Origin of the sequence: Micromonospora sp. S-DT3-3-22, assembly GCF_015354745.1 — a bacterium.
In the GTDB taxonomy this organism is placed as follows: domain Bacteria; phylum Actinomycetota; class Actinomycetes; order Mycobacteriales; family Micromonosporaceae; genus Micromonospora; species Micromonospora wenchangensis.
Genome location: NZ_JACGMO010000005.1, coordinates 57,672 through 110,002 on the forward strand (window position 1 = coordinate 57,672; position 52,331 = coordinate 110,002).

Below are 52,331 nucleotides of genomic sequence, written 5' to 3' on the forward strand. Positions count from 1 at the left end.
ATGCCTGCTGGACGTCGAGGCCGACGCCGAACTCCAGGCCTGGGGCCAACCGCCCCTGCTGCTGCTCGCCCAGGACCGGCCCGCCCCCTCATCAGCCAGCGGCACACGACGCCAGATGCGCGTCGCCCACCTTCCGCTCGACGACCACCGCCTGGGCCGCTACCGCGCCGGACTCGTGGACTTCCTGCCCGACCTCGCCGACGCGCTGCGCGCTGACCGTCCGGTCGGCCGGCCCACCCTGGCCGCCTGCGTCGATATCCGCCTCATCGTCGACCTGCTCGCCGATGCCACTCCCGGGGTCCGGCTGCTGGCCTGGGGCATCCGCTACGAGGACGTGCGCGTCGCCTCCGACGACATCCACGAGGTACGCCGGATCGACGCCGTCGACGTCGACCTCCGCAGCTACCAGATCACCCGGCAGCGCCACGAACCACGCCCCCTGGTCCGCGTCGACGACCACGTCGGCCACGACGACGCCCCCGCCATCCGCGCCGGGCTGACCCGCCTCGTTGAGAGCACCAGCCGGCCCGCCCCGAAGCGAACGACTTGACCTTCACGCAGAGGTAAGCGTCGATCAGTGTCGCCGTCGTCCGCGCCGTTCATCAGGCACGACACCGCCGACATCGGTCGGTCGATGGCCCCTGCCCGAAATCTAAAGGAAGGCCGTCCGCCATGTCTGACCGAAGCCGCAACCGCCCCTCCCACCGGGCCCTGGTGCCCAGCGACGTCACCGACCGGCTGCTGTGGCGGCTGGCCGTCGACGTCCTCACCGCCCACCAACCCGGACCCGACAACCGATGCGTCAACCTGCGGTGCGCCGACCAGGGGACCGGCCCATGCCTCGCCGCCCGGCAGGCACAACACGCGATGCGCGCCGCCCGAGGCGCGGCATCCCCGCCACCTCCTGTGCCGCAGCCGGCCGTCACCAGCCGCCCGCAAGCACCCCAGCGGCGCGGAGCCAGCGGTTTCGTCGGCTGGTTCACCGCCGGACTCGCCGCCACCGCCACACACCTGCGGTCACGGGTTCCGCATCGGCTGCCACGCCGTATCCCTGGCGCGGCACTCACCGCCTCCTACGCCGCGTGATCCCCAACCCGAGCGCCTCATCTCGATTAGGAGGACGTCATGAACCTGCGCACCGAATCCACTCTTCCCGGCTACGCGCGCGCCGCTGTCGCGATGAAGACCCGCATGCACGAGTACTGCGCCAGCATCGCCGGCCACGAATACCACAAGGCGTTCGTCGAGACCCGCTGGGCAGCCCTGCCTCCGCCTGACAACGCCAGCGGAACGGACCCGAACCACAAGCTCGTCCACATGCTGAACCGGGCGAACAGCGCCGTGTGGGCCCATGGCGAGGCCTACGTGATCGCCCCCGCCATGACCGCCGTCGTCGCCGCCGGAGCCGACGCCCTCGACCTCACCGGCGACCTGCTCACCGCCGACGCCGCCCCCACCGACGCCGGCGTGCTGTTCCTTCCCGAGCCCATCTACCACCGCACCCTGGCAGGCAGGGTCAGTGGCATCGCCGCGATCACCTGGACCACCATCACCTCCCCCCGTGGGCGATCCTGGCTGATCTGCGGCTGGGCCCACCGTGACGACCCCGACGACCCCCACGCCGCCCGCATCCGTGCCTACGCCCAGCAGGACCCCACCCTGCTGTCACGGCTCGGCCCGTACGTTCTCACCGACGTCAACGTGCTGCCCATCGCACAACCCGTGCCCGCCGTCGACCCACGGGATGTCGAGGAACCCGACCGGGACTGGGAGACCGCACCCGACGGCCGGTACGTCATCACCGACGCCACCGCCCGCACGCACGTGTGCGCCGCGATCGCCTACGCCTTCTGGCGCATCCAAGCCCAACCCATCGCCATCGCCACGCCGGCGCCGCTGGACCGGGCCGCCCGCCGCCGCGCCGCACGCGCATCGATCGTCCACGACACCCGCGTGGTGATGCTGCGGCGCACCTCCGGCCTGGCCGAACCCGCCGACGGGCCCGCAAGGTGGCACTACCGGGTGAGGTTCGTCGTCCGCGGCCACTGGCGCCGCCTGACCGACCGACACGGCCAGGTGTACCGGATCTGGATCCACGCCCACATCAAGGGACCCGACGGCGCACCGCTGCTGCACGGCGAGAAAGTCGCCGTCCTCGCCCGCTGAACCAGCACCCCACCCATTAGCGCGCCGGTGACCGCGCGGCCCGATACGGGGTCGCGCGGTCACCGGCGTGCCCGCATTGCGCTGCCCCAACGCAAGGAGACAACCGTGGGAGCCACCTGCTACGCCAACACCGCCGACGTCGCGCCGCCGACGACCGCCCGCCACCTCCACCGCGCACCCCGATGGCCGGGTGTCCAGGCCGGTATCCCGCACCGCGACGCGGGCCTACAGAAACCTGTGACGCCCCGTCCCGCTCCATTTACTGGCCTGCGGAATCCTGGGCCTGCCCGGGTCGTTCGCTCGCGTCCGCGCCGGACCCGTTGCCTCACGGCCGGCTGCCGGGGGCGCGGATGAGCCTTCGGTTCCTGGTGTCGCTGGCCGTGGCGCTCACCGCCGTGTTCATCCTCTGCGCCGGTGGCCTCGGTGGATTCCTCCTCGGCGGCGACGCCGCTGCCGGATGCGTCCCCGTGGTCGCGTCTCCCACCGCTGCCCCGTCCACGTCGATGTCGCCATTCGCGCCACTGGGCGGGTGGCCGGCGATCGGTGACTGGGACAGCGACCAGGTCGGTAACGCCGCCGCGATCGTCACCACCGGCGCCCGCCTCGCCGTGCCCGTCCGAGGGTGGGTGATCGCGGTCGCCACCGCGATGCAAGAAAGCACCCTGCGCGCCCTGCCCGGCGGTGACCGGGATTCGGTCGGGTTGTTCCAGCAGCGTCCCAGCCAAGGCTGGGGGACCCCGGCCCAGCTACGGGATCCCGTCTACGCGGCGGAGAGGTTCTTCGGCACGTTGGTCACCATCAGCGGTTGGCAGGCGATGCCGCTCACCGACGCCGCGCAGGCCGTGCAGATCAGCGCCTACCCCGACGCCTACGCCACGTGGGAGGCCCCGGCCACCGACCTCGTCACCACGATCACCAACACCACCGGCATGCCCACTGCCAGCCTGGCGGGGTGCGGGGCTGCCGCCGGCCCGTGGACCCAGCCCGTGCTCGCCCCGGTCGGATCCGGATTCCGCATTGCGGGCCGCCCCGGCCATCACGGCGTCGACCTGAACGCCCCACGAGGCACGGTCATCCGCGCGGCGTCGGCCGGCACGGTCCGCACCGTGCGTTGCAACGCCGTCCACGCCAGCACGGGCGCGCCGTGGGGCTGTGACCGCGACGGTGATCCCGATCTGACAAGGGGTTGCGGCTGGTACGTCGACATCGACCACGCCGCCGGACTGCTCACCCGCTACTGCCACATGGACCAGCCGCCAACGGTGACGGTCGGGCAGCGGGTCACCGTCGGCCAACCGATCGGCGTTGTCGGCTCCACCGGCCACAGTTCCGGCCCGCACCTGCACTACGAGGTGCACCACCACGGCGACGCCAGCGCCAACGGCGCGATCGACCCGGTGCCGTTCATGGCCACGCAGAGCGCCGCACTCGCCGCTGTCCGGTAAGAGAGCACCGTTCAGGGGCGGTCGTGTAGGAACCAGGCGTCACTGCGGGTGAGAGCGATCGCGAGTTGCCACTGTTGGCACTGCAGACTGCCGCCGACAGCCATCAACTGCCCGGCGAGTTCCCATGCCTGCGGACCGGGTGGCGGCTGGCGTTGCGCGGTGAACTGCAGCATGGTGCCCCAGGCGGCGATGAGGGCGGCGCCCCACCGCTGCTCCCACTGCCGCATCGCCGCCGCCCACGCCGCGACGCCGTTCTCGCAGGGTGTGCCGAAGTACTGCCCCCAGGCGGGAGCCAGCCACTGCGACGTCGTCGGCAGAAGCACCAACTCCACCTCGGAAAACGTGTGCCACTGCCGGGTGCCGATGAGGTGCTCGTAGCCGCGGACCACCCGGGCGGCGAGGTGCGGATTGGCGAGCAGGGTGTCGTAGGTCCACCGGGTCAGCGCTTTCGTGGTGGTCGGCGGCCTCAGCTGCTCCATCGCCGGGGTGACCATCTCGTCGCCCAGGAACGCCCGCACGTAGCGCTCCACGTCCGCATGGTGTCGTGGCTCGTCGACGCGGTGACGCGTGAACACCGGCCACGGATCCAGGGTCTGCGCCTCTCGGCGCAGCTCGGCGATTTCCGCGGCGGACGGGCCGTGGTGGAGCTCGCCCGGCAGCGTGAAGACGGGCCATCGGCCGGTCACCGGCATGGCCGTGTGAGAGGCCTGCCACGCCTCGAGCAGGTGCGCGGGATCGATCCCGCTCACCACGAACGTCTCGCCGATGTCCGGCCGAATCACGTGGCCCTGCAGGTAGGTCCCCCGCAGGGCGGACGCGATGTGTTTCGCGCGCCTCATGGGTGCCGCCATGCCCCGCACGGTAATGCCGACCACCGACAGACCCGCCCGCACCGGGCCGCTCTGCGTCCCCGGCGGAAGCGGTCGGCACGGAGGAATCCCGCGCGGTGACGAACACCGCATCTCCCCGTAAGACCCCGATCGCGGATACCGGCGCGGTGCCGCGGTCCACCACAGCTCGGTGATCGTCCCGCCCCGAGGCGACCACCGCGACCCCATCCACATTCCTGAGGAGGAAAAGGCACATGAGTACACCCACGTTGATCGGTGTCGCCGCGTTACGCGGCAGGTACACCGCCCGTCGTCTCCAGTTCGGTGAGGCTCCGGAGACCCTGGTGCCGGTGCTGCGTCGGATCTGGACCGACACGTTCGGCCGTGACACCGACGCCATGGGCGTCGCGCTGTTGGCCCACGACTGGTGGACCCTCGCCGTCAACCCCAAGCGTCGGCGGTGGGACCGGCTGCCACCCGTACCGGGACTGGGCTACCCGACCGAGTACGGCGCGGTCCGGCAGGGCTCGCTCCGCGAGGACCTCGACGGGGTCGTCGAGTGGATGTACCTGCTGCACCTCGACCAGCGGCGGCTGGTGGTGTACGAGGCGACGGTCCACGGCCGCTGGCTGCGGCACAGCGCCCACCACCTCGACCCTGTCGAGGAACTGTTCGTCACCGAACCCACCGGCGACGGCGGTGGCCCGGGGATGACGGTGTGCACCGTCTGCGGCGCGGTCGACGAGATCGACCACGTCGAGGCGCCGTCCATGGCCGGCTACGGCTACGACACCGTCACCAGCTGCACCCGCTGCGGCTCCTCGATCGCCACCGACCCGATGTTCGGCGAGCACCTCGTCCGCAAACCCTGGCCGCCCCAGCCCCCGACGGGTGGCACGGCAGACGGCACTCCATGAGCACGCCCACCCCAAGGCCGTCGCCTTCCGGCGAAGGCCTGTCCTGTCCACTCACTGATCGGAGCACACCATGAACTACCAGCCCGGCCAGCGCGTCACCCTGATCCACACCAACGACCCCCACACCCGGCTGCGGCCCGGTGACACCGGCACCGTCCGCCGCCACGACCAGCGGCACCACACCATCGAGGTCACCTGGGACAACGGCTCAACCCTGACGATGTGCCTCGACGACGGCGATCGCATCGCACCGGTCACCACGGGGCCGCCGGCCGATGGGCTGGTCGGCGAGGCCACCGGATGGGCCACCGCGCTACGGCGAATGCGCGACGCCGGCACCGAGGCCGGACGCACCGCCGCCCAATGGTGGGCGCAGGACACCATCGGCGCCCGGGCCAGCGGTGACACCCGCCTGGCCGCGCGTCGGATCCTGGCCGGTGTCGAGGACGGCGACCCGGAGGTCCTCGACACCCTGCCCCACTTCACCCTGGCCGGAGAGCCGGTCGACACCGTGGGGTGGGAGTTGTTCGCCGACGCCACCGGCGACGTCTCCGCCTGGTTCGGACTGCGCATCCCGCAGCGCGACGAGGCGATGACCGTCTACCGCGACGCCTACGACACCGCCGTCACCGACCACGTGACCGAACGGTGTCGCCTCGCGGCCAGCCCCACCGGGGCCGACGTGTCCCACCTGCACCCCGACCGGGTCCGGGTCGGCGACGTCGGCGTGTTCGCCGGCGACTGGGCGCGCACCACCGGCCCGGACGGCGACGACCGGATCGCGGTCGGGTTCGTCGGCACCCTGATCGACTTCTGGAACGGATGGGCGGTGTTCTCCTGCACCCGCCCGGTGGCCGAGGCGATCGTCGCCGACCAGCAGCGCCACCGCGACCAGCACCGCCACCACCTCCGCGAGCAGGGCGTTCCGGCCGACGACCTGGACCGGCGGGTCGACGAAGCGTTGGCCGACCTGTCCTTCGACGGCGACGTCATCATCGCCGACCAGCGCGCCCTGTCCGGCGACCCGGACGCCATCGACCGCATCACCCCCGACGGCGACGGCCGGTACGTGGTGATGGGCCGCACCTGGTGCTGGGAGGCCGTCGACCCGTACGCCTGCGACCGGATCATCGGCGACCCACCCGGCCCCGACCAGGCGTAGGCCGCGTCCCGGCCGAGCCCCGCCGCTTCGCCGAAAGCCTCGCCGACGGCGGCACCCGACACCACCACGACAGGTGAGACCAACAGGAAGGAAACCCCGTGACCATCCGTACCCAAGAGGAAATCGTCACCCGCGTCTGGGCTCTGCGGGCCAACCGCGAGGACATCTTCGGCTTCCGGGAGGAGGTGCTCGTTGAGGCACTCGACCTCGACCACGCCCGCCAGGTCGTCACCCCCCGCCACCCCGAGGCGTGGACCCGGCGGATCGACCACGAGATCTACGCCCGGGACTACCTGCGATTCGCCGTCGGGAAGATCATCGACCACCGCGGTAACTCGGCGAGCCGGTCGGTGGACAAGCTAGGTGAACTCGCCTGGCTTCTCGGCCGCGACGACATCGTGGCCGGGATGGACCGCATCGGTTACCCGGTGTACGGGGCGCCCAAGGTGAAGGCGTTCGCCGACGGGTTCGGCTGGCCGTTCCTCGACGACCTCGACGGCGACACCCGGGTGGCTCTGGCCCGGATGGCCGAGGGACAGCAGTGCGACCCGCAGGGCTGCGAACGGGGCTGCGCCGACTGACCACGGTCAGGCCGACAGCGTCGCTCCCGCCCCCCACGGTGCGTGGGTAGTCAGCCGGCGTACCCGTACTCCCGCACCCTCGAACCCCCGCACCCATTCGACTTGATCGATCTGGGTGGTGGGGGTTCCATCGTCGGCGTCGACACCGCCCGCGCGGCCACGACACCGACCAGTACGCACCAGCGGCGACCCGACGTGTCGCCGTGACCCTTCAGCACCACCGGGGTGTGGTCGCCCACCTGCCCGGCCCGATTCAGGGCCGGCAGTGGTTGGCCCCGCCCGTCTCCGCTGTGCGGTACCCACCGCCCGCGCACCCGGAGACGGGTGCGCGGGCCCAACCCCTTGAATCGAGGCGACCCCATGACCACACCACACCCGCAGGCCGGTGCACCGCAGAACGACCCGGCCCCGCCCGGCGGCACCGGCACTCCCACCGCCGATGCGGGCTCCGGCCGCTCCGGCTACCTCTACCGCAAGGTCGCCCTGTACCTGGCCGACCACCCCGACCAGATTCTCAAGGTCGGCGAGATCACCCAGGCGATCGGCGCACCGTCGTCCGGGGCGGTCTTCGGGGCGCTGAAGAAGATGGCCGCCGCCGGGCACGCCACCCACCACCGCGACCCGCACCACCGCTTCCAGATCACCCCAGACGGCATCGACGCCGCCGGCACCCTCCCACCCGCCGCACCCCGCACCCGCTCCAACGGTGGTGGGCGGCAGTCCCGGCCCGCGCCGGTACCGCGCCCGAACGGGACGCTGTACCACCCGCGGCGGCTCGGCAAGGGCTGGGACGTCGAGGAACTGCGACGGCTACGCACCCAGCAGGTGCCCGTGCTGCTGTACGGGCCGCCCGGCACCGGCAAGACCGCCATGGTCGAGGCGGCGTTTCCGGACCTGCTGACCGTCGCCGGCACCGGCGACACCGTCGTCGACGACTTCCTCGGCTCCTACACCCCGATCCCCGGCGGCGGCTACGAGTTCGTCCACGGACCCCTCGTCACCGCGATGCGCCAGGGGCGGGTGCTGCTGGTCGACGACGCCACCCTCATCCCGCCCCGCGTCCTGGCCGTGCTGTACCCGGCCATGGACGGCCGCGGCGTCATCACCATCCCCGCCAACAGCAACGAGACCGTGGAAGCCGTCGACGGGTTCTACATCGTCGCCGGCCACAACCCGGGCGTGCACGGCGCGGTCCTCACCGAGGCCCTGGCCTCCCGGTTCACCGTGCACCTGCACGTCACCACCGACTGGGACCTCGCCCGCCAACTCGGCGTGCCCAAACAGGTCGTGGCCGCCGCGATCGACCTCAACGCCGACCTCGCCGCCGGCAAGACGGTGTGGGCGCCGCAGCTACGCGAGCTGCTCGGCTTCGTGAAGGTCCGCGACCACCTGGGCATGACCGCCGCCCTGGCCAACCTGGCCGGCATCGCCCCCGAAGACGCCCGCGACGACGTCACCGCCGCCCTGTCCCGACACACCGGCACCCCGATCACCGCGCTCACCCTCGGCAAGCGCTGACCCCGTTCTGGAAGGAGCCAACCCCGTGTCACATCCCAGCACCCACCTCCAGCAGGGCGCGCCGCCGACGCCGGCCTGCGCCAGCGACTGGCACGCCTGGTCCGCGGCGTGGACCCAGCACGTCCCGCTGCTGACCGGCCGTACCGACCTGACCGTCCTGGTCGCCCCCGGCGCCGCCGGCGACGCGCCCGAGTGTTTCTACCCCGACCTGAACCGCATCGAGGTCGACGCCACCTACATCGCCGACCGGCCCGACATCACCGACCCGGCCAAGACCCGGCACAAGCGCCTCGTGCCCACCGGGTACGGGCTGCTCGTGCACGGTGCCGCGCACGCCGCGCACAGCCGCTGGAACACCCCACCCGGCACCCCGCCGATCCTCGCCGCCGTCGCCGACATGCTGGAGGAATCCCGGGCCGAAGGACGCCAACGCGCCCGCCGCCGCGGCGACCGCCGATGGCTGCGCCACGTCGTGAAGACCCTCCTCGACCCCGACGACGCGGCCGTCGACGACGCGTGGCACGCCGGGCAGCTCGCCGCCCTGCTCCTGGCCCGCGTCGACGCCCGCATCGTCACGAGTAAGGACGTCCGCCCCGTCCGGGCCGCCGTCACCGGCGTCCTCGGCCGCACACGCCTACGGCAGCTACGCGACATCTGGCGGGAGGCCCACACCTGCGACGACACCGACGCCGACACCATGATCACCCTGGCCCGGCGGTGGTGTCAGGTCCTCGGCATCGACCCCGACCAGCAGCACGACACCCCCGCACCGGACCCGGGCTTGTTCCCCGGCCGCCTCGCCGCGGCCCTCGTCGACTACCTCGCCGTCGCCGCCGGTGTCACCCCGGCCGCGTACGCCGCGGCGCTGCTGGTCCACCGGCACAGTCCACCAGCAGAGTGGGACCGCCGTGACCCGACCGAGCAGGAGCACCGCGCGGCCCGCGACCTCGCCAACCGGCTACGGCAGGCACGCACCCGCCACCCCGAACCCGGCCGGCGGCCCTCGGCGATCCCACCCGGGCGGCTGCGCACCCGACACGCCATCACCGCCGACGCGCAAACCGCCGCCGGGCAACTACCCACGGCCGCCCCGTGGCAGCAACGCGCACCACTTCCACCGGAGAAACCCCGCCTGCACCTGGCGATCCTGGTCGACCTGTCCGGATCGATGGGCCGCTACACGCAGGCGATGTCCTCCGCCGCGTGGATCTTCGCCCAGGCCGCACACCGCGCCGACGCGACGACCACCACCATCGGCTTCGGCGACCGCACCACCGTCCTGATACCCCCACGCACCTACCCCCAGCAGGTGCTGCACATGCGCACCGGCTTCGCGACCGCCACCTTCCCCGAAGCGGTCAAGGTCGCCGACCAACTCCTCGACCTGCGCCACGGCCGCACCCTGCGGATGCTCGCCGTCGTCTCCGACGGCTACCTCGACGACATCCCCGCCGGCCAACAACTCGTCACCACCCTGCACCGCGCCGGCTGCGCCGTGCTGTGGCTCCACCCCGCCGACCCACCCACCGACGGCGAACCGGTCAACCCCGACGAGGTCTGGGGAAACACCTTCACCCACGCCACCACGCTGACCGTCACCGACCCGGTCGAGGCCATCACCGCGATCGCCGACGCCGCCGTCACCGCCCTCACCCAGGCCTGAACACCGCCGGTCCCTACCCGGCCGGGCGGTGGACCAGTCCGCGTCCCGCGCCGCAGCGCTGCGACATCTGCGGCTGTCGCAGCGCCATGGGCCCCACCCCGCGGCGTACCCGTCCACGGGATCGCAAGGCCGACCATCCGACGACAAGGAATCAACGATGGACAACCCCATCCACCTGCCGGAAGAACCAGATGCCGACCCGTCAGCCCGCCTCACCGTTGGCGACCCGGACCTCGGCAAAACCCGGCTGCTCGCCCGCGAGTGCGCCACCTGCATCTTCAGACCCGGCAACCCGATGCACCTCGACTCGGGCCGCCTGAAACAGATGGTGACCGAGGCCTGCGGCAACGCCGGCTACATCATCTGCCACTCCACCCTGCCGTACGCCGGCAGCCCGATCCCACCCGCGGTCTGCCGCGGCTTCGCCGACCGCTACCGCACCTGGCAACTGCAGGTCATGCAACGGCTCTGGGGCTTCGTCGAAATCGAACCACCCGACCCCGACTCCACCCGCACCCCCGAATGATCAGGAGACAACACATGTCGAGCATCGACGACGTCCTCCGACGCCAGGAACACCTCATCGACACCACCGGCTGGGCCGTCACGCACGTCCTGCCCACCGACGACGACCCTGGCACCGCCCCGTTCACCTACACCGTCGGGCTCACCGCCCACGACCATCCGGAGCTGGTCACCGCCGGGCTGTCCCCCGAGATCGCCCACAGCCTGCTCAACGAACTCGCCCTCCGGGTCTACGACAGAGCCGAACGGTTCACCCACGGCCAGCGCGTCCGCGACCTCATCGCCGGCTACGACGCCATCATCATCGACGGCCCACCCACCAACGACCTGCTACCAGGGATGGCGATCGCCCGCTACGGGCGCGATCGCATGCGCCTGCAGCAGATGGTGTGGCCCGACCAGCAAGGCCTGTTCCCCTGGGAAACCGGATACGGCCTTGGTTCCAAGGCACAGCCGCTGATCGGCAGCCTGTAGCAGGCCAACCAGGCCGGCGCCGCCCGAGCCGGACGTCCGTGGCCATCCCGGTTGGCCACGGCACTGCTGTCGCCTCACCTCCACCGATGCCCGGAAGGTGACCGCACCGACGGGCGCGGGACATGTTCACCACGCCCATCCAGGCGTAGCGGAAGGGCGTCGCAGATAGGCGGCGTCCGGGGGCGGGCTGAGCGGTTATCCGCCCAGCCCGCCCCCGAGGCTTCGAGTAAGAAACCGGTCCCTTTGGCGTTGTAACGGCGGAGGGATGTCGCGTCAGCGGATGTCACTCGCGCGAGCCGGCACGCCATCCTGGACCGGGCTGTTGTCGCGTCCGCTCTCGTGTATGTCTTGGACCACAGACTCGACGAGGACCCGTTCTTCGTGCACATCATCAACACGCCGTGACCAGCCTGTCCGGGAATGACGCGGTGGGGCCGGCCTGCGGAGGTCGGTGCCACCGCCGTGAATGGGGTGCCTACATGTCACTGACCACTGACCTGGCCCGACTGGAACAGTGGCTTCGACTGCGATCGCCGACGACCTGGGCGTCGCTGCGCCCGCCTGCCACCCTCGACGCCATTGACTCGGCAGCCCACCAACTCGGCGTACGACTCCTGCCTGATCTGAAACGCCTGTGGCGGTGGCACGACGGCAACGAAGGTGCTCTCGTGGCCGGGCTGTCCCTGTACCCCGGCCACTACCTCCTCGGGGTAAACGAGGCGCTGGACGAGTGGCGTAGTCGCACCGACGTTGCTGGCCCTTCCACCCATTCTCGATCATGGCATCCGCACTGGATACCGATCGCTGGCGACGGAGCGGGAAACCACCTTGTCGTCGATCATCGACCAGGCCCAGAGCTTGGTGGCGTGTTCGTGGCCGATCTGCAGAATGGTCCGATGCGGCATCGTGGGCGACCCTCGCTGCCCGAGCTAATCGGCGACCTGTGCGACGCGCTAACCCAGGGTAGCCCGGTCGAGGGCCATCTCCCACACCTCACTGAGGAGGGCCGCTTGGCCTGGACGCCCCTACCGGCGTCAGCCAGGGTTCGTCCTATGTGACCTGGTCGAGCGACCGACTGGGCTGCCTGGTGCTCCGGTTGGCCAGCGCACCTGCACACCCCGTTCAACGGGATGGACGTCGCTTGCCAGGCGTCACTCACGCTGACCGGCACGTCGCACGGGGCGGGGGTGTTGTCGCGTCCGGTCTCTGGCGATTCCCGGTCGTCGGGGGTAGTCCGCTGGCAGGTGCCGGTAGACCGAACGCAGTGACTTGCCGATCTTCTCGGCAAGCAGCTCGGGGTCCATGTCCGGTTCTTTGCGCAGCCAGTAGGCCACTGCCTCGGCGGTTCCCTGAGGAATTGTCGACGCCTCGTCATCGCCAGCAGCATCTCTACCGCTCTCGCTGCGATCTGCCGAGTGCACGACGATCGGTTCGTCCGGTGGTGGCGGCGCGGGTGACCGTGCTGGAACACCGTCGTGCCTTGCAGCAGGCAGGTGTTGCGCGTTGTCGGTGATGGGCTCGGGTTCCCGCTGTGCCTGCGGCTCCTGTCCGCCGTCTGCCGGTGTGTCCGCCGCGGGCGGGGCGGAGGCGGCTGGCGGAGATTCGCTGGGTTGAGCGACCCTCGCTGTCCTGGTGTGGTCCTGTCGTCTGCGCCAGCGACGGCGGCGGCCAGCAGCGTTGGCCGCGATGATGCGTTCTGGGGTGAGGTCCGTGGCGAGGAGTGTGGTCAGCCCGGGATAGTCGGCGGTGGCGGTGAGGCGGGCGGCGATCTCGTCGAGGTCATACACGCGCACGGCGATGTCCGCGGTGGTGGGGTCCAGGGCCGCGCGGATCTTGCGGTGCAGCAGCCGGGCGATCGCGGCGTTGCGGTGTTCACGGTCGATCGCGGTGCGGGCTTCCGTCAGGGATTCGTAGAGGTCGAGGCCGTCGGCTTTGGCGATCGTCCGGGCTCGCAGGGTGAGGGCGGGATGCCGGATCCAATGTCCGACGATCTCGTAGGCCGGTGGTGTGAGTGGGAGGTTCCCGGTGGCGCGGAGCCGGTCGCGGCGTTGGTTGCCGGCGTGGATGAGCCAGACGAGGTATCCGAGGGCGGACATGCCGGCGTAAAAGCCGCCGAGGAGGTGGGCGGGGTGGGCGGTCCAGTTGAACGTCACCGCCGCGGCGGCGATCGCCGCCGAGAGCAGCCGGGAGGCCAGTGCCCGCTCACCGAGCCGGCGGCGTACGTCCGCGTCGGCCATCACCACCACGCCACCGAGTTCCAGGGTAGCGACGGCGGGGACGGCGACGGCCAGCGGAATGCCGAGAGCCTGGGCGGCGCCGGTCACCTGACCGATGAGGGCCACGGCCAGGACCAAGACGTAGAACGCCTGCCGGGTCCGGGTCGCGCGCCTAAGGGCGTAGAGCACCTCGGCGTCGAGGTCGTCGCGGGTCACCGGGACGGCGTGGGATCGCCGGACGTCCGCCCGCCCCTGACCGGTCACGGGCGACGTTGTTTCGCCGGACGGGGGTGTGGCGCGGAGGCCGGGACAGCCACCGGCGGCGGGTGTCGCAGGTCCGGTCAGGGTGGTGGCGGACGAACCGGCGAGGCCCTGCGGGGTGGGAGGTGACGTCATCGCTGGGGTCCGTTGCCTCGGGTCTGCGGGGGGCCTGCGGGCCGGTGGGTTGGTGGGCCGGCGGTGAGTTGGTCGGCGAGGGCGAGGGTGTCCTTACTCGGTTCGGCGTCGATCTCGGCCAGGTAGCGGGTGAGGCTCTGGCGTAGGGCGTGGACCTCGCCGAGGTGCCCCAGAGCGGCGTGGGCCCGCATCGCCTGCTGGTACAACGGTTCGGCGTAGGGGTCGTGTCTGATGGCGGCCTGCAGGACCGCGATGGCCTCGTCCGGGTCTGGTGTCGTGGTGGCCAGGGCCAGGTGGGCGTCGAGCGCCTGCCGGCGGATGCCTTCGCGGTGGGCTTCGATCCACTCGTAGTCGAAGCCGTCGGCGAGGGGGCCGCCGTAGGCGTCGACGGCGCGGCGCAGCGCGGCGAGCCGAGCCGCGTCACTGGCGGCTTGGGCGGCGTCGCGCAGCGCGGCCCGCATGCGCCACAGGTCCGTGTCGATGTGCTGGCGGTCGAGGGCGTACCGGTGGGTGGGGTGGGTGAGGTAGGTGCCGGGCCCGCCGGTGCGGGTGAGGGTCTTGCGTAGGGCGGACACGTAGGTGTGCAGCCGGTGCGGCGCTTTCGCCGCGGGCGCGTCGGGGAGCAGGTCGTCGAGGATCGCGTCCTGGGTCGCTTCGCCGTCGTGCACGGTGAGGTAGACCAGCAGTTCGAGAGCCTTCGCCCGCAGCGGCATCCCGGTGTCTCTGCCCAGGATCTGAGCCCCGCCGAGGACCTGTACTCCCACCTGCCCCCCACGGAGCTCCGGTTGCCCGTCGGCGGCGGGCGATGGGGCCTGCGGGAGGTTGGCGTTCGTCGGGGCCACAGGTGTCGCGACGGGCACCGGTGGGGCGTCGTCGCCGGCGGGCGGATCGGCGTCCGCTTCCGACCGGCTCACTGGAGGAGTGGTTCGTGGTTCCCGGGTACCGGCATGTTGGCTCCGCGCCTGCGGCTGGTGCGGGCAGGGGTGGGTGTCGGCGAGCGTCGTGAGTAGGTCGATGGTGTCCGCGGCGGTCAGGACTGTCAGCCGGTCAAACTTCGCCAGGTCTGCCGTCGGAATCCTGTCGCTGTCGGCGGCTGTGGTGGTTCCGTCGACGGCGACGGCGAGTGTGTCGCCGTGGGGCCAGGCGCCGAGCAGGACGCCCTGGATGTCGAGGTGTTGTCCCTGGGTGAGCAGCGCGGCGGTGCGGGCGCGCTCGTGCGCCTCGGTGGTGTCGGCGATGAGCAGCAGCGGTGGCAGCACTTCGGCCGACGGGTGGGTGTCCCGCAGGACGGCGACGGTGTCGACCTCGTAGTCAAGGCACATCCGGGTGCGGTGCAGGATTTGCTCCTCCACCACAGTCAGTGCGTCAGAGAGATCGCTGGTGACGCTCAGGTGAGGCATGTCCCCGACGGAGTGGGTGTGGTTCTCCAGCAGGGTGGCCAGGGTCGCGGCCGGGATGACCACGTGGCCCGGCTGAGCTGGTGTGCCGGTGGCGACCGCGGACACCAGGAAACCGCGTGCCGCCGCGTACGCAGCCGGTCCGGTCAGACCACGTCCCGCCGCCGGCCGCACTCCGGACGCCACCTGACCGGTAGGAGCGGGTACGTCCGCGACCAGACCAGGGGATCCGTGTCGATCGCTGCGAGACGCCCTGGTCGGGACAGGGCCGGTGTCGACGAAGGGTAGGTCGGCGGGGGCCGCCGGGGAAGCGGTTGTTGGTGTGGTCGGGCGGGCGGCGTGGTCGGGGGTTCCACTGCTGGGGGTAGGCGTGGGTGTGAGGCGGGGCAGGGCGTGGCGGATGTGGGCCAGGAGGGGAGGCAGCGGTGGCCGCTGCGGATCGCGTTCAAGGGCTCCGGGTGACGGGGCGCGCGGCGGGGTGTGGCGGTGTCGTCGGTGGGCGTAGGCGAGAGTGCCGGCGGCCAGCAGGGTGGCGGCCAACGCCGCGTCGATCCATCCGCGGTCGCCGAGGGAGACTCCGGGCCGGTCACAGTCGGCGGGAGCTTCGTCGGGGCCGGTGGCGACCGGTGTTGCCTGGGTGGTGGTCGGCGCGGTCGAAGGGCTGTTCGTGTCCGGTTGGTTGGGTGCCTTGTCGGGCGTGGTGTCAGGTGCGGGTCGCGGGGGCATGGAGGGCGGGCGTGGGGCGGGAGCGTTCGCTGGGGTGGGCAGGCGTAGTTTCCAGCCGGGTTGGATGAGGTCGGGGTTGGTCAGGCTGCCGGTGGTGAACCGTGCGCCACGGTTGAGGGAGTAGATGTCGCGCCACCGGTCGGCGTCATCGAGACGGCGTGCGGCGATCGCGGACAGGGTGTCCCCCCGGCGCACCGTGACGGTTCGCCGGGACGAGGCGTCACCGTCCTGCGGCTTCGCTGAGGCATGAGCGGTCCGGGCGTCGCGGTCGCTGCTGGCAGGTGGTGGGGTGCTGTCCGGGACGTCTGTGGCCGTGGCGGCGAGGACGGCGGGAGCCGTGCCGCTGACACCGGCGGTCACTGCGGTGGCTCCGAGCAGGGCCGCGGTCAGCCCTTGCAGTGGTCCGGGAAGACGCAAGGGGGCAACTCGGCGCAGGCGGCGGCCTACACGGTCAGACAGGTGGGTGAGGATGGTGGTGGCGAGCAGCGCCCAGATCGCCCATCCGACGGCGATCGCGAGGATGGCGAGGAATTTCGGTGTCAGCGGCTGGGCGATCCACGCCCGCGCCTCGTCGCCGGTTGGCCATCGCATCTGGGAGCGGCCGAGGCCGTACAGCAGGAGCGCGGGGGCGCTGATGACGGCTCCGCCGGTCAGTGTCCTGCCGACGCGCGCGGTGGTCCGGAGGCCCATGATGTCCCTTCCTGCCGCCCGGTGAGGTGTGCCGGGAACGCTAGGCGCGGCCGGGCCTGTGGGACGGTTTTCAGCGGTTCACAGAAGGTCACAGCACCTCACACGACCTTACAAACGCAGGTCAGTGGGCTGTTGGTCGTCGTTGGTCGACCGCCCGTATGGGCGGCGAGTGGGTGCCGAAGACTGACAGGGACAGCCTGTCGGGGATGTCGCGGCTTCACCCCGCCCGGCTCAGGTCGCCTGCTCTCGCGTCCTGGTGGTGCCGCGCTCGGCCGGCGGGATTGACGCGGGCGCGGTTCATCGACACGCCACGGTCGAGTCAGCGCATGGACCGCTCGATCTCCTGGGATGGCCGGGCCCGGAACCCGGGCAGGCGAATCAGGGTTGCTTATCGCCCGGCATTGACGAAGGCAACGAGCTCGTCGAGGCCGGGGCGGTAGCCGTCGCTGGTGTCGACCTTGATTTCGGGCACGTCGAGGTGAACAGGTCGGAAGCCGTGGTGGCCGACAGCGTGGGTATCCCGGTCACCGAGATGCCCGTCGGCGTGCGCGCGCCGAGTGGCGCTCTCGTCGCGCCGTCGTTCAACCCGCTCGAAGGCCGTCTGCGCGGTGACCTGGCAGTGCACCACCCGAATATCGGCGATCTCGGTCAATGGCCTCAGTCCCGGGCCCCACAGGCGATCCTGGAAGGCCGCCTCGGCGACTGTAGTGACACCTGCGGCCAACAGCAGCCGAAGCACCTCGAAGAACGTCGGTAGGGTCCGCAGACTCAACGCGTCGCTCGGCGCGGCGACGACATCACCGGCCGCGTGGACCATGCCCTCCTTGATCTCGTCCCGGCAGATCGCCGGACAGCCGATTCGTCGGGCGAGCAGATGAGCGAGGGTCGTCTTGCCCGCCCCTGGCGGTCCACTGATGACGACAAGGGCCGGAACTGTTCCCATCACGCCTTTATAAGCCCAGTGTCGACTGCGCAGGTCCGAGAACAAAGGTCAAGTCCGGCTGCATGTGCACACCCGCGCCGAGTTCGGTCTGCGTCCGGCGACCGGCACTCTGACCTGACGGGGGTGGGAAGGGGTGTCACAGTGCGCCGGACATCGGCCAGTTGGTCCAGTGGGTGTTTCCCGGGAGGGCTGGCCGGTAGTGGGAGGGGTCGGCGGTGGCCAGCACCTCGCTGATCTGCTGGTAGGTCTCGATGTCGCTGGGGCGAACCTCGAACGCCACCTGCCTCTGCGGAGGTAGGTGGCGGGTGAGCGTCTCGTGGAGCTGTCGTTGCCGATCTCGCTCGGGGCTCGGTGGCCGGACCCGCAGGGTGGTGTGATGCCAGTCGTCCAGGCACAGCACTCGAGGCAGGTCCGGCGGGACGAGTTGACGTATCTCCGCGTTCTCGGCCAGCAGAAGATCACGGTGCTGGGGAGCGAGGAGCCTAAAGAGGTCCTCCGGGCGGATAGTCGCAGCAGCGGCCACCGGCACGGCCTGCCCCCTGATGACCAGCGGCACCTGCCGGTACCGCACCGCCCCCGGATCGCCCTCGAACAGGTCCGCGAAGTTGTCGATGCGGTTGGCGAACCGCGTATGCCAGGCCTCGTCCGTGCCGGTGAGGCAGTTGCCGAGAGCGTGCAGGACGTCGACGACGTTGCCGGCCCGCGGGTTGTAGCCGACGATGTCCACGACCAATGCCCAGCGCTCGGCGTCACTGAACGCATGCAGCCGAGCCGATATCAGATAGCTGTAGGGGTGTTCCGGCTCGGGAAACCGACGCCGCTCGGCAGCTCGATCGAACACATCGACGACAGCCTCCACCCGCACCATGCTCCGGATCGTAGGCAACCGCTATCGTGCTCGATTCCACAGCGGTGACCCAGCCGTCGCATCCAGGACCGCTCGCTCGAGCGTCACTGCAGCTTGCCGATCCTGCGTCACAGCCCATCTGACATGCAGGTCGGCCCAGTGCAAGGCGTCCTGCGCCCAAGCCGCCGCACGCTTGGGTAGGCCGCCGACAAGTTGCTCAAGGTGCTCCTGCACGAATGTGACATCGGCAAGGGCCCGATCCAGGACGGCTTCCCCCAGCCCACTGACCGCGGCCTTCCCCCGGCGGTACACCGCGAGCCGTCCTCGAAGTCCTTGGCCACGACGCTCGCCGGCCATACCCACGTAGACGAGACCACCTGCCGCCCCCTGCCGAGCGAGGTACACACCTGGCAGACACGGCGCCGAGACAGCAGCATCGTGGAAAGGCAGCCACGGCGACCACTCGGCAAGATCTGCGACTACATCGTCGGCAATCATCGGAGCAGCATGCCGCAGGGCGGACGGGGCGAATCTTTGGAGGTACCGCACTCTCACGCCGCGATCCGCGCGAGCGCGACCACCCCAGCAGTGACGGGTTGTAGCCGGCAGGGCGGTCCGTCGGGCACGGGAGGTGCTCGACAATCCTCGTCGTTCCTTCTGGCACGTTGACTTCCGCACCTTCACCCGTACCTGCTTGTGCAGCTGGAACCGTACGCCGACAACCTTCTCAGGAGACCACACCGCACACGGCAGGGACCAACGAACGGCAGCCGTCCGCGACCGGGCGTCTCCTTCATGTGAGAGGCGGCCACCGGAAGGACAATCTCCTGGCCACGGCGACCCGTTACGTCAGGCTGGGGATATTCATGGGTGACGTGAGGATCTTATTCATGTTTGACTGACGTGCATGTCAGGGCAGGTGCGGCTGGCGATCGACTACGGGGCTACCAGCGCCGTGGCGGTGCTGGCGTGGCCCGACGGTCGATGGGTTCCGGTGGCCGTTGACGGCAACCCGGTGATGCCCAGCGCCGTGTGGGTGGCCGAGGACGCGGGTGTGTGGACCGGGCAGCAGGCGTGGCAGGCCGCCGCGCGTCAGCCGCACCGGTTCGTCGCGGCGCCCCAGCGGTTCGCCGAGCAGACCCTCACCGTCGACGGGCAGCAGGTCGAGGCGACGACGCTGGTGGCGGCGACCCTGCACCGGGTCGCCGAGCACGCTGGGCAGGTGGCCGGCGGGCCGGTGGAGGATGTGCGGCTGGTGGTGCCGCCCGGGTGGGGGCCGCGACGGCGTACGTGGATGCGGCACGCGGCGCATCGCGCCGGCCTGGGGCAGCCCCACCTGGTGGAGGCCCCGGTCGCGGTGGCGGATCACCTGGTCGCCTCTGGTGCGCAGATGCCGGTGGGCGCGTATCTGGCGGTGGTGGACATCGGCGGTGGGGCGGAGGTGACGGTCCTGCGTCGTGGACCCTCCGGGTTCGAGGTCCTCGCGACCCTCGCCGACCCCGACGCCGGCGGGGACGCCATCGACCGTGCCCTCGCCACCGCCCTGGCCGGAAAGGCAGAGGGCGGGTGGGCGTGGGTGGCGAGCGTGCGGGCCGCGAAGGAAGCCCTCACCCAGCACACGGCGATCACCGTGCCGCAGCCCGACGGCACAGCGGTCGTGGCCACGACCATGGCCCTGGAACAGGCGGCACGGCCGATCCTGGACCGGGTAGGGCAGCTGACCTGCGAAGCGGTCGCCGCCGCAGAAATCACCCCGGCGAACCTGACCGGCGTGTACCTGGTCGGCGGCACGGCCCGGCTGCCGCAGGCCGCCACGATGATCACCGAACGGACCGGCCTCATCCCGCAGGTCGCCCTGGATCCGACGATGGCCGCGGCCCACGGTGCCGTCGGCGCGAGTCCCGCCGCCGCTGGTGGTGGTGAGGTTGCGGGGCAGGAGCCGGTGCCGCAGGTCCGGCGGGTGCTGGGCATCGCGGTGCCCGGCTTCGCGTCGCTGATTCTGATCACGCAGATGCTGCTCACCGTCACCCGCGGCGGGGTGTATCCCCTCGAGTGGGCGGAACCGGCGTGGGGACTGTTGGCGATGGCCGCCGTGTTCGCGGTCATCGCCTGTCTGTCCGCCGGCACGATCCTCGGATCCCTGGCCGCCGCCCACAACCCCGGACCCACGACCCAGCCTCCGGCAGGCACCGTCAGCATCGGCATCCTGTCCGCCGTCTCCCTGGGCGCGGCCACCGCGAGCCTCTACGCCGTGGTGGCCGCCCAGTACCTGAAGATGCCGGTCGGACCATTCCTGCGCTGGGCCCTGCTTCCCGTCGCCCCGATCGTCGTGCTCGCTCTCATCGCCGCCGTCGTCGCCGCCCGCCAGCGGCGCACCCCACCCGGTGGATGGTCGGCCCTGTTGGCGTTCCCCACCAGCTCCGTCCTCACCGCCGCCATCGGCATCGGCCTGGTCCAGTACTCGAACACCGCAGCACGGTGGCCCGACATGCTGGTCTGGATCGACCTCGCCGGCCGGGTCGGAGGACTGCTGCTCGGCGTCGGCACGGTCCTGGCCCTGGTCCGCCCCTGGGCGCTCCGGCTCGTCCTGGGCGCGCCGCTGGCGGTCATCACCGCCGCGATCACCGCACCCCGTATCACCGGCACCCTCGCCGGCATCTACGCCACCGCTGTGGCCGGATGGTGGGTGTACCGGCTGTGGACCCGTCTCGTCCGCGCCCCGGCCACCCCATGAGCGGCCACCACCCCGCCACGCGCGGCCCCCACCGGTGCCGGCGCGTGGGCCGGCACGACCATGGTGGACGGACGCGGTGAGGTGGCCCCGTCAGATCGCCTCCGCGGCTGCGGTCACCGCCGTCCTGGCCGGCCCACCGATCGTGCTCACCTACACCGTAGGCTGGCCCTTGCCCACCCACCCCACCCAGGAGCACCTCCGCCAGTGGCTCAGTGACCCCCTCACCGAGGACACCCTCATCGCCGGGCTGGTACTTCTGGCCTGGATGCTGTGGCTCCTCATCGCTGCCCTCACCCTCCGTACCGCCGTCACCCGCGCGGCGGCGACGATCCGGCGGCTGCGGCGCCTGCCGCTGCCCACCCCGATGCAGGCCACCGCGACCGGCATGGCCGGCGCCGCCGCCCTGTGGGCACCCACCACCACCACCGCCACCACGACCGATGCACCACCGGCCCCCACACCCACCAGCACCGGCGAACACCCCCACCCCCAGCAGGCCGCCGACGCAGGGGTGGACGTGCCCGGGGCATGGATCCCCGCCGACACCGCACACCAGATCGCCGCCGCCGGCACCCTGGTCTGGCTCCGCCGCCGCCGCCTCTACCGACCCCCACCCCCCGGACAACGCCGCGACGACAGCGACCTGACCGCCCTGCCACCCACCGTCACCGCCGTCCAAGCCGCCCTCGCCGACACGCCACCCACCCCTGCTACCCCGCTGAGAATCCCTACCGGGGGCATCGGGCTGACCGGCCCCGCGGCCACCGACGCCGCCCGCGGCATCCTCCTCACCACCCTGCTCCGAACCCTCCGCGACACCACACAATCCACCACGATCGTGACCAGCCGCACCGACCTACACACCCTCCTCGGACCCCAAACCCTGCCCCTGCACGACCTGCCAGGCCTGACCGTCACCGACACCCCCGCCGACGCCATCACCACCATCACCCACCCGCCCCACCCAGGCCTGGCACACCCGACGCTGCTCACCCACGCACCCACCGACCCCGACACCGCCGCCCGCCTCGCCACCGCCCTGACCCACACCCCCGGCGTCCTCATCGGCACCTGGACCCACGGCCCCAACTGGCACATCACGCCCGACGGACACACCGAGCGCGGCACAGGCGGCGGACGGACCCGGCTGTGCGTACTCACCGCCACCGCCGCCCGCGACCTCCTCGCCGTCCTCACCCCCACCCCGCCCACACCACCGGCGGTAGCCGCACCCCGGCAACGACCACCAGCGCCCACCCCACCGCCCGAGGCGTCCCCACCGAAGCTGTTCACCCTGCGCGTCCTCGGCAACCCCACCCTGTGGGTAGCCGACAAACCCGTCACCATCCGCCGCACCGCCGGCCTACAGGTCCTCGTCGCCCTCGCCGTCCACCCCGACGGCACCACCACCCACGACCTCGCCACCACGATCTGGCCCGGCCTCGCCGGACACACCGTCGCGCGACGGCTTTACACCACCCTCAGCGACCTCCGCAAAGACATCACCACCGCCGGATACCCCCACCCCATTGCCCACACCGACGACCGGTACCACCTTGACCACCACCACACCGACGTCGATCTCTGGCGCCTCAACGCCGCCATCGACCACGCCAGCACCACCGTCGCTAACCATGCCCCCGCCCACCAAGCGGTCATCGACCTCTACACCGGCGACATCGCCGTCAACCACACCTGGCCCTGGCTGGACCTCATCCGCGAGAAGACCCGCCGCCACGTCATCGACGCCCACACCACCCTCGCCACCAGCGCACCCGACCCCCACACCCGGCTCCACCACCTCCAGAACGCCCTCCGCCTCGACCCCTACAACGAACACCTCCACCACCAAGCCGCCAACACCCTGGCCACACTCGGCAGACACCACGACGCCGACGCGCTCCTCACCCGCTACCAGCAGAGACTCACCGACGCCGGTATCACCCCACCCCACCCTGCCGTGCGGCGATAGATCCGCCGGCCCGCCGGTCAGGCGCCTCTTCGTCCCGCGAAACGACGGACCGTCGACGGGCTGCGCCAGCAGGGCTGAACTGGCCTGCCGTGCCACGGGAGCTCGCGGTCGCCCCGGACCGGTTACGCTCCTCGTCACCCGGATCAGCCTGCGAACGCCGCCGTCGACGCAGTCGCAAGGCCGACGTCGAGTAGCCCGAGCCACCCAGCGCCGTGAGATCGACGGCTAGTCGATCAATCACCGATCGCGTCTGCCGGTGAGAGCCGATCGGCCAGCCCGTCCCACTACCGCTGGCTCGTATCGTCACGGGCATGATCAGTGAGCTGTGCGCTGCCACGGTGCGCCATCGGCACGTCGTTCTACTGCTTGGCCTGCTGGTAGCAGTCGTGAACGCTGCCACCATCGGGCTCACGCCCGCCCTGGGGCAGACCCTGTTCTTCCCGCTCGTCCTGATCACCTTGGCGGTCCTGGTCCTGTCGGTCGTCGCCATGGGAATTCGGCCGGCCTCGTTCGTGGTGCTTCCGCACGTGCCGGCCTTCGCGACGCCACCGCCGGCATGGAAGGTGTTCCTCGCCCTGGGCGTCCTCTGGCCCAACTCGGCGAGCCTCGGCGCATTGGTCCGCTCCACGAGGGCGGACATCGTGTCGACGCTCGACGTGGTCCTTGCCCTTGCCTGGGTCGTGGCGGTCACGTTGCTACTGATCGATGTGTGGCGGGACAACGAGGTGCAACTACGGCCCTACGGCATACGGCAGAGCTGGCCGCTCGGCTCGCTCACCGTACCGTGGGAGGCCCTCCCCGCAGCTCAGCTCCGACCAGGGACCGATCGTCCCTCGCGGCTTCGCATGGCCTTCGCGCAACCGCTGCTCGTGAAGCGCTGCGGCATCCCGTGGAGCCGGAATGCACTGCGCACGGACAACGTCGACGCCCGGTTTCTTGCCGCCGCGATCCGACACTACGTCTGTCGTCCTGAATACCGGACGGCTATCGGCAGCCAGACCGAATACAAGCGACTTCTCATCGAACTGGCCAACCGGCAGGACGGAGCGGACCGTGCCGACTGATCGAGCCCTTGCATCCCGATCAGCGGTCGACGTCGACCGGCACCGTCAGCAGCAGGTCTGCGGCACCGGGGTCTGTGGACCTGACCGCCACACTCCCGACAGCCGTCTTTGATGTGCTTGATGCCGACCAGGGCGCGGTAGGCCCTGCTGGCTGGCCAGTTGTCATCGATGGGCTGCTGCACGTCGACCGGGCCGGTTGGTCTGCCGATCGGGTTCAGGAGGAGCAGGTGTTGAGCATGCTCTGTAGTGCGGATTTCTCCGATGACTGCAGTCGTAGGCCCCAGGTGTGCTTCACGGTGATCCACATCTTGCTGTAGGTGCACCGGTACGACGACAGGGGCGGCTGCCATGTCGAGGGGTCCTGGTCGCTCTTGGACTGGTTGACGTTGTCGGTCACCGCGATCAGTTGCGGGCCGGACAGGTCGTTGGCGAAGCTCTGCCGGCGGCTGGTCGTCCAGGAACTCGCGCCGGAGCGCCAGGCCTCGGCGAGGGGGACGACGTGGTCGATGTCGACGTCCGACGCGGCAGTCCAGGTCGCCCCGTCGTAGGGGCTGTACCAGCGCCCTGACGTTGCCTGGCAGGAGGAGTTGACGACGACCGAGGTGCCGTCGCGCTTGAGGACCTGCTCGCGGGTGTCGCAGCTACCGCTGATGGTGATCCAGTGGGGGAACAGGTCCCGGGAGTAGCCGCTGGTGGAGCCCTCGCTGGCGACGGTGAGGGCGTTGAGCTGCGACTGCGCGGTCGCCTTCGAGGGGATCCCCGGCGGCGTCGCCGACGCGGTTCCCGCACCGGTGGCCGAGAAGGCTGCGCCGACAAGTGTGGCGAGGGCCAGCGTCACGGCACGCACACGGGGTCGCGCAAGTGTGGGCGTCTTCGTGGTCAGTCGTGCCATGCCGTGCCTCCAGGTCACCATCAGCAGCAGATGCACTTACCATCTTCGATGAAGATGGCGGCGGGATGGCATTGCTGTGAAGGGTTGGGAAGATCGGGAGCGCCGGCGTGGCATCTATTGGCACCATGTCACATCGATGCGGTTCTTCTTCCCTGGTCACGCACGCCCTGAGTGCGTGAGGTGGGCACGGGTGGTCTGAGCTGCGGAGTTCTGGTTCAGGGCGGTGTCACCGAGCATCCGTCGCGATAGTCGTCTGGTCGGCTTTGCCGGCGCAGTGGGGGCATCGTCGTGGGCAGGGTGTCTGCGGTACGGCGGTGGTGAGGCCGCTGGTGTCCAGGATCGTGGTGACCGTCTGTGCGAAGGTGTTGGTCTCGCCGATGACGGTTTCCCCGGGGGTGTCGAGCAGGTCGTGGTGGGTGTACCAGGTGCGCATCTCGTTTGGGGTGACGGGGATCGGCTCGTCGCGGCTGAGGTGGCGGCGGACGGTTTCGTCGAAGGACACGTCCAGGTAGAACACGGCGACCGGGCCGGGGTGGTCGTCGATGAGCTGGTGCAGCACGGCCGCGTAGCGTTCGGTGTGCAGGATGCCTTCGAGGATGACGTGGTAGCCCAGGTCGAGGGCCGTGCGCGCAGTCGCGGTGATGAACGCCGGGGCGACCGGGTCGATGCGGGCACTGTCGTGTTCCCTGAGCACGATTCTGCGCAGGTAGTCCTGTTCCAGCAGCGCCGCACCGCGCCCGAAACGGCGGCGTACCTCGCGGGCGGTCGTGGTCTTCCCGCTGCCGGAGTTCCCGCGAATGATCACCAACGTGGGCGGGGGCTTCATGGGGTTCGGCGTCGTCATGGCGTGCTCCGTCAGGCGGTGGTGGTACGACGGCGCACCGTCGCGGTGTGCCCAGTGGTGTCGTAGCCGGCGGCTTGGAAGGTGAACAACTCCGCGCACCGGTGTGATCGCTTTTCAGGCGGAGCCGACAGTGGCCACGGGGGAGATACGGCAAGTCCGAACAGGTTGAGCCTGTTACCGGTGCGGGGTGGGCGGAATGTGGAGTTCCTTCGTAATGACGTGCCAGCAGAAGGTCTCGCCGTCCTCGCAGGGGTTCAGGGCTTGGAGAGGTGTGAGCCGTACGCCGTGGTCGGCGAGTAGTCGTAGGTGGGCGTTGAACGCGGGATGGCGGGCCAGGCTGGACTTGACGAAGGGGGCGGCCACTATCGGAAGCCCCGTGCCGAGGGCTTCGTTGAGGATGCCGAGGGCCATGCTGTCGTTGATGCCGGTGGCCCATTTGTTGATGGTGTTGAAGGTTGCCGGGACGACGGCGATGGCATCGGCAGGTGGCAGGCTGCGGGGTTCGTCGGGGTGCCGCTGCCGGTAGCTGACGGGATGCCCCGTCAGCGCGGCCAACTGTTCTGTGGGAAGCCAGGTGTAGGCGGTCTCGGTCGCGATGATGTACACGTCCCAGCCGTCGCCTTGTGCCGCTTCTACCAACTCGGCGATGTGCCGGGCTGGTGGAGCGGCACAGACCACCAGGTGGAGCAGCCGGGTGTTCACAGGTTCGGGCATCAGGCGACGATCTCGGCTCGTTCGGCGAGTGCTCGCAGGCCGGGAGTCGCGGAGCGTCGCTCACGGGCGAGCAGGCCGCCGATCAAGCGGCGTGTCCTGGCGTGCACGTGCACGGTCTGGGGTGCGATGCGTTCGGCTTCGAGGAGGTGCAGCACTGCTGCGGGATCGTTGTCGGACGAGCTGGCGTGTGCCGCGGCGAGGTCGAGGTGGACCTGGGCGCGGCGGCTCATCAGCGCCCTCGGCAGCGATGAGGTGTCGAGGTGTTCGCCGAGATGGATGGCTAGCTGTGGTCGGTCGGTTCGGGTGGCGATGTTGATGCGGTGGATCATGACGTTCGTTGGTCCGAAGCCGGTCCAGAGGTCGTTGCGGTCGCCGCCGACCTGTTCGGCTAGGGCGTGCGCGTCGTTGAGGTGCCGCTCGGCTGCGGCGGGCTGGGCTTGGCGGGCGGCGACCAGTGCCGCGAGCAGGGTCAGTGCTCCCTGGGCCGATAGGGCCTGCGGCCCGCGTCCCTGCGGGGTCCGTTTGAGATGGTCAAGGGCTGCCGTTACCACTGCCTCGGCGCTGTCGGTGCGGTGAGGCATGGCCAGCAGTGCGGTTCCCACCGAGAATGCCGCTGCGGCGACGAGGGCGACGTCCTCGGTGTGCTCGGTGGCGATACGGGCGGCTCGGTCGGCAGCTATCCAGGCGAGGCTGGGATCGCCGAGTTTGACGGCGACTTTGGAAGCGGCGAGATTCGCCCCGGCCAGGACCGCAGCAGCCCGGTTGCGGCCGGTGCCGGTGCCGGCGCGGGTCATGATGTCCGCCTGCTCGATCGTGTCGGGTAGCTCCCGGATCGTCTCGGCGTAGTTGCCCCGCTGATACAGGTTGTGGACGTGCGCGACCCGTTGACGGACCTCCGGCAACCTGATGGGGTCGATCGCCTGTTCCGGCCGGGTGGGCGCGAGCAGACGGTGGCGAAGGTGAGCCAGCAGACGGGCGGCGACGGAGTTGTCGTCTTCGCGATGGCCGGCCTCCGCGTCAGCGACTGGTGGCTGCCGATGCTGTGCCACCTCGGCGATTACCCGATGATCCAGGACCGCTCCCCAACGGGCATGACGGGCCGCCTCGGCCCTCTCCTGTTGATGCCGAACCTCAAGTGACCGGTACTCGTCATAGCCGGTGAGCAACTCGCCCCCGGCCTGCAGGAGCGAATCGCACTGCGCCCAGAAGACGCGGTCCACCACCTGCCGGCCGTTCTCGACGTTGGCGACCGTGCTTCGAGTGCTGTGCACCCGACGCGCCACGTCATCTTGAGTCAGCCCATGCGTCTTGCGCCAGCCGGCGAGCCTCCGCCCCAGCGCCCGCTTCGCGTCACTGATCTGCTGCGGATCCACGAAGATGCCCTCCACCCATCATCGGGGGCCTCGATCACCGCTCGTCACGTACCCCTCACGGCAACCTGACAGTAGCCGGTGACGACCGGAGCGGCTGTCGAGACTTCGTGTCGAGGGTGTTCGACACCCAGGCGTGCACGTAGCGCCACCCGCCAAGCCATCCGCTGCTCACCCGAACTCATCACCATCCTGACCTGCAGATACCAAGAATGTAATGCCCATGACAGGAGGTGCCCTCCATTCGCGCGGCCGGCACCTTACGCCCGGTAGGCCGCCCATTCGTAGGTCCAGAGCGCTAGGTCGTGCACCCAACTCTCTGTGCTCTGCCGTGACTTGTTGGCCCACTTCGCGGCGTTCCTCGCTGCGAAGTCGTCCAGAACCTCGGGGTCAGTCCCGGACCAGGTGGGGAACTGGCTGAGCCAGTCTTCCGCCTGGGCCGGGGTGTGGCCGTTGCCGATCAGCCACTGAGTGAGCAACGCCAGCTCGACCCACGGTGCCGCCTTGGTCGCGTACGCCCAATCGACGATCCGCAGTCCCTGCGGTGTCAGGATCAGGTTGGCCGGGTTGAGGTCGGAGTGCACGAGCGCATCGCCGTCCATCGCCGGATGGGCGAAGCTGAGCCGCCCGGCCGGGCCGAACAGCCGCATGTCCGGCGCGGCGGTCTCTTGAAGCCCTTCGAGGGTCTCGGCGAGCGTGTCGAGATCAGGACTTCCGGGCGACAGGTCGGGGTGGGAGCCGTCCAGGTGCTCGGCCCCCACCACCAACCAGCCGTCGGACTCGAAGTCCCAGAAAACAGCGGGCGGGTACCTGTCGATGGCCTTGGTTACCGCCAGTTCGTAGCGCAGTGACCGGACGCCCGGGCCCGACGAGGCGGCCTTGACGAAGACGGTGCCGGTGGAACCGATGACGGTCGACGCGATCTCCGCGTGATCACCACACGGAGCCGGGTACACACCGACGATGCCGCCGACTCGATCGGCAACCGCCATCCCGACTCGCTCGGGTAGGGCGGCCCAGTCGCTGCGCATGGTCACCTCTCGTTGTTACTTGCCGGTGAAGTCCGGTTCCCCGGGCGGGCAGCACGACTCGGCTTCACCGTGCCAGAACTCCATGTCGACCCGGTACCCGGTGGCGTGCAGCGCCGCGAGGGTGAACGTGACGGCGGTGCCGTCCATCATCCCCTCGGTCAGGATGGGGATGTGGTGGACGAAGCTCCCGGCGATCTGCTCGCAGGCCGCGGCGTAGGGCACGGTGTGCTGCAACACGGAATGCCACACGGCGTCGACCGGGAGGGTCGGCACGACACGGCCGACCGACCCGTCGGGCAGCAACATCCCGAAATCCTCGTTGCCCACGGTGTCGGCGTGCGCCTTGAGGAAGACCAGGAACTGCTCCACGGCCCGCTCCGCGTACACACGGGTGACGTGCCGGTCGGCAGCGAAGTAGTCGACCAACTTCCCGAACACCTCGGCCGTGACGAGGGTCCGAGGGTCCAGGGCGGCCGTGCTCGCGGTCGTGGTCGGTTCGTGTGCGGTGACAGTCACGACTTCTCTCCTTACACCTGGTGCACTCAGCGGCGCTGATCAACGCCGCGTACGGAGCTGGGGGTTCCGCATGCCTGTTCTCTGGTGAAGCGGTCATGAAGCGCAGGTGACTCGCGGCACGGCTGAGGCAGGGGGTCCTCTCACCCCTGGCATGGCCCCCATCAGCGGCCCCTGGCCCAGGACATGAACCGCTCCGTCAGATCGAGCCTGCGGTCCGGATGGAGCTGGTGAAGCTGACCGCTCGCCTCGGTCATCAACGCCCCGAGAAACAGCAGCAACGCGGTCCGGTCATGCCGGTACTCCGCCAGCAGCGCCAGCCGAGCCGGCTGGCAAGGCCACTCGGCACCACAGTTGCGACACCGCCAGAGCGGACGCATAGCGACATGAGGAATCGGCGGCCGGGCCATCAGCGCAGCCCTAGGGCGGTACGGCCGCCCAGTTCCTCGACGACCTGACCGACAGCGGTTGTCTTGCCAGCCCCGTTAATCCCCTCCAGGCAGGTGAGCAGCCCACGGTGCCGGATGGTCTCTTCCCTGGCAGATGCGTGATCCGAGCCCATGACCACCGCTTTCCTTCTTCAACGGCACCTGTCCCCAGATCTCGATGCGGCCTGGACGCGCCCGCTGCGGTCTCACCTCGATGGCTGCCGCCGCACCCGGAATGCCTCCCGACGCCACTGACGCCTACCGTCGGTGGTGGCCGGCCAGCCGCCGAATCTCGATGCCAGGGACAAGTAGAGGCTGGTCGACGCGTGTCGAACACCCTCGACACGAACCTTCGACACGGCCCGGCTCGTCAGGTGCGACGAGTACGGCAGGTGTTGCCCTTCCATGCCGGCACCGCGACCCACGTGCCGGCCGCCGGGCATCACGTGGACGGCGTGCTCCAGGCAGCGGTCAACGACGTGCAGCCACGTCCGACGGTGATGCAGGTCCTCAACGACGCGGGTGTGGCCCGCTACCCCCGCGGGACATCGAGGCAGGACTGCGCCGGGACGGGATCCTGAGACGTGGGTATCTGACCCCAGCTACGGGCACCCCGATCTGACGGGCTCACTGGCCGACCGCGACGCAGGGCGGCCAGCCCATCGGCTGCGGCTCCACAAGTGCAGCCCGAGCGCCTACCTCTAACCTGCAAGGGCACTGCTCTGGGCCGCAGCGTTGTTGGCTGCGAGCCAGCCGGCGGGGTTGCCGCAGTCGTGGTACTCGCCTGTGACGGGGTGGATCAGCACGTCGTGGTCGCGTGCGAAGGCGATCACGGCGTCGGTGGCCTGGTATTCGCCGTTGGGCGCTGGGGTCAGCTTCTGGAAGTAGGCCAGCGCGTGGGCTGGTAGCAGGGTGCGGCTGATGTTGATGTAGGCGGTCGGCTCGCCGTAGTTGTCCGGCTTTTCGAGCAGTTCGTCGAGCAGTTGGTGGCTGGCGACTGCGCGTGGGTGCAGGATGCCGTAGCGGTGGGCCTCGGTGCCGGGCACCGTGGCGGCGGCGAGCGCGGCCGGCACTGCGGCGGCGGTCCGGGCGGCGCTGAGGTCGGCCAGGTCCGATCCGCCGTCGCTGCGGAGGAGTAGGTCGTCGCCGGCGACCAGGAGGAAGTCGTCGCCGGCGATGAAGTCTGCGGCGACGATGGCGGGCAGTGCGGTGCCGTAGCGGTCGTCGCGGGGTTGTTCGAGGAACGTGAAGGTGGCCTGGGTGTGCAGGTCGGCGACCGCGGCGTATTTGTCCTGCCAGCCGCGTGCGGTGAAGTAGTCCTTGAGGTCGCGGTCTTCGCTGAAGTAATGGCGTACTTGGCGGCCGGGCTCGCCTGGGGCGGTGACGATGGCGATGTCGCGTGCTCCGGCGGCGACGCAGTCGGCGACGGCGTAGGCCACTACCGGCTGGTTGAGGATCGGCAGCATGCACTTGTTGATCGTCTTGCCGATGGGGAAGAACCTGCTGCCCATTCCGGCGACAGCGATGACGGCCCTCACGCGCGCACCTTTCGGTTGGTTGCCCGGCTGTCAAAGTGCGGCGACCACGCCTTCGAGGGCGACCACTCGCTTGTGGAGCGCTTCGAGTGAGCCGGGCGGACCCGTGCAGTTTACGCATCGCGCCGACCGGATTTGGGGCAGTTGGTGAAAGCGTACGACGGCAGCGGATCGCCGGCTTTTCAGTGCCGGCGATCCGCTGCCTGTGTCAACGCGAGGTGGGTGAGGTGGGCTTGACAGCGGGCTCGGCGGCGGCTGCGGCCAGGGAGCCGGCGTGTCGGATGCGGTCCCAGGTCGGTGTCCGGCGTGTGCCGGAGTCGAAACCGTGGCGCAGGGCCTGCCGATGGACCGCGGCGAGCATGGCGTCGTAGTCGCGCGGGGTACTGCGGTGGTCCTCGACGTAGTGGTGGAGGGCGGCGACGCCGACTTCGGCCAGTGTGTGTCCGCTGCGCGCGATGGCGGTGAGGAGGTCGGTGTCGAAGGCGAGGCTGTGGTCGGTGACGAGGGGTAGTGCGGTGCGCAGAGCGGCGGCCGGGAAGGCTTTGAAGCCGGCCTGGGGATCGCCGACGTCGAGCTGGAGAAGTTCGCGCACGGTTCGCTGGTAGAGCAGGGCGGTGGGAACAGGGCCGGTGGGCGGATAGTAGCCGTGGGAGTCGGGGCGGCGGCGGGAGCCGATGACGGCGCCGACGCCGGGTTCGTCGAGGGCGGCGACGTGCAGACCGAGCTGTTCCAGGGGATAGGTGAGGTCGAGGTCGGTGTAGGCGAGGACGCTGGAGCCGGTGCCGAGGAGTTGGGCAAGTCCCCACAGCACCGCGCCGCCTTTGGCGCTGGCGTCATCGGGTCGGGCCGTGATGGTCACGCGGATCTGCGGGTGCTCGACCCCGGTGGGGCGGGCGGCGAGGTCGGTGCTTTCGTCGACCAGGAGGAGATCGGCGCGGGCGTCGGGGCACGCCTGCAGCAGCCAGGTCAGTTGGGCGATCTTGACGGTGAGCGCGTCGTCGCCGTGCTCTGGGTTGAGGCGGTGGGTTTCGTCGCGCATCGGTACAACGATGCCGAGGTCGATGCGGTCGTGCCGGGAAAGGACGGCGGCTTTGGAGCGGGCCGCCTTGATGGCGGCGATCAGGCCGCGCAGGTGAAGGTCTGCCGGGAGGTGGTCGCGGCGGTTCTTGGCGAGGCCGTGCACGAAGGCGATGAGGAGCCGGTCGTCGTAGTGGGGAAGAGGGCTGTGTGTCTGGTGGCCGGTGAGGTGGTCGGCGACCAGGTGCAGCAGGGCGCGCCCGGCCGGGTCGGCGGCCCAGCACTGGTCGGGGGTGGGCGGGGCGTCGGCGTTTGCCCAGGCGGTGCGGACGTGCTCGCGGAGCAGGTCGTAGCCGGCCACGAGGGAGCGCTGGGTGTCGTCCCAGCGTGCGCCGTCGTCGGTGGCCTCGGCGGCCCGCCACGCTTGCTCCCAGACGGGAGGGTGAGCGCGGGCGGCGTGGGCGGTGGCAGTGACCTGCTGCCAGTGGCGGCGGGCGGAGAGCGATGCGCAGTCCGGGTCGTCGTCTGAGGAGAGATGAGCGGCGGCGGTCTCGGCCAGGGTGAGGGCTTGGCCGGCCTGGGCTGGGGTGTCGGCGGCGGCGGTGAGCGCGTCGAACCATCGCTCGGCGGCCAGGGTCAGCCCGCAGGTGTGGTGGGCGAGGTCGTTAATCGTCTGCTCTCGCCGGGTGAGCAGTCCGGCGCGTACCCGACGGCGGTGGGCGCGTTGGAGGGCGGCGGCGCCGGCCAGGTCGACCGGGGCGTGGTCGGCGCGGGCGGTGAGCAGGGCGTGCAGCGCGGTCTCTGCGGGGTCGGCCAAGATGTCGGCGTGTAGCAGCAGGGCCAGCAGTTCACCGAGTACCGCGGGATTCGCTGTCCTGGCTGACTGTCGGAATCGTTCGCTGGCCAGGTAGGCGTCGTCGATGGTTTCGGGACGGTGGGCGAGCGCTGCGATGGTGCGGGCGAAGGTGTGACACATCCCGGGTGTGGCATCGTCGGGGAAGAAGAGCCTGTCTCGCAGGGCCCTGGTCGCCCGCTTGGCCTCGGGGCGGTGGGCGACCAGCAGCGCGAGCGCGGCCAGTGGTAGGTCCGTGCGGTCGTCGAGCGTCCGGGTGATCCGGCCGGCAGCCGACGCCGCGGTGATCGACAGTAGCGCCCGTATGGTGGCCGGGTCCGGGTCGGCGGTTGCGGCCAGTCGTATCGCGAGTTCGGCGTCGGCGTCGTGGTCGTTGTTCAGCAGCGGCGAGTCGGCCAGGGGGAGGAAGACGCGGGCGGCGGCGGTCATCGGGTAATCCTCGCGGCGACGAGTTCGGCGGTCTGCTGGGCGGTGTGCACGGGGAAGAGCAGGTTCTGGCGCAGGAACGTGCGTTCGAACGGGCTCAGCGGTGCGTGCACGACGGTCGTGGTGGCAGTGATGTCCACGCGTGCGTCGTGCTTGCCGATGCGTTCCAGCAGGTGCCGCACGGTTTCCTCGTCCGGTGGCTGCGCTGCCGCGCACATCTGGTGCTGGGCGGTGGGGCAACGCAGGCGACAGTTGGTGGTGGGCTGGTCGTAGTGGCCGTTGTAGTCGGGGAGGTGGCTGCCGCGCTCCACGGTGCGCCCGCACGAGGAGCGTTTCAGGACCGCGGGCCGCTGGTGGGTGGGGACGTCGGCGTACACCTCGTCGAACGCGGCCATGATTCGCGACTCGGTGTCGGCGGTGAGCAGCTTCTTGCCCGGCGTGAACGAGCCCGTGGGCAGGGGCAGGCCGTAGGACATGAAGGATTGGATGTGGTCGTCGGCGAACTTCAGCCCGCCGAGGACGACGGTCCGGGCGCCGGCGTCTCGGAAGGCCTGCCAGACGTGCCGCAGGTGGGCGTCGGTGGTGTTGAGCCCTTCGGCGATCGGCCGGTAGTACGCCAGTACGTTGATCTTTTCCGATTGCAGGATGCGGCGCAGGAAGCGTAGTCGGCGCTCTCGGTGGGGCGGTTCGATCGACTCGGGCATGGCGGCGTAGCAGACGTTGACGTCAAGGTCGACGTGGACGAGGGATTCCAGGCAGTCGATCTGCTCGTCGGACAGGGTGTACTTGGTGATGCACGAGACGCGGTTGGTCAGGCCGAGGTCGTCGAGCAGCTGAAGCGCATGCCAGGTCCGAGGCCACAGCTTCGGCAGGAACGCCTCGGAGGTGGACATGTGCAGGCCGATGGGTGTGTGGTGCGGGGTGAACCAGGGGTGCGACAGCAGCCGCGCGACGACGTCCTCGGGTTCGAGGAAGCCGGTGGGTTCCCAGGCGCCGAGGTAGCCGTCGACGGTGTCACCTTCGCGCCGGTAGCAGTAGGCGCACATCAGAGGACAGCCGATGCCGAAGTCGGCGGACATGCCGCCCTTCATCTGCGAAATCATGTAACTGGTGTTCAACCCGTCGGGGCCGGCGGTGGCCTGGCTCGCGGCAATCTGCTCGACGGTGGCGATCGGCGTGAATCCGGCTGGCAGTTGCGCCTTGAGCGCGTACGGGGCGTCCGGGGTGCCGACGACGCCCGGCCACGCGAAGGTGCAGCGCAGCGCGAATCCCAGGGCGTCGCTCTGGGCCGCGTCGAGGTGATGGGTGCGGGTCAGCGCGGCGATGGTGCGGGCGGGAAGTTCCTGCAGCGGGACACGGCGGCCAGTCGGTTCGTGCAGCAGTCGATCCACGTGGACGTCGGTCAAGGCACGCTTCAGGGGTCCGTCGGCGAGTTGGCGTGCCGCGTCCACGACCCGGTAGGGGTCGGTGAGGTCGAGAACGGCCTGCAGGTCGCGGGCGACGGCAGATCGCGTCGCGCCGCGGTAGAGGGCTTTCGGGCTGCCGAGGATCGGTGGGCTGGTCGGGATCACATCTACTCCTTCGGGTGCTCTGGTGCCGGTCGTGCCCATCCGTGGGGTGCGGGGACATTTAGGCGGCGACCGGCGTCGATGAGGGCGGAGAGGTCGCCGGCGTTGAGGCGGACGCCGTCGTGGAGGGTCCGGTCGCGGTGGGACCAGACACGGTCACCGGGCATTCGGGCACCCTGCTGACGCACCGCGTCGGCGAGCGCGGCAACGCCGGTTGTTAGTGCATAGGCGGTGCCGAGACGGCGAGGGTCAATGGCCACGACCAGCAGGCCCCGTCCGTCATCTCCTGCCGGCACAGGGACGCTGCCGGTCAGCGCGCCCACCAGCAGCTCCAGGACGATCGCAAGGGCCTGGCCGCGCTCGCCGGCAGGCAACAGAACGGTGGCGCGGATCGGATCATGGGTTGCCCGGCCGTTCGCGTCGAGGGCCGCACCGTCGGGAAGGGCCTGGCCGGTGCGGGCGAGCTGGTGCAGACGGCCCCAGGACATCGCGGCGGCGGCCAGGTCCACCAGCACGGGGCGCTGCCGGTCCGGCCCAGGCACGGCGACCGCCAGCGCGCTACTGCCCAATACCGGCGTGCTGGTGCCACCGTGCAGGGCGACGCTGCGCGCCGATGCCTGGGCGGCGACCACACCCACCAGCCCACGTCGGGCGATCTTCGCGGCGGGAATGCCGAGCGCGCCGACATGACCGGCCCGACGAACGGTCACGGCGGCGATCCCCCAGCGGCGGGCGCGCAACATCGCCGCGGCGGCCGCCATCTGGGCAGCCAACGGCCCCGGAGCCAGGTCGGCGTCCACGACCCGGATCGCGTCCTCGTCACGGACGGCCCGGATGAGCGGACGCGGGTTCAAGCGGCCGGTGCGCAGCTTGTTCAGGTAGGTGGGGGCCAAGCGGCTGCCGTGGCCGCAGATGCCGCGCAGGTCAGCCTCAACCTGGGCATCGGCCATCACCCTCGCCCCGACGCGGGTCATTCCCGCCGCCTCGTACAGGCATCGCAGGTAGCTGGCGAGCTGCCGGGCGGGAATTGGGGTCACCACGACGCCCCGCCCACCGGTACGGCCCCATGGGCGCGTCCGTCGCCGAGCAGGATCCGGTCCACCGCCGCGATGCTGGCCCGGTGCGGACTGAAGGCGGCGATCAGCACCGGCGCGGACGAGCCGGCCAGGTCGTCGACGTCGCCGAACGCGACCTGAACCACGGTCCGTCCGTTTGCGGCGAGTCGCGTGGCCTCCTCGGCGGCCCGGCTGGAGTCCGCCGTGGTGGTGCGGGTGTCGTAGCCGTAGACGATGACCGGGCCTGCTGTCGGCACCGGAGCGCCGGCCGGCACCTGCAACACACGGTGGTGCGCGGCGAGCTGGATGGGTAGATAGTCCGGTGTGTGGCGAGCGCTGTCGGCCCGTCGCTGTCCGACGTCGGGCACTCGTACCAGGGTCAGGACCGTGCCGGGTGGCATGTTTAGCGGAAGGAGATGGCCGCCGCGTACGACCGCCACCGATTGGTCCGCGATTCGGTTCGCCACCTGTAGGGCTGAGGCGTTCGCCTGCGGCCACTGCGGTCGGTGCGCGCCGGGCGTCAGGCCGTACCACTGGTGCAGCGCTCGTACGCGGGCGACGGCCTCGCCGATGCGTTGACGGTCGATCACGCCGTGCTCGACTGCGGCCGTCAGCGCCCGCACCACCTCCGCGCGGCGCTGCTGTGCCGTCGCCTGGTGCGCCACGGGGCTTCGTCCCCGAGAGACTTCCGAGTCCAGCATCACGACGTCCACGCCGGCCACTACGGCGGCGATCGCCGCCTGGGCCACGCCGCCCAGCGGCTCGTGTACCGCGGGGATAGACAGGTTCTCGCTGACCACCACACCGCCGAAACCCAACTCGTCGCGCAGCAGGTCGAGCACGCGCGGAGATGCCAACGCCGGCCGGTCGTCGAGCGCGAGCACGGTCTGACTGCCGACCATCACGCACGCGACCTGCGCGTCGATCGCGGCCTGGAATGGAAGCAACGCACCGGGGCCAAGCCGGTCGAGCACCGGCGCGGCGTGGTGCGGGTCCACGCGGATCCCACCCAGCCCAGGGAAGTGCTTGGCGGTCGCCGCGACGCCCGCGGCCTGCGAGCCGCGCACGAACGCCGCCGCCAGCAGCGCAACCCGCTCGGGGTCCGAGCCGAAGGAACGGGTACCCACCGCGGCAGGTGCCGGCCAGGCCGTTGTGTCGCACACCGGCGCCAGGTTCCAGGCCATCCCCACCGCCCGCAGCTGCCCGCCGATCGCCGCACCGGCCATCTCGGCCAGGTCCTCGCTCCCCGCTGCCCCGAGCGCCAGATTCCCGGGCAACTGGGCCACGCCCGGCCAGTCCAGCGCGTTCAACCGGCCGCCCTCCTGATTGACGCTCAGCAGCAGCGGAAGCCGGCCAGCGGCGCTCTCGCTCGCCCAGCGGGTGACCTCATCCAGCACCACCGGACTGCCGACGATGGCTTTGCTGATCCGACCCGGCTCCCCCATCAGTGGCTCGCGTCGTGACGGGCCGCACCCGCCACCGGCATGAAGCGACATCCGGCCAGGACGCACCAGCAGGTCGATGTCAGCGGCGAGGCCAGGATCGACCTCGACCGGCTTACCGAGAAGCGGACGCGGCATGGAAGCTCTCCCTCACGGCCGTGAACCCGGCGAGCGGGCATCACCTGCAGGGCAGCGGGCACAGCCGCCGAGGTCCGGCCGGTGCCCACACATCGACCTTCGCCGGAACCGGACAGCGGGGGCAGACCCCGGCGAGGTGCCATCGGTGCGGTCCGCTCAAAACCTGGTGCGGTTGGTGCGCTTGCTTCTCCGCCACCAGTAAGGGCCGCTACTGTCAGTCGCGGCTGCATCTACGCCACCGCGGAAGGGGGCTCCAACCGTGCAAGGCGACCCCACTGCTGCCCGCGGTAACCAGCGGCTGGCTGGCCTGCTCAGCGATGCGCAATGGCGGCCCGAGGCCCTGGCCCGACGGATCAACGCCGCCCTGATGGCACGCGGCAGCAGCCGCAGAGTCCACCCCAAGACCCCCTACAAGTGGGTCTCCGACGGCGCACTACCGCACGGCGACATCCCCGAACTCGTCGTCGAGGTCCTGTCCTCCCAGCTCAAGACAGAGCTGGCGTTCGAAGACGTCTGGGGCGTGACCGCCCCGCGTCCGCGTCCAGCGCTGCCGGCGAACCACGCGATGGACCTACCCTGGGACAGCAACGGACTGCTCAGCCTCGTAGGAGGACCCGTGCCGACCCGTCGCACCATCATCGCCGTCACCGGCGCCGCGCTGACCGCCCCCGCCTGGGCCGCGCTCCATCAACCCGCCCCGGACCTCGTCTCCACCACAACCGAGGGCGGGCCAGTCAGCCCACCCCTGCTGGACATGATCGACAACCTCGTCGCCCACGCGCAGCAACTCGACGACCATCAGGGCGGCGCCGCCCGCGACTTCGTCCACGACCAGTTCACCGCCGTGGCACGGCTCCTACGCCGCGCCTCCTACAACGCCGCCGCCGGCCGCCGGCTCGCCGCGGCCCTCGCGCAGCTCGCCCAAACCGCCGGGTTCATGGCCTTCGACGCCCACGAAGACGGCCTCGCGCAACGCTGGTACCTCACCGCCCTCCGCGCCGCCCACACCGCCGCCGACCCCGGCCTAGCCGCCAGCGTCCTGGCCCTCATGTCCAACCAAGCCGCCGACCGCGGCCACGCCCTCGACGCCCTGCAACTCTCCGCAGCCGCCCAAGAATCCGCAGCGACCGCCCCACCGGCCGTACGCTCCTTGGTCGCCGCCCGCAGCAGCCTCGCCCACGCCGTCGCTGGCGACCTGACCAGCTTCCACCGCACCCGCGAGGACACCCTTACCCTCCTCGACACCCCACCCGACACACCACTTCCCCGCTGGGCCTCCTACATCGACCGGGTCGAACTCGACGCGATCACCGGCCGCGGACTGGTCGTCCTCGCCGAGCAACTGCCCCAACAGCGACGCACGCTTCTGCGCCACGCCGAGCGGCTGCTACACGCCCGCGCCCACACCAGTCCCGAAGCCCCGCCGCAACGCTCCGCCCTACGCCACGGGGCCTGGCTCAGCCTCGCCCACCACGCCGCCGGCGACCTCGACCTCGCCGTCGACACCGCCCGAATCGCCCTGCGCCGCCTGCCCGCCGTCAGCTCCACACGCAGCGTCGCACTGCTGCGTCGCCTCCACGACGACCTCACCCCCGCCGGCCCCCGCTCCCCAGCCGTGCGGGACCTCCTCAACGACCTGCGGCACCTGCCCGCGCCGCTTCAACCGACCGCCGCAGCGCGATGACAGGGCTTGGAAGCTCAGTGGTATGCCGGCGGTGGGGCTTCCCACGCGTGACCGATCGTCTGCGGAAGGAGTCCGGTGACCGCTGCCGACCTGCTGCTCACCGGCGTCCCCCAGCAGTTCTACGTGCCCGCAACGAGGACTGCGGCGAACCCTGCACCGCTCTGCAGCCCTCTTGTCTCCATGTCGATCTATAGCCTCGAAGCAGTGGGGCACGAGGGCCGGCGGGTAAGGACGGGTGATGTCGCTGATCGACGGCATCATCGGTGACCTGAAGGCGATGGCCGCCGGTGTCGCCAGTACTGAGCAGCACGTGCGGGCGGTGAACGACGCAGTGGAGCAGATCGCCGTCCGGGCCGCGGCCGCCGGCTTCACGGCGGTCGCGGCAGGGCTCACTCCAGCGCGGGGCGTTCTCGGGCAGGTGCAGGCGCAGCTGACCTCGATAGGTGGTGTCCTCGGCGAGACGGCGCGTGTGGTCGCGGCGGTTCCGCAGCAGTCCTCCCCGCAAGAGGTCACCGCCGTGCTGGCGTCGGTGGCTGCGGCCCTCACGGTTGTCGACAACGGCATCGCCGCGTCGACGGCGCAGATCGGGCAAGCGCGGCAGTACGTTGTGGGCGCCTTGCGGGGAGGCCAGCCCGGCCCGACGCTGGCGGGCCTGCAGAGAGTGAACGACCTACTCCACGTCCTTCGAACCCGTGGGGAGGCCGCGCGTCACGCCGTCAACGCCGCACTGACGCAAGCCCGCCACGTCGGTGCGCTCGACGCACCGGCCGCAGGCGGCGGTAACGCGTCCGCCACCCAGCCCGTGCCCGTGTCGCCCGTCCACTCCACGGGCCCGCCCCCTGGTCAGGGATCGGCATCTGATGGTGGGCAGAACACCTTTCCGGCACCAGTCGACCCCGCCTGGCGGCAGGTCGATCCTGGCGCACTACCCGATACCGTCCGTGCCACCGCTGGCTCTCTGCCTCCTCGGCCGTCGGGCAGCACCCGTCCCACCCAAGGATTCCTCGACAGCATGCCGGTCACGTCCGGAGGAGGCGACCGATCCCTGGCCGCCGACCTCGTTCACGATCCGCTACGTGGACCCCCGGTCACCTTCTACGACCACGTCGAGTCGAAGGCCGCCGCGCACCTGCGCCGCGCTGGCGGCGGCGCGGCGGACCTCGCCATCGACAACACCGTCTGCGGCACCAACGACCGAGACCAGGCCTACCCCTGGACGTGTGACAAGATCCTGCCGGCCATCCTGCCCGCGGGAAGCCGCCTACGCGTGTGGGTCACCCGCGACGGCGGCACCACCTGGTGGCACCGTGTCTACACCGGCACCGGAGAGAGGATCAGCCGATGACCCCGCTGCTACGCGACTACCACGGGCACCCCTACGACCTGGCAAGCCCGGACGAGGCGGGACGCCGCTTCGACGAACAGGTCACGGCGATCATGCCCCACGGTGAGTGCGGACAGACACTCACCGTCGGCACCGCCGACGGACCGGTGTTGCGCATCGACATCGACGCGGACGCCAACCGGGCCGCACTGCGGTGGCTCCCCGACGGCAGCCACGCCACCGACCTCGATGCCGACAGGCCGATCACCGTGTACGAGTCGCCCGACGCCGGCCTACGCGACATCCCCGCCGGCCTTGCCCGGGTAAGCACCGCAACCGCCCGCAACGCCGTCATCGAGTACGTCACCTCAGGCCAACGACCCACCAGCGTGACCTGGGTCCACGACGAGTTGCCCGCCACGTAGCGCGTGGTCCCGGCGTTGAGCTTTGCTGACGTCCGTATCGATGCTGTGCCTGCGCGTACCGACGAGCACGGCGTGGGCCAAGGGCGGATCGCCGAAGAGTGCTTCGTTGATCTGACGGATCTGCACGTCACGGGGCTCGACCTCGGTCTCGCCGTAGAAGGTGTGCAACTCTTCGAGAAGTGCGGCGATCGCGTCGACATGGACGGGTTCGGCGGCTACGACGGTGGTCACGACTGTGTCCTTCCTGTCGGAGTGGTGCTATTGCGGCATGCTGCTGCTCACGAGGGTCGTCGCGGCGGCCACCCCGTCGGTGACCGCGTCGGAGAGTGGGATCTGGTGGGCGAGGCGTGTGGCGAGGGTGCCGAGGAATGGGTCGCCTGCTCCGCTGGTGTTGATCGCGTTGACGTGTGGTGCGGGCACGAGCGCCGTGTCGTGGGCGTCGCTGTAGGCGGCGCCGCGCGGGCCGGCGGTCACCACGACCGCTCTGGGGCCCAGTTCGCGGAGCTCCCACGCGGCGACAGTGGGGTCGTCGTGGTGGCGGCCGAGTATCGCCGCTGCCTCGGCCTCGTTGGCAACGAACAGGTCCAGCGGAGCCAATGCAGCCGGCCCAAGCGTGGGATGCGGCACCAGGTTGCCGATGAGCGTCCGCGCGCGGTGGTGTCGGAAGACGGCGGCGACGGCGTCGGGTCGCAGATCGAGTTGGGTCACCACGACCGAGGTGTGCAACCCTGCGAGTCGGCTGCGTACCTGCTCGCCGGTGAGTTCGGTTTCCGGGGCCAGCGCGAGGATGATGCGGTTCTCACCGTCAGGGTCGACCTCGATGAGCGCGACTCCGGTCGACGCCGACGGCACGAGGTGGAAGCAGGACACGTCAACGGCCGCGTCAGTCAGGGCCCGGTACAGGAAGGCACCCCAGTGGTCGTCGCCGACGTTGCCGATCAGACTGGTGTGCGCGCCCGCCCGGCTGGCGGCCACAGCCTGGTTGAGGCTCTTACCGCCAGCGGTGGTCGTCGCCCGGCGACGACGCGAACGTCGTGCGGGCAGGAACCGGCGGCCCGGGAACCCGCACAGTGATGTCGATGTTGGCGCGGCCCACGACGACGACACGCGGCCAACCCGACATCTGCGCCGGCCCAAGCTTGGGGTCTGTTGCGTTGGGCGAAAGCATGATCGACTGCAGCTTGCCCGGTGTGGTCTGCCGGGCAGGTGAGGTCCCTGTCTCGTGTCCGGCCCTGGTCCCCGCCGAAGGTCTCCCCGCCGCCCAGCCCGTCAGCGGACTGGTGGGCGCCGTAAGGATTCGGTGGAGGCAAGCCATCGTCGACGGTGTCCGTCGGCGGTCCACTGGGCTCTCTCGCCATCGGGCCATCGGGCCAACCCGCCACCAGGCCGGAAACCGGTGGCGGGTCGTCTGGAACTGTCACGTCGGCGGTGACGGAACCGACGGCGTGGCGGCCCTCAGGTCAGATCTTCAGCTCCTTACGGCACCAGCGTCGCACCAGGGCACGTTTACCCGCGGACAACTCCCGGGTGATCGGCATCTCCAGGGCGGTGCCCCGACGGCTCTCGTCGATCACGTCCAGCATCAGTCCCGCGAAGTGGGTTACCCGGTTCGGATCGTGGGGAGTGCTGGCCGGCCCCCACGGAATGATCGTCCCCATGATCGGGTAGAGCAGCGCGTAGTAGCTGAACACCTCCCGGTACACCAGGTCGAAGGTGAGCTGGTCGTCCGGTATGTCGCTGTAGTCGTCGTACGGCAGTGCCCGGACCGTGGAGAAGTACTCCACCGCCCAGGCCGGGTTGTCCGGGTCGGCGTGGGTGTCCGGCGGCAGGTACCGCAGCTTGTAGCAGGCTGGTGCGTCGACCTCGATCGGCACGTCCACCAGGCCGCCGGCCGGCACCCGCACGGTGAACTCGCCGACCTTCTCCTCACCGAGTGAGGTCGCGGTCAGCACCAGCGGGTTCACCGAGTTCACCCGGCCGGGTGTCTGCACGTCCCGCCAGACCTGCACGGTCAGGGTCAGGGGCTCGGTGATCGGCTCGCCCTTGCGGAACAGCCGCAGCGCGGCTGTCCCCTTCGCCCGCTGGCCGCGGCCGTCCGGCACCATGTCCAGGTACACCGCCTGGTCGTCGGTGGCGACCTGGACCGTCCCGATCTCCCGCAGCAGCAGCACGGGACGGTGGTCGACCCAGGCCCGCAGTTGCAGCACGCCGTCGTGGATGTGCTGCCCGATCTCGCTGCGCGGACTGAAGTCGAACTCGACCACTCCGCCGTACGTCTCGTAGGGGCCCTGCTCGTAGTCCACCACGCCGATCATCGTGCGCCGCTGCTGGCCCCCGACCTCGTAGAGCAGCTCCAGGAACACGCCCCCGTCGAAGTCGATCTTGCTGAAGTCGCCGCCGCCGACCTCAGGGAACGTGGTGCCCAGGTCGAGCACCACCCGGTTCTCGTCGATGTACGCCATGGCCGGGCCGACCAGCTCCGCGTCCGCGCTCGACGCGCTCAGCGCGTTCAGGGTGGTGCCGGGGATTTCGACGCGTTCCACGTCCTCGTGGGTCTTGACCCGCATCCGGGTCACCGCCCGGGGGGCGCCCCCGTCGGCCGGGAAGTAGGGCGGGCCGGGCTGGTGCAGGGCCCGGCCGACCGGGGCGGAGATCATGTCGGTGCCGTTCCACACGCCGACGGTGCCGACCACCCGACCGATCTTCGGGTTCATCGCCCGCTCGCCCCGCTGGAACTTGTCGTACATGGTCATCTGGTCGAAGCTGGTCCGCATCCCGTAGAAGCACCAGCGCAGCAGCAGACCACCGCCGTCGGCAGCGCCCTCGCGCAGAGCACGCAGGCCGTCCGAGTCCGGCGCCCGCTCCGGGTCGACGAAGACCAGCGTGGAGTTCGGGATGACGGCCTGGAAGGAGCCGGCGCCGCCGGGACGGAAGAAGTTCAGCCACCTGGTGAACGAGGTGGTCGGCACCCCCCGCACCAGTTCGGTCAGCTCGCCGTCGCGGTCCGGGCCGATGATCCGGAAGCCGGCCGCCACGAACTGGGTGCCGTAGCTGTCGGCCGGGTTCACGTCGACGATCCGGGCGTTGAACGCGAGATACGCGTTGAGCAGCGGATCCCGGGCGGCTCTGGTCACCGGCTGGTCGTCCACCCACACGCTTGTCGCCTGCGCGTTGCCGAACGTGGCGAGGTGGTCACCCCAGTAGTTCCAGTAGCCCGGCATGCCGGACTGCCAGTTGGGGCTGGGCGTGGCCGCCGTGTCCGGGTCCGCGTACACCACCAGGCTGGTCATCCATTCCCGGTACGCGGCGTCGTCCATCGCCGGCAGGCTCGCGCCCTCCGCCACCGGCGGATTCAACACCTGGACCCGGTCGTAGTCCAGCAGATGGACGATGTTCTCGTTGTTGGCGGTGGACGGGTTGACCATCGCGTCGGTGCCGAAGAACCCGATTCTGGGCCGGGCCAGATAACTCATGCGGACAACTCCACGGACGACGGGGCGAAGAGCGGGACCAGCGTTTCCAGCCGGGCGGCGATGGTGGCCAGCGCGTCCTGCGCCTCAGCGCCGATCCCGGAGTCGGTGAGGCCGAGCACCCGGCACCGTCCGGCGACCGCGAGCAGTCGTCCGGCCAGCGCGTCGATCGTGGCCGGCGGGCCGGTCGGCTGGGGTTGCGGTAGCTCGAAGCTGGGTCCGGCGTACCGGCCCGGGTGGTCCGCGCCGGCCGGCAGCCGGGTCAGCAGCGCCGCGAGCGGCTTGATGCCCAGCGGCATCAGAGCGGTGATCACGCGCGCCAGGCCCCGCCGCTGTGCGGCGCTCTCGCCGTCCGGCGTGAACAGCCGGGTCAGCATGTCCACGAAGAGCAGGTACAGCTCGTTGAAGGCGACGCCGACCGACCGTGCCGCCGGGTCGGTGATCAGGGTTCCGCCGGTGTTCGTCGCGTCGTAGGCCGGGTTCTCCACGGTCGGCCAGCCTGGGACGAAGTCCGGCTGCGCACGGTTGAGCCCGTCCAACTGGTCGGCGATCTGGTGGAAGTACGCGAAGTGCGAGTTCGACTGCCAGTCCGGCACGCCCTCGCCCTCCAGCACGATGAGGTCGATGTACCGGGCGGCCTGCTCGGCGGTGGTTATCGCTTCCAGCGTCGGGGTCAGCGGAATGAGGGCGCTGGTGACCTGCCGGGTCGCGGACGCCCGGTCGATCCACTCCGGATGACCGAGGATCGCCTTCTTGATCTGGTCGTAGAGTTCGGCGATCGAGCCGTACGGCCGCTCCTGGCTTGCGGGGATCGCCATGTTCAGCCGGGCGTGTGCCTGCCGCCCGCACTCGGCGCAGAAGGCGTCCCACCAGCCGTCCGGTTCCGGCTTCTCCCAGCACAGGAACCGGTTGACGGTGTCGCGGTCGAACGGCGTCAACGTGGACGGCAGGGTTATGTCGGAGTACCGGCTGGCCGGCTGCGGGAAGTTGGGTCGCCACAGCAACGGCGCGGCGCCCAGGGCGATCAGGATGTTGTTGGCCAGGGTGAGGTGGTACATCTCCTGCACCGCGATGCGGGTGAGCTGCTGGCTCCACTGCTCGGTCAGGGCCGCCCGGACCGCGGTGATCCCGGGATCACCGCCCTGGGCCAGGGTCGCCGCCGCGTACAGGTACTGCACGCAGAGCATGTGTTCCAGCTCGCAGGCGTCGTGAAGCATCTTGATGGTCGTGGACTTGTCCAGCAACGCGGGCTCGATAGCCGCCACGCACAACCTCCATAGTGAGCGGAAGGTGTTCCGATGACTACCCGACGCTACAAACGGGGGTTTGGGCCGCCAACCCATTGGCTGGGATCTATCGAATCGTGGGGAAGTCGAGCGCCACGCGTTACAATGCCGCACGGCCTTCGGTGGCAGTCGGGATCCGGTAGGACAGCGCCCGCCTAGGCCGTGTTTCGTAGGGGTTGGCGGCGTGGCGGTGGTCGCTCATGGGAGAGGTCTCCGGTAGTTGGTTCAGCGACCAAGCAGAACTTCACACCGGAGACCTCGTGCCGAGCGTAGCGGCAGCGAGGCGACATGACCTGACCGACGTGCAGTGGGCGGTACTCGAGCCGTCGCTGCCTGCGGGAACGGGGTCATGCTCGGCCGCGCAGATGGACCATGAGAGTGATCATCGACGGGATCCGGTGGCGGGTCCGGACCAGATCACCATGGCGGGACATCCCCCGCGCCCTACCCGCCCTGGCAGTGCGGGTGCCGAGAACCTCATCCACCCTGTTCACAGCCGTCCCACTGCCAACGTGGGCAGGCGGAGAACCGGACTGGTTTCGGCGACCGGACCTCGGTGAGGCTCGATGCAGAGTGTTCCGCGAGGATGATCGGTTGTGTTGCTGCGACTGGCCTATCTCGGTGTGACCAACGCCCTCGCGTTGCTGCGGCTGTTGCCGATGAGCGACCGCGACAAGGACGCCGAGATCCTCGCCTTGCGTCACCAGATCATGGTCCTCGAACGGCAACTCGGTGGCGGCGGGGTCCGGTTCAACCCGGCCGACCGGGCCTGGCTGGCGGCCCTGCTGCACCCGCTACCACGAACGCTTTTGCACCAGCTGCGGCTGCTGGTACGCCCGGAGACCGTGCTCCACTGGAACCGCGAACTGATCGCCCGCCGGCACGCCCGACAGTCCCAGCCCCGCCGGGCCGGTCGGCCGCGAACGGTTCGGTCGATCCGGACGTTGGTGCTGCGCCTGGCCCGAGAGAACAGCGGCTGGGGCTACCGGCGTATCCACGGCGAACTGCTCGTCCTCGGGGTGAAGGTCGCCGCGTCCACCGTGTGGGAGATTCTCCACGACGTCGGCGTCGACCCGGCACCCGAACGCACGAACAGCACCTGGGCGACGTTCCTGCGCTCCCAAGCCCAAGGCCTGATCGCTGCGGACTTCTTCGAGACCGTGACGCTGACCGGCGCCCGCCTCTACGTCCTCGCGGTGATCGAACACGCCACCCGAAGGGTCCGGATCCTCGGCGCCACGCCCCATCCGAACGCCGCCTGGGTCACCCAGACGGCTCGGAACCTGTTCATGGACCTCGAGGACACCGGCTGCCAGGTCAAGTACCTGATCCGCGACCGTGACGGCAAGTACCCGGCCCTGTTCGACACGATCCTCGCAGGCGCCGGCATCGAGGTCATGCTCACCGGGGTACGGATGCCTCGCATGAACTCGATCATGGAACGGTGGATCCAATCCTGCCGCCACGAACTGCTCGACCGGATGTTGATCTGGAATCAGGCGCATCTGCTGTACGCCCTACGCGAGTACGAACACCACCACAATCAGCACCGCCCGCACCGAGGCATCGCCAACGCCCGGCCCCTGCGAGCACTACCCGACCCAATGACCGAACAGGCTGACCTCGCGCGTCTCCGCATCCGCCGACATGATCGACTTGGCGGCATCCTCCACGAATACGAGCATGCCGCTTGACCAGCGCGGATGAGGTTATCGGCACCCGCAGGCTTGGCGGGCGCTGTTCAGGGTCCGGAAGAGTTGCCGGCTGATGTAGCGCTTGAGGCTGCGCATGATCTCGCGTTTGGTGCGTCCTTCGCGGGTGCGGCGGGTCACGTAGTCGCGGGTGCGAGGGTCGTGGCCCATGCGGACGAGCGCGACGGTGTTTCATCATGTTCGTGGATCCCACGTCCTGCATCGTCGCAGTACCACCGCCGTAAGGCAGGCAGAACGAGGGGTGGATCGCGCTTGACCGGCGGGGCTACTGGCTCACCAGGGGCGTCGGCCGCTGTTCCGGGCGCGTTGGCGAGCACCGCGGCCAGGTCGGCGGGGATCGGCATGGGTTGTGCCAGCGGTACGCGGACGCGGCCGGTGTCGCCGGCGGGCAGGCGGCCCAACGCGGCTCCGGGTCCGGTCATGGCGAGATGGATGACCTGCTCGACCCCCTCGACGCGGTCGCGTTCGCGCAGGGCGCGGCGCAGCATGGCGGCGTGGACCACGGTGTGCGGCTACGGCTACGGCTACTGCTGGGACGGGATGAGCACGCGTTCGGCCGCCTGCCACACGGTCGCTGGGTCGTTGCGGCGCGGCCGTGGTCAACTCGGCATCGAACGCGGCGGGCACCGCGGACGGCATGAACCCGATAGCAAGTGCGGTCATGCCGCATTCGACGAGCAGCAGGAGCAGCCCGGTCGGCATCCGCACGCGTCATCCTCGCCGGCACCGTGTCCATCTGCGACGGTACCGGCGCGGGTGTGGGTGTCAGGGAGCGGGACGGTCAGCAGGACCGCGCAGCAGGCATCACTACGCCACGCCTCCGGCCTTCCTTGACCGCCACGGCGGCGATGACCAGTGCGGTGATGGGGTCGACCCAGGACCAGCCGTAAAGGTTCTTCGCCCTGAACTCGCAGGACTCGTCCCCCGCTGCCGCCACCCAACCAGGCCATCGGATGCCGACGTCTCGCCCAGCGGAGCAGTGAGGTGATGGATGAAGTTGGGCTACCAAGACTTTCCGGACTTGGCCCGCTTCGCGGCTGCGCGTTGGGCAACGATCCGCGCCCCCGTTCCGTTCATGCGCCACCTGGCCACCAGAAGGCTGACGTCGAAGAGGTCGGCGACTTGCTCGTCGGTCCTGCGCTCCCTGGCTGCCTTGTAGGCGGCGGGCAGAGGCAGAAGCAGTTCGGCTCCAAGTTCCTGCGCTTCCCACTCCTGATCTTTGCTGGTGGGATTGGCGCATCCGCGGCGGCCCTCGGCGCTGAACATGACCCGGTCGAACTCGTGTTCAAGGAGCACGTGGGCCATCTCGTGGGCAACGTTGAATCTGCGGCGGCGGGGCAGGTGTGAGGTGTTCTCCACGATGAACTGGCCCGTTCCCGCAGGTACCAGCGCGGCGGACCATGCCTCCGGACGTTCGGAGGCGTAGAAGGTCACCGATTTCTCAGGGCATCCCATCTCCGCGAGGCTGTCCAAGGGGTGCACGGCGACGCCGTGCGCGTGGGCGAGTTCGTAGGGGCAGAGCCGATCGTGTTCGGTGAGACCGAGGTCGGTCTTTCGGATGTCGATTGCTCGACGCTGGATCTCAGCCTTGGGGAGCCTCTTGCCCACGTGTCACCGGTTCCGAGCCGCGCGTTGGGTGGCGTGCAGCTTCATGGCCGCTTCGAGCACGTTCTGTAGGTGTTGCTTCTCCTCCTCGCCGAGATCTTTGCGAGCGCGCAGGAGAACGCCGACCTCGGCGAGGAGTTCGGGCTCCTCGTCCTGGTCGTCCTCCATGTCGGAGATCCAGAAGGTCTCCGCTGGCATCTTCAGCCACTGGGTGAGGGTCATGAAGGCGTCGGCGTCCGGCCGGTAGCCGTTGGCAAGGCGGGTCATCGTGGAAGGGCTACATCCCACCTCGCCGGCGAGTTGTCGCCAGGAGAGGTTCTTGCTTCTGCGCGCGGCGTCGAGGGCTGTGTACAGCGCCGGCACGTTGATCCTGGTCTGGGCCATGGGCGGGGCATCTCCTCGCAGGTTGCGCGAACCACCTTTCTACCACCGTTCGACATGTCGAACACTCGCGTGGTAGCGTTGATCTCGTTCGACAAGTCGAACGGTGTCCTACCAGTAGGACACCTACCGTACCCGCTGCGCTCCAGCAGCAGCAATGATCCGAGGAGATCAATATGACGACCAGCGCCACCGAGAACGTCGGCGAGAGCCAGCGCCCGCCCCGGACCATCAGGGTCTCGGTCAACAACCAGCAGGTCGAGTTGCCCGAGCGCCGGGTCACCGGCCGGGACATCAAGCAGGCCGCCGTCGCGCAGGGCGTCCACATCCAGCCCAACTTCCAGCTCTCGGTGAAGCGGGGCAACCGCTACGAGGTCATCGGCGACGACGACACCATCACGGTCCACCCTCACCAGGAGTTCCTCGCGGTCGCGCCGGACGACAACTCGTGACCGAGCCGACCGCAGCGGTCACCACCGCGGTCGACGCCGTCCGGGAACACTTCGCCGGCAAGCCGGTCGAGGTCACCCCGGACGGCGCCGGCGGCGCCTTCGTGACCGTCAACGACATCGAGATCGGCCCGGGCTACATCCCGTCGACCACATGGCTGGGCTTCCAGATCAGCGCCGCCTATCCCTGCGCGGACGTGTACCCCCACTACACCGGACGGCTGACCCGCACCGACGGGCAGCCTCACGGGCCGGCCATCCAACAGGTCGACTGGCAGAACAGGCCAGCCATGCAGTTGTCACGCCGCTCCAACGGGTGGCAGGCCGGGATCGACAACGCCGCGCTCAAGGCCGAGAAGGTGATCACATGGCTCGTCACCCAGTGAACCCGCCGGCGGACGGCTGGAGCCTCACCATGCCGGCTCGGCTGTGGGCCGACCTGTCCAAACACCTGTTCCGGGGCGACAGGGACGAACACGGCGCGGTCATCCTCGCAGGCCGCGCCGAAGGCCCCCGCGGGCCCCGGCTGCTCGCCCGCGAGCTGATCCTCGCCAACGACAGGGTCGACTATGTGCCCGGTGAGACCGGGTACCGGGCCCTCGCACCGTCCTTCGTACGCGACGCCGCAGTCCGGGCACGGGAAAAGGGACTCGCCTACCTCGCCATTCATAACCACCTCGGCGGTGCGACGGTCGGCTTCTCCCGGATCGACCTAGCCAGCCACGAGCGGGGCTACCCGGCACTGCGGCAAATCACCGGACAGGTCGTCGGTGGACTGGTCCTCACCGCCCAGGCCGCCGCAGGTGACCTGTGGTTGCCCGACGGGTCCCGCGTCGACCTCGCGGAGGTCGTCATCCCGAGCGGCAACCTCATTCGCCTGCGGCCTCGCCCCGCCCGCGCCGGCAGGGCCGAGCTTCTGCACGATCGGCAGGCGAGGCTCTTCGGTCAGCTCGGCCAGGAGTCCCTCAGCCGCCTGCGGGTTGCCGTGGTCGGCCTCGGCGGAGTCGGCAGCATACTCGTCGAATTCCTCGCCCGCCTCGGCGTCGGCGGCCTTGTCCTGATCGACGACGACATCGTCGACGAGACGAACCTGCCCCGGCTGCTCGCCGCCGAACGCGACGACGTCGGCCGGTCGAAGACCCTCCCCGCGGTCCGGAACGCCCGTCGGGCGAACCCGGATATCGGCCTGACGGTGATGGCGGAACGAGTTGAGACCAGCACGGCGAGACAGTCGTTGAACTTCTGTGACTGGATCTTCCTCGCCGCGGACAGCCACTCCGCCCGGTACTGGGTCAACGCCGCCGCCAACAAGTACCTGATCCCCACGACGCAGATCGGCGTCAAGATCCCCGTGAACGACGACGACATCGTCGGCCAGATCCACGCCGTCAACCGGTTCGTGGTCCCCGGAAGCGGCTGCATGTGGTGCAACGGCCTCATCGACCCGACCGAACTCGCGATCGACATGCAACCCGAACACGTACGGGCTGCCGCCCGCTACGTCGCAAGCGTTCCAGCACCCAGCGTCATCGCCCTCAACGGCCTCGTCGCCACCGAGGCCATCAACCACTTCATGCTCGCCGTCACCGGCATGCACCACGACCCCGACGACACCACCTCCACGATCCACCTGCCCAGACGGCGCGAACGCACAGGCCAGATGCCACGCCGTGACAAGGACTGCCCATGGTGCTCTCCAAACGGGCACCTCGGGCGCGGTGACAGCTGATCAGGACAGCGGCGATCTTGCCGACGGTGGGGTGATCAGGTGTCGGGGTGGGCGTCGGCAAGGGCCTCGCCGAAGAGCCGTCCGGCGAGTTCCACGCAGCGCATCCGGGCAGGAGAGAAGTCGTAGGGCATCTTGGTGATCGCTGTGGCGGCGCTCATCTGGGTGTCCTCCTCC

At 70.1% G+C, this 52,331-nt stretch carries 48 protein-coding genes and 2 pseudogenes (1 of these 50 only partly in view); 23 read left to right on the forward strand and 27 right to left on the reverse strand.

The genetic code is table 11. From position 1 onward, the window contains the following. From H1A17_RS02485 to H1A17_RS02500, 4 genes are all read left to right on the forward strand, one after another. Positions 1-550: the 3' portion of a hypothetical protein gene (locus H1A17_RS02485; RefSeq protein WP_228542784.1), read on the forward strand. Its footprint begins 32 nt before the window's first position; the window shows 550 of its 582 coding nt (coding positions 33-582); the start codon falls outside the window, past its left edge; it ends in the stop codon at positions 548-550. 122 nt (positions 551-672) lie between these two features. After that, positions 673-1,086 carry a hypothetical protein gene (locus tag H1A17_RS02490; RefSeq protein WP_194820934.1) on the forward strand — a complete coding sequence of 138 codons (414 nt, stop codon included), beginning with the start codon at positions 673-675 and terminating at the stop codon, positions 1,084-1,086. Between the two features lie 39 nt (positions 1,087-1,125). Then, positions 1,126-2,166 (forward strand): hypothetical protein, encoded by a 1,041-nt coding sequence (locus tag H1A17_RS02495; RefSeq protein WP_194820935.1) that lies wholly within the window; start codon positions 1,126-1,128, stop codon positions 2,164-2,166. Between the two features lie 350 nt (positions 2,167-2,516). Beyond that, a complete protein-coding gene (locus H1A17_RS02500; RefSeq protein ID WP_194820936.1) occupies positions 2,517-3,611 on the forward strand; it encodes a M23 family metallopeptidase in 1,095 nt (364 codons plus the stop codon). Positions 3,612-3,622: 11 nt separating this feature from the next. Here H1A17_RS02500 and H1A17_RS02505 read toward each other — a convergent pair whose 3' ends face one another. Then, positions 3,623-4,462 (reverse strand): DUF4253 domain-containing protein, encoded by an 840-nt coding sequence (locus tag H1A17_RS02505; protein WP_194820937.1) that lies wholly within the window; start codon positions 4,460-4,462, stop codon positions 3,623-3,625. 233 nt (positions 4,463-4,695) lie between these two features. Here H1A17_RS02505 and H1A17_RS02510 point away from each other — a divergent pair, with 233 nt between their 5' ends. The 8 genes from H1A17_RS02510 to H1A17_RS35770 all read left to right on the forward strand — a co-directional run bounded on the left by H1A17_RS02510 (position 4,696) and on the right by H1A17_RS35770 (position 12,339). Beyond that, positions 4,696-5,358 (forward strand): hypothetical protein, encoded by a 663-nt coding sequence (locus H1A17_RS02510; protein WP_194820938.1) that lies wholly within the window; start codon positions 4,696-4,698, stop codon positions 5,356-5,358. 70 nt (positions 5,359-5,428) lie between these two features. Beyond that, positions 5,429-6,520, forward strand: a complete 1,092-nt coding sequence (locus H1A17_RS02515; RefSeq protein ID WP_194820939.1) for a DUF4314 domain-containing protein — start codon at positions 5,429-5,431, stop codon at positions 6,518-6,520. A gap of 98 nt (positions 6,521-6,618) precedes the next feature. Further along, a complete protein-coding gene (locus H1A17_RS02520) occupies positions 6,619-7,101 on the forward strand; it encodes a hypothetical protein (RefSeq protein ID WP_194820940.1) in 483 nt (160 codons plus the stop codon). 360 nt (positions 7,102-7,461) lie between these two features. Then, entirely contained in the window at positions 7,462-8,619 is a 1,158-nt protein-coding gene (locus H1A17_RS02525; protein WP_194820941.1) for an AAA family ATPase, read from the forward strand. A gap of 25 nt (positions 8,620-8,644) precedes the next feature. Then, a complete protein-coding gene (locus tag H1A17_RS02530) occupies positions 8,645-10,282 on the forward strand; it encodes a VWA domain-containing protein (RefSeq protein WP_194820942.1) in 1,638 nt (545 codons plus the stop codon). Positions 10,283-10,439: 157 nt separating this feature from the next. After that, positions 10,440-10,808, forward strand: a complete 369-nt coding sequence (locus H1A17_RS02535; protein ID WP_194820943.1) for a hypothetical protein — start codon at positions 10,440-10,442, stop codon at positions 10,806-10,808. 14 nt (positions 10,809-10,822) lie between these two features. Continuing rightward, entirely contained in the window at positions 10,823-11,281 is a 459-nt protein-coding gene (locus H1A17_RS02540; protein ID WP_194820944.1) for a DUF4262 domain-containing protein, read from the forward strand. 479 nt (positions 11,282-11,760) lie between these two features. Beyond that, a complete protein-coding gene (locus H1A17_RS35770) occupies positions 11,761-12,339 on the forward strand; it encodes an SMI1/KNR4 family protein (protein WP_194820945.1) in 579 nt (192 codons plus the stop codon). Positions 12,340-12,432: 93 nt separating this feature from the next. Here H1A17_RS35770 and H1A17_RS02550 read toward each other — a convergent pair whose 3' ends face one another. From H1A17_RS02550 to H1A17_RS02565, 5 genes and pseudogenes are all read right to left on the reverse strand, one after another. Further along, complete coding sequence (locus H1A17_RS02550) at positions 12,433-13,713, reverse strand: hypothetical protein (RefSeq protein ID WP_194820946.1); 1,281 nt, start codon at positions 13,711-13,713, stop codon at positions 12,433-12,435. A 176-nt stretch (positions 13,714-13,889) separates the two neighbouring features. After that, positions 13,890-15,398 carry a BTAD domain-containing putative transcriptional regulator gene (locus H1A17_RS35450; protein WP_309236679.1) on the reverse strand — a complete coding sequence of 503 codons (1,509 nt, stop codon included), beginning with the start codon at positions 15,396-15,398 and terminating at the stop codon, positions 13,890-13,892. A gap of 666 nt (positions 15,399-16,064) precedes the next feature. After that, positions 16,065-16,706 (reverse strand): annotated as a pseudogene (locus H1A17_RS35775) (LysM peptidoglycan-binding domain-containing protein); the annotation flags it as partial. Between the two features lie 388 nt (positions 16,707-17,094). After that, positions 17,095-17,649 carry an AAA family ATPase gene (locus H1A17_RS02560; RefSeq protein WP_194820948.1) on the reverse strand — a complete coding sequence of 185 codons (555 nt, stop codon included), beginning with the start codon at positions 17,647-17,649 and terminating at the stop codon, positions 17,095-17,097. 136 nt (positions 17,650-17,785) lie between these two features. Then, a complete protein-coding gene (locus H1A17_RS02565; protein WP_194820949.1) occupies positions 17,786-18,517 on the reverse strand; it encodes a DUF7003 family protein in 732 nt (243 codons plus the stop codon). A gap of 886 nt (positions 18,518-19,403) precedes the next feature. On the opposite strand from H1A17_RS02565, the gene H1A17_RS02570 reads away from it, so the two are divergent. The 3 genes from H1A17_RS02570 to H1A17_RS02580 all read left to right on the forward strand — a co-directional run bounded on the left by H1A17_RS02570 (position 19,404) and on the right by H1A17_RS02580 (position 24,266). Further along, the gene (locus H1A17_RS02570; RefSeq protein ID WP_194820950.1) at positions 19,404-21,230 is read left to right on the forward strand and encodes an Hsp70 family protein; all 1,827 of its coding nucleotides are present in this window, start codon (positions 19,404-19,406) and stop codon (positions 21,228-21,230) included. A 76-nt stretch (positions 21,231-21,306) separates the two neighbouring features. Then, entirely contained in the window at positions 21,307-23,202 is a 1,896-nt protein-coding gene (locus H1A17_RS35035) for a bacterial transcriptional activator domain-containing protein (protein WP_194820951.1), read from the forward strand. A gap of 311 nt (positions 23,203-23,513) precedes the next feature. Then, on the forward strand, positions 23,514-24,266 hold the full coding sequence (locus H1A17_RS02580) for a hypothetical protein (protein WP_194820952.1): 753 nt from the start codon (positions 23,514-23,516) through the stop codon (positions 24,264-24,266). Between the two features lie 214 nt (positions 24,267-24,480). On the opposite strand, the gene H1A17_RS02585 is transcribed toward H1A17_RS02580, so the two are convergent. From H1A17_RS02585 to H1A17_RS02640, 12 genes are all read right to left on the reverse strand, one after another. Further along, a complete protein-coding gene (locus H1A17_RS02585; RefSeq protein WP_194820953.1) occupies positions 24,481-25,158 on the reverse strand; it encodes an HNH endonuclease family protein in 678 nt (225 codons plus the stop codon). A 226-nt stretch (positions 25,159-25,384) separates the two neighbouring features. After that, positions 25,385-26,002 carry an AAA family ATPase gene (locus H1A17_RS02590; protein WP_194820954.1) on the reverse strand — a complete coding sequence of 206 codons (618 nt, stop codon included), beginning with the start codon at positions 26,000-26,002 and terminating at the stop codon, positions 25,385-25,387. A gap of 174 nt (positions 26,003-26,176) precedes the next feature. Further along, the gene (locus H1A17_RS02595) at positions 26,177-26,716 is read right to left on the reverse strand and encodes a flavoprotein (RefSeq protein ID WP_194820955.1); all 540 of its coding nucleotides are present in this window, start codon (positions 26,714-26,716) and stop codon (positions 26,177-26,179) included. Continuing rightward, positions 26,716-28,104, reverse strand: a complete 1,389-nt coding sequence (locus H1A17_RS02600; protein WP_309236680.1) for a helix-turn-helix transcriptional regulator — start codon at positions 28,102-28,104, stop codon at positions 26,716-26,718. The genes H1A17_RS02595 and H1A17_RS02600 overlap by 1 nt, the downstream gene beginning before the upstream one ends. 242 nt (positions 28,105-28,346) lie before the next feature. After that, the gene (locus H1A17_RS02605; protein ID WP_194820982.1) at positions 28,347-29,117 is read right to left on the reverse strand and encodes a phosphotransferase; all 771 of its coding nucleotides are present in this window, start codon (positions 29,115-29,117) and stop codon (positions 28,347-28,349) included. A gap of 15 nt (positions 29,118-29,132) precedes the next feature. Then, positions 29,133-29,633, reverse strand: a complete 501-nt coding sequence (locus H1A17_RS02610) for a hypothetical protein (protein ID WP_194820956.1) — start codon at positions 29,631-29,633, stop codon at positions 29,133-29,135. Positions 29,634-29,794: 161 nt separating this feature from the next. Then, positions 29,795-30,010, reverse strand: coding sequence for a flavin reductase (locus tag H1A17_RS02615; protein WP_228542785.1), 216 nt, complete (start codon positions 30,008-30,010; stop codon positions 29,795-29,797). A gap of 749 nt (positions 30,011-30,759) precedes the next feature. After that, a complete protein-coding gene (locus H1A17_RS02620) occupies positions 30,760-31,596 on the reverse strand; it encodes a sugar phosphate nucleotidyltransferase (protein ID WP_194820958.1) in 837 nt (278 codons plus the stop codon). Between the two features lie 205 nt (positions 31,597-31,801). Further along, a complete protein-coding gene (locus H1A17_RS02625) occupies positions 31,802-33,892 on the reverse strand; it encodes a hypothetical protein (RefSeq protein WP_194820959.1) in 2,091 nt (696 codons plus the stop codon). After that, a complete protein-coding gene (locus H1A17_RS02630) occupies positions 33,889-35,460 on the reverse strand; it encodes a hypothetical protein (protein ID WP_194820960.1) in 1,572 nt (523 codons plus the stop codon). Before H1A17_RS02630 ends, H1A17_RS02625 begins: the two co-directional genes overlap by 4 nt. A 2-nt stretch (positions 35,461-35,462) precedes the next feature. Beyond that, a complete protein-coding gene (locus tag H1A17_RS02635) occupies positions 35,463-36,494 on the reverse strand; it encodes an Ldh family oxidoreductase (protein WP_194820961.1) in 1,032 nt (343 codons plus the stop codon). Then, a complete protein-coding gene (locus tag H1A17_RS02640) occupies positions 36,491-38,092 on the reverse strand; it encodes a glycoside hydrolase family 3 N-terminal domain-containing protein (protein ID WP_194820962.1) in 1,602 nt (533 codons plus the stop codon). The genes H1A17_RS02635 and H1A17_RS02640 overlap by 4 nt, the downstream gene beginning before the upstream one ends. A gap of 259 nt (positions 38,093-38,351) precedes the next feature. Between H1A17_RS02640 and H1A17_RS02645 the strand changes: the two genes are divergently transcribed. The 3 genes from H1A17_RS02645 (at position 38,352) to H1A17_RS02655 (ending at position 41,525) form a co-directional block, all read left to right on the forward strand. Beyond that, a complete protein-coding gene (locus H1A17_RS02645; RefSeq protein ID WP_194820963.1) occupies positions 38,352-39,776 on the forward strand; it encodes a hypothetical protein in 1,425 nt (474 codons plus the stop codon). A 238-nt stretch (positions 39,777-40,014) separates the two neighbouring features. Continuing rightward, positions 40,015-41,121, forward strand: coding sequence for a DUF6244 family protein (locus H1A17_RS02650; RefSeq protein ID WP_194820964.1), 1,107 nt, complete (start codon positions 40,015-40,017; stop codon positions 41,119-41,121). Continuing rightward, positions 41,118-41,525, forward strand: a complete 408-nt coding sequence (locus H1A17_RS02655) for an Imm1 family immunity protein (RefSeq protein WP_194820965.1) — start codon at positions 41,118-41,120, stop codon at positions 41,523-41,525. The genes H1A17_RS02650 and H1A17_RS02655 overlap by 4 nt, the downstream gene beginning before the upstream one ends. Here the strand turns inward: H1A17_RS02655 and H1A17_RS34160 are convergent. The 4 genes from H1A17_RS34160 to H1A17_RS02675 form a co-directional block, all read right to left on the reverse strand. Beyond that, positions 41,469-41,756 (reverse strand): cytochrome P450, encoded by a 288-nt coding sequence (locus H1A17_RS34160; protein WP_228542786.1) that lies wholly within the window; start codon positions 41,754-41,756, stop codon positions 41,469-41,471. The genes H1A17_RS02655 and H1A17_RS34160 overlap by 57 nt on opposite strands. A gap of 27 nt (positions 41,757-41,783) precedes the next feature. Beyond that, complete coding sequence (locus H1A17_RS02665; protein WP_375372782.1) at positions 41,784-42,500, reverse strand: PfkB family carbohydrate kinase; 717 nt, start codon at positions 42,498-42,500, stop codon at positions 41,784-41,786. A gap of 485 nt (positions 42,501-42,985) precedes the next feature. Further along, the gene (locus H1A17_RS02670) at positions 42,986-44,998 is read right to left on the reverse strand and encodes a hypothetical protein (RefSeq protein ID WP_194820967.1); all 2,013 of its coding nucleotides are present in this window, start codon (positions 44,996-44,998) and stop codon (positions 42,986-42,988) included. Beyond that, the gene (locus tag H1A17_RS02675) at positions 44,995-46,260 is read right to left on the reverse strand and encodes a ferritin-like domain-containing protein (RefSeq protein ID WP_194820968.1); all 1,266 of its coding nucleotides are present in this window, start codon (positions 46,258-46,260) and stop codon (positions 44,995-44,997) included. The genes H1A17_RS02670 and H1A17_RS02675 overlap by 4 nt, the downstream gene beginning before the upstream one ends. 393 nt (positions 46,261-46,653) lie before the next feature. Between H1A17_RS02675 and H1A17_RS35780 the strand changes: the two genes are divergently transcribed. Beyond that, positions 46,654-46,908, forward strand: a complete 255-nt coding sequence (locus H1A17_RS35780; protein ID WP_372445962.1) for a hypothetical protein — start codon at positions 46,654-46,656, stop codon at positions 46,906-46,908. After that, on the forward strand, positions 46,878-47,975 hold the full coding sequence (locus tag H1A17_RS02680) for an integrase core domain-containing protein (protein ID WP_194820969.1): 1,098 nt from the start codon (positions 46,878-46,880) through the stop codon (positions 47,973-47,975). The genes H1A17_RS35780 and H1A17_RS02680 overlap by 31 nt, the downstream gene beginning before the upstream one ends. A 15-nt stretch (positions 47,976-47,990) precedes the next feature. On the opposite strand, the gene H1A17_RS02685 is transcribed toward H1A17_RS02680, so the two are convergent. The 5 genes and pseudogenes from H1A17_RS02685 to H1A17_RS02700 all read right to left on the reverse strand — a co-directional run bounded on the left by H1A17_RS02685 (position 47,991) and on the right by H1A17_RS02700 (position 49,982). After that, entirely contained in the window at positions 47,991-48,143 is a 153-nt protein-coding gene (locus H1A17_RS02685; protein WP_228542787.1) for a hypothetical protein, read from the reverse strand. Next, on the reverse strand, positions 48,110-48,496 hold the full coding sequence (locus tag H1A17_RS35785; RefSeq protein ID WP_375372783.1) for a DUF3703 domain-containing protein: 387 nt from the start codon (positions 48,494-48,496) through the stop codon (positions 48,110-48,112). The genes H1A17_RS02685 and H1A17_RS35785 overlap by 34 nt, the downstream gene beginning before the upstream one ends. A gap of 156 nt (positions 48,497-48,652) precedes the next feature. Beyond that, a pseudogene (locus H1A17_RS34165) lies at positions 48,653-48,888 on the reverse strand (hypothetical protein); the annotation flags it as partial. Between the two features lie 107 nt (positions 48,889-48,995). Continuing rightward, a complete protein-coding gene (locus H1A17_RS02695) occupies positions 48,996-49,601 on the reverse strand; it encodes an ImmA/IrrE family metallo-endopeptidase (RefSeq protein ID WP_194820970.1) in 606 nt (201 codons plus the stop codon). A 3-nt stretch (positions 49,602-49,604) separates the two neighbouring features. Further along, positions 49,605-49,982: a helix-turn-helix transcriptional regulator gene (locus tag H1A17_RS02700; RefSeq protein ID WP_194820971.1), complete on the reverse strand. Its 378-nt coding sequence runs from the start codon at positions 49,980-49,982 to the stop codon at positions 49,605-49,607. Positions 49,983-50,155: 173 nt separating this feature from the next. Between H1A17_RS02700 and H1A17_RS02705 the strand changes: the two genes are divergently transcribed. The 3 genes from H1A17_RS02705 to H1A17_RS02715 are packed head-to-tail and all read left to right on the forward strand — an operon-like array spanning position 50,156 to position 52,157. Further along, positions 50,156-50,431 (forward strand): multiubiquitin domain-containing protein, encoded by a 276-nt coding sequence (locus H1A17_RS02705; protein ID WP_194820972.1) that lies wholly within the window; start codon positions 50,156-50,158, stop codon positions 50,429-50,431. After that, positions 50,428-50,814, forward strand: a complete 387-nt coding sequence (locus tag H1A17_RS02710) for a hypothetical protein (RefSeq protein ID WP_194820973.1) — start codon at positions 50,428-50,430, stop codon at positions 50,812-50,814. Before H1A17_RS02705 ends, H1A17_RS02710 begins: the two co-directional genes overlap by 4 nt. Then, positions 50,745-52,157 (forward strand): ThiF family adenylyltransferase, encoded by a 1,413-nt coding sequence (locus H1A17_RS02715; protein WP_309236681.1) that lies wholly within the window; start codon positions 50,745-50,747, stop codon positions 52,155-52,157. The genes H1A17_RS02710 and H1A17_RS02715 overlap by 70 nt, the downstream gene beginning before the upstream one ends. Positions 52,158-52,331 lie beyond the last annotated feature (174 nt).

Bases quoted from the DNA above. Each gene is read 5' to 3' on its own strand.
- H1A17_RS02510 (WP_194820938.1), top strand. From the start codon at position 4,696: ATGAGTACACCCACGTTGATCGGTGTCGCCGCGTTACGCGGCAGGTAC.
- H1A17_RS02525 (WP_194820941.1), top strand. From the start codon at position 7,462: ATGACCACACCACACCCGCAGGCCGGTGCACCGCAGAACGACCCGGCC.
- H1A17_RS02590 (WP_194820954.1), bottom strand. From the start codon at position 26,002: ATGACGACGCCGAACCCCATGAAGCCCCCGCCCACGTTGGTGATCATT.
- H1A17_RS02490 (WP_194820934.1), top strand. From the start codon at position 673: ATGTCTGACCGAAGCCGCAACCGCCCCTCCCACCGGGCCCTGGTGCCC.
- H1A17_RS02500 (WP_194820936.1), top strand. From the start codon at position 2,517: ATGAGCCTTCGGTTCCTGGTGTCGCTGGCCGTGGCGCTCACCGCCGTG.
- H1A17_RS02640 (WP_194820962.1), bottom strand. From the start codon at position 38,092: ATGCCGCGTCCGCTTCTCGGTAAGCCGGTCGAGGTCGATCCTGGCCTC.
- H1A17_RS35770 (WP_194820945.1), top strand. From the start codon at position 11,761: ATGTCACTGACCACTGACCTGGCCCGACTGGAACAGTGGCTTCGACTG.
- H1A17_RS02685 (WP_228542787.1), bottom strand. From the start codon at position 48,143: ATGGGCCACGACCCTCGCACCCGCGACTACGTGACCCGCCGCACCCGC.
- H1A17_RS02540 (WP_194820944.1), top strand. From the start codon at position 10,823: ATGTCGAGCATCGACGACGTCCTCCGACGCCAGGAACACCTCATCGAC.
- H1A17_RS02570 (WP_194820950.1), top strand. From the start codon at position 19,404: ATGTCAGGGCAGGTGCGGCTGGCGATCGACTACGGGGCTACCAGCGCC.
- H1A17_RS02615 (WP_228542785.1), bottom strand. From the start codon at position 30,010: ATGCGTCCGCTCTGGCGGTGTCGCAACTGTGGTGCCGAGTGGCCTTGC.
- H1A17_RS02650 (WP_194820964.1), top strand. From the start codon at position 40,015: ATGTCGCTGATCGACGGCATCATCGGTGACCTGAAGGCGATGGCCGCC.
- H1A17_RS02670 (WP_194820967.1), bottom strand. From the start codon at position 44,998: ATGAGTTATCTGGCCCGGCCCAGAATCGGGTTCTTCGGCACCGACGCG.
- H1A17_RS02655 (WP_194820965.1), top strand. From the start codon at position 41,118: ATGACCCCGCTGCTACGCGACTACCACGGGCACCCCTACGACCTGGCA.
- H1A17_RS02580 (WP_194820952.1), top strand. From the start codon at position 23,514: ATGATCAGTGAGCTGTGCGCTGCCACGGTGCGCCATCGGCACGTCGTT.
- H1A17_RS02700 (WP_194820971.1), bottom strand. From the start codon at position 49,982: ATGGCCCAGACCAGGATCAACGTGCCGGCGCTGTACACAGCCCTCGAC.
- H1A17_RS02565 (WP_194820949.1), bottom strand. From the start codon at position 18,517: ATGGTGCGGGTGGAGGCTGTCGTCGATGTGTTCGATCGAGCTGCCGAG.
- H1A17_RS02495 (WP_194820935.1), top strand. From the start codon at position 1,126: ATGAACCTGCGCACCGAATCCACTCTTCCCGGCTACGCGCGCGCCGCT.
- H1A17_RS02515 (WP_194820939.1), top strand. From the start codon at position 5,429: ATGAACTACCAGCCCGGCCAGCGCGTCACCCTGATCCACACCAACGAC.
- H1A17_RS02560 (WP_194820948.1), bottom strand. From the start codon at position 17,649: ATGGGAACAGTTCCGGCCCTTGTCGTCATCAGTGGACCGCCAGGGGCG.
- H1A17_RS02705 (WP_194820972.1), top strand. From the start codon at position 50,156: ATGACGACCAGCGCCACCGAGAACGTCGGCGAGAGCCAGCGCCCGCCC.
- H1A17_RS35780 (WP_372445962.1), top strand. From the start codon at position 46,654: ATGAGAGTGATCATCGACGGGATCCGGTGGCGGGTCCGGACCAGATCA.
- H1A17_RS02605 (WP_194820982.1), bottom strand. From the start codon at position 29,117: ATGCGCAGCGACTGGGCCGCCCTACCCGAGCGAGTCGGGATGGCGGTT.
- H1A17_RS02505 (WP_194820937.1), bottom strand. From the start codon at position 4,462: ATGGCGGCACCCATGAGGCGCGCGAAACACATCGCGTCCGCCCTGCGG.
- H1A17_RS02625 (WP_194820959.1), bottom strand. From the start codon at position 33,892: ATGACCGCCGCCGCCCGCGTCTTCCTCCCCCTGGCCGACTCGCCGCTG.
- H1A17_RS02535 (WP_194820943.1), top strand. From the start codon at position 10,440: ATGGACAACCCCATCCACCTGCCGGAAGAACCAGATGCCGACCCGTCA.
- H1A17_RS02585 (WP_194820953.1), bottom strand. From the start codon at position 25,158: ATGGCACGACTGACCACGAAGACGCCCACACTTGCGCGACCCCGTGTG.
- H1A17_RS02595 (WP_194820955.1), bottom strand. From the start codon at position 26,716: ATGCCCGAACCTGTGAACACCCGGCTGCTCCACCTGGTGGTCTGTGCC.